This window comes from Pseudomonas sp. ES1 (genome assembly GCF_050586605.1).
Taxonomy (GTDB): Bacteria; Pseudomonadota; Gammaproteobacteria; order Pseudomonadales; family Pseudomonadaceae; genus Aquipseudomonas; species Aquipseudomonas sichuanensis.
The window spans coordinates 1-55,860 of the sequence record NZ_JBOBDM010000021.1 but is presented as its reverse complement, the minus strand read 5'-3'; the positions used below and the strand labels follow the sequence as shown (position 1 = coordinate 55,860).

Sequence of the window (55,860 nt, the reverse complement as noted above, 5' to 3'; positions counted from 1 at the left end):
CGTTGCCGGTCACCGGCACGCCCTTGTCCAGCGGCGCCAGCGCAGCCCACAAGAGGAAGCCGCCAAAGCCGGCCAGCACCAGCCATCGCCCCATCCGGGCGGGGCGATGTTCACTGAGGCTGAGCACGTTGTCGGGGTCGGCGGGCACATCGGTCTTGCGCTTGTTAACGGCATGTACGGTCATGAAGTCAGGCTCTTGGCAGGCCGAAGCTGGCGCTCAGGCCAAGGGGCGGGCGTGTGGCGGGGGCGGCGGCAACCGGCGCCGGGCGGGCGGCGCGCTGCAGGTCCTGCAGCACCCGGGCGGTCGGCCCGTAGGCTTGCAGCTGGCCGTTCTGCAGCATCAGCAGATTGTCCAGGCCCGCCAGCAACGACGACTTGTGGGTGATCAGGATCAGCGTGCGCTTGTGCTCACGCAGCTTGCCGACGGCCTCGAGCAGCGCCTGCTCACCGGCCTCGTCAAGGTTCGAGTTGGGCTCGTCGAGCACGATCAATGCCGGCAACCCATACAGCGCGCGGGCCAGGCCGATACGCTGGCGCTGGCCGCCAGACAACCCGCTGCCGCCCTCGCCCAGCACCGTGTCATAGGCTGCCGGCAGCTTGAGGATCATCTCGTGCACACCGGCCATTTGCGCGGCGGCCACCACCTGCTGGGCGTCCACCGGGCCCAGGCGGGCGATATTGTCGGCAATGCTGCCGGCGAACAGTTGCACATCCTGCGGCAGGTAGCCGATATGCCGGCCCAGCGCCTGGCGCTCCCACACCCGCAGGTCGGCACCGTCCAGGCGCACCTTGCCGGTGGACGGCGCGGCAGCACCGACCAAAAGACGGGACAGGGTCGACTTGCCTGAGCCCGATGGGCCGATGATGCCCAGCGACTCGCCGGCAGCCAGGTCGAAACCCAGGTTGTTCAGGCAGGGCCGGTTGCTGCCCGGCTGCAGCGCGCCCACTTGTTCCACCGTGAGCCTGCCCAACGGTGCCGGCAGGGGCATGCCGGCCGGGCGTGGCGGTTGCGTGCGCAACAGCTCGCTCAGGCGCAGGTAGGCCAGGCGGGCACCGCTCCATTGGCGCCAGGCGCCGATCAACTGGTCGATCGGCGCCAGCACCCGGGCCATCAGGATCGAGCCGGCGATCATCATGCCGGGGGTGATCAACTGCTCGATCGCCAGCCAGGCGCCCAGCCCCAGCACCAGCGACTGCAAAGCCAGGCGCACGGTCTTGGACACCGCGCTGACCGCCGCGGTGCGCTCGCTGCCCAGGTTCTGCCGGGCCAGAAAACCATGGTGCAGGCGCGCCCAGCGCTGGCGCACCACGCCCAGCATGCCCATGGCTTCGATCACCTCGGCATTGCGCAGGTTGGCGCTGGCCTCAAGGCCAGCCTGCTGCGACAGCTCGCCCGCCTCGGCGAACGGGGCCTTGGTCAGGCGCTCGTTGACCCAGGCCAGCACTGTCAGCAACACCGCGCCCACCAGTGCCATCAGGCCAAGCCACGGGCTGAACATGAAGATCACCAGCAGGTACACCGGAAACCAGGGTGCGTCGAAGAAGGCGAACAGCGCCTGGCCGGTGGCGAACTGGCGCAGGCTGGTCAGGTCGGCGAGCATCTGCCCGGCAGCGCCCTTGTGCCCCGCCAGGCTGGCCGCATAAGCGGCGTCGAACACCCGCGGGTTGAGGTCCATGTCCATGCGCGTGCCCAGGCGCACCACCACTTGGCTGCGCAGCCACTCCAGCACGCCCATGAAGGCGAACAGGCCCAGCACCAGGAGGCTGAGCATGAGCAGCGTCATCTCGTTGCGCGACGACAGGACCCGGTCATACACCTGCAACATGTACAGTGCCGGCGCCAGCATCAGCAGGTTGATCACCGCGGTGAACAGGGCGACGTTGGCGAGTCCGGCACGGCAGGCCTTGAGCGCCTGCAGCACTTCGTTGGCCGTGGCGGGAGCGGTTCGCATTCGTTGGAAACCTCACAGGGTGCGCCGACCGGCGATTGCTTTGTGCCGGTCGACGCCACAGAATTCGCACCACCGCAGCCTGGGCCCGGCAAAGACACGGGCTGCGGGGTAAATGCAACAAATCAGCGAATGGCAGGGTTACCTTCCATTCGCTTTTTCATGCCTGGGCTCAGGCCGCCAAGGCCAGGTCTTCAGGCAGCGCCTGCACGCCAACGGCTTCGGCCGAGGCCGCAACCGGGCCAGCCGCCAGGGCGGTGTTGATCTGGGCGAAGGTGTTGTTGGTGGACACGCCGTAGTCGGCCAGCAGGTTGTCCAGCACGGTTTCCAGGCCGCTGGTCTTGCCCTGCATCAGGTTGTAGATCACGTTGTGCACGTCGTTGCCTGCACGACCGGCACCTTGAGCGGCGTTCAGGTCCAGGCCGTCGAAGCTCACGGCCAGCGCCTGCACGCTGTAGTTGCCGCTGGCGTCACGCAGCAGGGTGTTGCCCAGGGTCACGGTGTCCAGCTCGCCGTACAGGTAGTGGTTCTGGTTGTCGCCGGCCGGCAGCGAGGCATTCCAGACGTAGTGCAGGCCGGTCGGGGTGTCGCTTTCGGCGATCACGGCAAAGTTCGAACCATTGGTGCCGCGAATGGCGTACTGGCTGCCATCGGTGCCGCCCTCGTTGAAGCCACCGGTGTTGCTGGCGTTGTGGGCAGCGGTCTTGAAACCGGTGGCCCAGGCCGAGAGGTACTGGTCAACGGTGAAGTTGGCGAAGGAAGCCGAGTAGGTAACGGACAGAGACATTGCATTTCCTCATTGCGTTGCAGTTGAGAGCGAAGGCGTCCAACGCCTTCGTGTTGCCCGACAGTGGGCGAACCTGGTGAATCAGAAACGGTACTCGAGCATGCCGGAGAGGGTCCGGCCACGGGCCAGGGACAGGTTGTTGGCGTCGCCCATGGCCACGAAGTAAGCCTCGTCGGTGACGTTTTCCAGCGACAGGGCAATGTTCAGCTGCGGGGTCGCCCAGTAGCTGGCATACAGGTCGTAGACCTTGTATTCCGGCCAGCGGGCCTTCTCCAGGTTGCCGTAGCCCTGGCTGTTGAGGTGCTCGCCCCGGCCCGCGCTGTAGCGCAGGCGGGCGCCGACATCGAGGGTGTTGTCGAAGAAGCGCAGGCCGGTGGTCAACGCGCCACGGTCGGACGGCATGTAGGCGGCGTTGCCCATGATCTCGCCACAGCTGACCTGGTCATTGATCGCCTGGCCCTCGCTGAAGTTGTAGGCCGGCAAGGTCACCGGGATCGGGAAGCCGCCGAAGTCGATCACCGTGTCGATCATGCCGGCGTCGTTGCGCTGCACACCGCCGCCCATGTACAGCTGCTTGGAGCAGAACTCGTTGCTGCCGATCATGTGGGTGTAGCTGAGCTGGGTGTAGAAGCGGCCGTTGTCGTAGTCGAGCGAGTACTCCACGCCACGGAAGTTGGTGCCTTCAAGGTTGTTGGTGTAGGCACTGTTGCCCAGCGACAGCCCGGTGATGTCGGTGCTGGGCAGGTCGACGCTGTAGTCGAGGTACGAGAAGTTCTCGATCCGCGTATCGAAGTAGGCCACCTTCACGCCGAGGCGGTCGCCATCGCGAAACAGCGATTCCTTGAAAATGTTGAAACCGGCTTCCCAGTTATGCGACTGCTCGGGCTTGAGAAACGGATTGGGGTATACCAGCTCGTTGCCGCCGCCGTGCGGCTTGCCGCTCATGAACGCTTCGGTCACGGCCGGCGGGCGCCAGCCGCGGCCCCAGCGGGTGTACAGCTGCAACCAGTCCAGCCCCGGCTTGACGCCGATACCGAAGGTCGGCGAGAAGCGCCCCTCTTCGCGCTCGACGTCATAGGCAAACTCGGTTTGCTCGCGCAGCACGTCCACGCCCGTAACACCGATCGGGTAGGCCCAGGTGGTGAACCCGGTCTTGCCGGTCAGGCGATAGCGGTCGTAGCGCAGGCCGGCATCCAGGGTCAGCCAGCCGTCATGCTCGAACGACAGGTTGCCGAACAGGCTGCCCATGGCCCGCTTGCCTTCCGGGTCGGCCCCGGCGATGAACGGGTTGTCCCTTTCACTCGGCGCGGGGATGCGCTCGCTGCTCGGCTTGAAGGTGTCCAGGAACAGTTCGGCGCCGTAGTTGAAGCTCAGCAGGTTGCTCTGGCCGAAATAGAAGCGCGAGGTGTTCTGCGCCTGCAGGCCCCAGGTGTCGGTCTGGAAGTGATCGTTGTAGTCGGCGTAGAAGTTGCCGCTGCCGACGCTGGCGGTATTGCTGTTGTTCCAGCGGTCCTGGCGGGTGGTGACGAAATACAGCTTGGCCTTGAAGTCGATCAGGTCGTTGTCCGGCGCATAGCTGTAGTCGAGCCCGAAGTTCTTCGCGTTGATGTCGCTGCTGGCGGTGCGCCGGTAGTAGAACGAGTTGAGGTCTGAGGCCAGCCAGGTCCAGGCGTCCTTGCTGTCGGTGTCGGTTTCCATGTAGCTCAGTTGCAGGCGCTGGTCTTCGGGCAGGTTCAGGCCCACCTTGATCAGGTTCGAGCGGGTCACCGTGCCCATGTCGCCAACCTCGGACTCGATCCAGTTGTCCCAGGCCCGCGGGAACAACTTGCGCAGGCGCATTTCGGTGCCCAGGTTGTCCTTGTTGTTGGTGCCGGCGCGGTAGTTGCCGAAGTGGCGCTCGCTCATGCCCAGCAGCAGGTCACCCACTTCGTTGCCGAAGGCGAACACGCCGCTGCCGTTGAAATAGGTACCGTTGCCCAGCTCGCCGATGCCATGCCCGGCACGAATCCGGCCGCCCATCTCCTTGCCCGGGCCGAGAAACTCGGCAGCGTTCAAGGTGTTGAAGCTGGCAATGCCGCCGAGCACACCCGCGCCGCCCATGCCGGACTGGCTGCCCTTTTCGATCTCGACGTTGCTGACGAACTCCGGGTCGATGAACATCGTGCCATTGCGCTGCTGGTGGCCATTGACGCTGAAGTTCTGGCGCATGCCGTCGATATTCATGTTGACCCGGCCGTAGTCCTGCACGCCGCGAATGTTCACCGACAGGCCCGGATCGCGCTGGTTGACTGCGGTGTACACCCCGGCGGTCTGCTCGAGCATGTCGGCGGCATGGCGTGGCGGGCGTTTGTCGATCTGATCACGGGTGATCACGCTGGCCGAACGTGGCGCCTGGTACACCCAGTCACCGTCACGGCTGGACTCGACCTGGGTGACCCCCAGTTCCAGGGCCGCGCCGGACTCTTCGAGCCGCTCCAGGCCCACCTGCCCCGCGGCGCTGAAGTGGTAGCGCACCGGCATGTTGCGCAGCAGCAGGCGCAGGCCCTCTTCCACGCTGTAGCCACCGCGCAGCCCTTCACTGTACAGGCCGACCAGCTTGCGGCTGTCATAGAACACCTGCACACCGGACTGCTCGGCATAGGCCAGCACTGCGCTGTCGAGCGGCTGGGCGGGAATGTCGAACTGCACAAGGCTGCGGCTTGTGCTGTTCGGCGACGTGGCGGCCTGGGCCAGGCCGATCCCCATCGGCAGGCTCAAGGCGCCAATGGCCAGGCTGCTGGCCAGGGCGATGCGGCTCAGGGGCCGGCGGGGTTGTGCGGGGTGCGTGCTCACTGCGCGTCTCGTCTTCTGTTGGCGATTTCTAGTAATGAAAATCAATCTCAACAATCAGACGTGCGACGTAGGAAAACTCAGTAACGCGAAACCAAAGTTTTTTTCAGTGGTTCAGTAGATCAGCGTCAAACCAGGCAATTGCAGGCGTTCGGCCTTGAGTTCAGCGCTGAGCACATCGGCGGCCACGGCCAGGTTGTCGAGGCGGAACACCCCACTGACCTGGCGTTGCGCCAAGGCCGCGTCGACCACCAGCAGGCGCCCGTCACGGTAGCGGTTCAGCCGTTCGACCACCTCGGCCAGCGGCTGGCGCTCGAACACCAGCACCCCGCGCTGCCAGTCGGTGGCCCGCTGCACGTCGCGCCCAGGCCACAGGCGCACGCCCTCGGCCTGGTCGTAGCGCAGCGCCTGGCCCTCCTGCAACAGCTGGCTGGTCACGCCCTGGACCGGCGCGGCTTGCAGCTTTACCTCGACACTGTGTTCGAGCATGCCGACCCAACCGCCCTCGCCCGCCATGCCGACCACGAACCGCGTGCCCAGGGCCCGCGTACTGGCGCCGGCATAATCGACCACGAACGGCCGTGGCTCGGCGGCCGTGACTGGTGCTGCACTGAACACTGCATCGCCGGCCAGCAGGCGCACCCGCCGCTGCTGGCCATCGAAGGCCAGCTGCAAGGCGCTGCGGCTGTCGAGATCGACCAGGCTGCCATCGGGCAAGGTCACCCGACGCACTTCGCCAGCAGCGGTGACGTAGTCCGCGCGCCAGTCCAGCAGCAGGCCGGGCCCCTGCTCCACGCCCAGCACCGCCAGCAGCACCAGCGCGCTGCAGGCCACGGCCCGCCGAATACGCGAAACCCTGCGCCGGGCAGGCGTGCGCGTACTGCGTGGCAGCGGCGCGCGATGCGGCGCGCCAGCGGGAGCAAGGCCCGCCAGTTGCCCCAGGTCGCCCCAGGTCGCCTGCGCGAAGGCATAGGCCCGGGCGTGGCGCGGGTCACTCGCACACCACTGCTCCAGCGCCTGCTGCTGCACACTGCTCAGGGGGCCGGCGCCTTGCAGCACCACCCACTCGGCGGCCTGCTCGCGGATGGCTTGCTCGTTCTGGCTGCTCACACGGTTCTCTCGCGATCTGGTTATGTCTGGGCTGACGTCTGAAGCGGCGTTTGTCAGTAAACCGTTGGTCATTCCGCTTCCTGCAGGCACTGCATCACATAGGCCAGGGCCTTGGCCAGATGCTTCTGCACGGAGCTGTCGGAAATACCCAGGTGACGCGCGACTTCGGCGTGGGTCATGCCCTCCAGGCGATTGAGGCGAAATACCTGCCGGGTACGTTCGGGCAAGGTCTCGAGGATCGCCTGCAAGCGGCGCAGGTGCTGGGTGCGAGCAGCCTGCTCGTCGAGCCCCGGGCCGTCCTCGATGATGCTTTCCAGCGCCTCGTGGGGGACCAGATCGGTCTTGCGCCGCTGCTGCTGGCGCACATGATCGACCATCAGGTTATGGGCCGTGCGGTACAGGTAGGCCTGAGCATTGTCGATGCGGTCGACGTGCTGCTGCTCGGCCAGGCGCAGGAAACTGTCCTGCACCAGGTCGGCGGCCAGCTGCGGGTCGCGCACCTTGCGCGAAAGCATGGCCTGCAGGTTTTTCGCGTGCTTGAGGAACAGCCGCTTGAGGTCGAACTCCGCCACACGCACTCCATACGATGGTCGCAAGGTGGCCGCATGCTACTAGCTATTGAGAATCACTTGCAAGAAGCCGACTATTCGAACAATGCATCCAGGGCCTGCTCCAGACGGGTCACGGCAATCACCTGCAAGCCCGGCGGCGCCTCTTTCGGCGCATTGCCCTTGGGCACGATGGCACGCTTGAAGCCATGCTTGGCGGCCTCCTTGAGGCGCTCCTGGCCGCTGGGCACCGGGCGCACCTCGCCAGACAGGCCGATCTCGCCGAACACCAGCAGGTCGTGGGCCAAGGGCCGGTTGCGCAGGCTCGACATCACCGCCGCCAGCAGCGCCAGGTCAGAGGCGGTCTCCAGCACCTTGACCCCGCCGACCACGTTGAGGAACACATCCTGATCGTGGGTGGGGATGCTGCCGTGCCGGTGCAGCACCGCCAGCAGCATGGCCAGGCGGTTCTGGTCCAGGCCCAGGGTCACCCGCCGCGGGTTGGCCAGGTGGCTGTCATCGACCAGTGCCTGCACCTCCACCAGCATCGGCCGGGTGCCTTCCCAGGTGGCCATCACCACGCTGCCGGGCACCTCTTCCTGGGTACGGTTGAGGAAGATCGCCGAAGGGTTGGAGACTTCCTTGAGGCCGCGATCGGTCATGCCGAATACGCCCAGTTCATTGACCGCGCCGAAGCGGTTCTTCACCGCCCGCAGCAGGCGCAGGCGCCCGTCTGACTCACCCTCGAAATACAGCACGGTGTCGACCATGTGCTCCAGCACGCGCGGGCCGGCCAGCGAACCTTCCTTGGTGACGTGGCCGACCAGGAAGATCGCCGTGCCGCTCTGCTTGGCATAGCGCACCAGCAGCGCCGCGCTTTCGCGCACCTGGGCCACGCCACCCGGGGCCGATTGCAGCTGCTCGGTGAAAATGGTCTGGATCGAGTCGATCACCATCACCCGCGGCTTCTCCTGGCGGGCAGTGGCGATGATCGCCTCGATGCAGGTTTCGGTCATGACCTTGAGCTGGTCCTGGGGCAGCCCCAGGCGCCGCGAGCGCATGGCCACCTGCTGCTGCGACTCTTCGCCGGTGACGTACAGCGCCGGCATCTGCGTGGCGATGTTGCACAGGGTCTGCAGCAGGATGGTGGATTTGCCGATGCCCGGGTCGCCGCCAATCAACACCACCGAACCATCGACCAGGCCACCCCCGAGCACCCGGTCAAGCTCGGTGCTGCTGGTGGTGAAGCGCGGGATCTCTTCGACGCTGACCTCGGCGAGGGTCTTGAGCTGCGCCTGCTGCCCGGCCCAGCCGGCCCGACCGCTGGGGGCCGCCGCGCCGCCGCTTTCGATCATGGTCTCGACCAGGGTGTTCCAGGCGCCGCACTCGCCGCACTGGCCGGCCCATTTGGGGAAAGTCGCGCCACATTCGGTACAGCCATACAAACGCTTGGCCTTGGCCATGGGCGCAGTCTCCTGGAAAAAACCGCCATGATAGCCGAAGCCGGACGTGTCCCGAACGCGCCGAAAGGCGACAAAACTATTCGTTCTAACCGCAGTCAGTAGCCCTGAATGCCACGCATGAAGCGTTTAAGTGGCTTACACTGCGTCTACCTCACCATTTGTTACAAGGAAATCGCACATGGGCATGCTCAGTGAGTTCAAGGCCTTCGCCGTCAAAGGAAATGTCGTGGACATGGCCGTCGGTATCATCATCGGCGCCGCCTTCGGCAAGATCGTTTCGTCGTTCGTCGGCGACGTGATCATGCCCCCCATCGGCCTGCTGATCGGTGGTGTGGACTTCAGTGACCTGGCCATTACCCTGAAGGCCGCCGAGGGCGACGTACCGGCCGTGGTGCTGGCCTACGGCAAGTTCATCCAGACCATCCTCGACTTCATCATCGTCGCCTTCGCCATCTTCATGGGCGTGAAAGCGATCAACCGCCTCAAGCGCGAAGAAGCCGTGGCACCGAGCGCACCACCGGTACCGAGCGCCGAAGAAACCCTGCTGACCGAGATCCGCGACCTGCTAAAGGCGCAGAATCAGAATCGCCAGCCCTGAGGCTGTGCATGAAAACGGCGCCCTCGGGCTAATGCCAGTCAGTTAAGCCAATTGGGGTCGCTGCGCGCCCCTTCGCGGGTAAACCCGCTCCCACAAGTACAGCGCTCGACTCAGACTTTGCGCGATCCTGTGGGAGCGGGTTTACCCGCGAAGGGCTGCAAAGCAGCCCCAACTAAGTGCGATGAAGCGCTAACTGACAGGCAATAGCCCTCGGGCGCCGTTTTCGTTTACCAGTAGTTCTCTACCGCAACCTGCCCTGGCCGCTTGCTCAGGCTCAATTGCAAGTCGCGTGCCTTGAGCACCTTGCGCGTCTCATCGATCATGTCCGGGTTGCCGCACAGCATGATCCGCGAATGCTCCGGCGACAGTTCCAGCCCCGCAGCGCGCTCCAGCTCGCCGTTCTCGATCAGCGTGGTGATCCGCGCATTCAACGCCCCCGGATGCGGCTCTCGGGTCACCACCGGAATGAACTGCAACTTGCCGGCGAACTCCGCCAGGTAGTCGCGTTGCTCAAGCCCGGCGATCTCCTGCACATACGCCAGCTCCTTGGCCTCGCGCACCGAGTACACCAGCTTGATGTTGTCGAAGCGCTCCCAGGCCTCGAAGTCCTGCAGGATCGACATGAACGGCGCGATACCGGTGCCGGTAGCCAGCAGCCACAGGTCGCGACCACCGGTAAAGCGGTCGAGGGTCAGGTAGCCGAATGCCTGGCGGTCGATCAGCAAGGTATCGCCCGCGCCCAACCGGCTGAGTTCGCTGGTGAACTCACCGCCGGGCACCACGATGGAAAAGAAGTCGAGGAATTCGTCGTGGGGGGCGCTGACCATCGAGTAGGCGCGCCATACCACGCTGCCATCGGCCTTGGTCACGCCCAGGCGGGCGAACTGCCCGGAGCGGAAGCGAAAGCCTGGGTCACGGCTGACCCGCAGGCTGAACAGGTTCGGCGTCAGGGGCTGAACATCGAGCAGGGTCTGGCGGGTGAACTTGTCGGCGCTGGCGGTCATGACGGGCTCCAAAAATCAGATGCGCCAAGTGTCTCGCAAAGCGCCGGGGATAAACACCACCGGATTGTAGGGCATCGCTTTTGGCTGACAAAAAGCTGCGCAAGAAATGCGACAGCTATAGCAAAAAAACCCAGCGCATCACGAGGACTTTTCCTACACTTGGCCCGTGCAGTCCGGTAATTGGATCCATCGGATTTCAGGGAGCTCCACCAATGTCACAGTGGCACAGCGAACAGCTTCAGCAGATGCTGGGGGAGCACGACCCCGACAGATTGTTCCTCCAGGCAGTCGAACTGGTGCAGGCACTCGGTATGCAATTCGTCAGCCTGGCGACCCACATGCATGTCGCGGGTAAAGCCCCCAAGGTGAGTTTCCGCAGCAACTACCCGGACGAGTGGCACCAGGCCTATCAGCACGAGTTCATGAGCAGCGACCCGGCTTGCTGCGAATGCCGCAAGACGACCCTGCCGCTGTTGTGGAACGACGACCTGTTCAAAGAGATGCCGCAGCTGCGCGAATCGGCCTGTGCCCACGGCCTGCGCCATGGCTGGACGCAATCGTTGTTCGATCAACTGCACAACGAGAGCCAGCTGAGTGTCGCCCGGCCAGACGGCCCGATTCGCCCCATCGAACTCTATGAAAACGGCGCACAGATCATGTGGTTGTGCCAGGTGCTGCATGCCGCAGTGAGCGAACAGCATATGGCCAGCGAGGAGCACTATCCGCCGCTGAGCAAGCGTGAACTGGAAGTGATGAAGTGGTCCTCGGAAGGCAAGATCGCCGAGGATGTCGCCAAGATACTCTCGCTATCCACCAGCACCGTGAACTTCCACATCCGCAGCGTGATCGCCAAGACCAACACCAACAACAAGGTGGCAGCCATCGTCAACGTCTTCCGCCAAGGCCTGCTGTAACCCCCTCGAAGCGCAAAGCCCTGTAGAATCGCGTACCTCAAGCCCGTCGCGCACCGCGACGGCCAGATTCGCGCCGAGCCGTACCTCATGCCCCTGTTCAACAGCCCCTTCGCCGACCTCGACCTGATTCGCCAGCCGGAACAGGCCAACGACCCGCTGCTGGCGTTCGACGCCGCCGACCAGTACCTGCTGGAGCACCTGGCGGCCCAAGCACCGGCCGCAGGCTGCCGGGTGCTGGTGCTCAACGACAGCTTCGGCGCCCTGGCCGCCAGCCTGGCCGGCACGTTGGACGTCACCAGCAGCGGCGATTCGCACCTGGCGCGCATGGCGCTGGAGAAAAACCTGGCAGGCAATGGCAAGCCGTTCGATGCCGTGCCTTTCGTAGCCGCCAACCAGCACTGGCAAGGGCCGTTCGATCGCGTGCTGGTGCGCGTACCGAAAACCCTGGCCCTGCTCGAAGAACAGCTGATCCGCCTGCAGGGCCACCTGGCCCCCGGCGCTCAGGTGATCGCTGGCGCCATGATCAAGCACCTGCCACGTGCGGCCGGCGACCTGATGGAAAAATACATCGGCCCGGTCCAGGCCTCGCTGGCCCAAAAGAAAGCGCGCCTGCTCACCGCCACGGTCGCGGAGCGCCCGATCGCCCAGTCCCCCTACCCTAGCCGCTACCGCCTCGACGCACCGGCACTGGAACTGGTCAACCACGCCAACGTGTTCTGCCGCGAAGGCCTGGACATCGGCACCCGTGCCTTCCTGCCGCACCTGCCACGCGACCTGGGCCGCGCCCGGGTGGCAGACCTGGGCTGCGGCAATGGCGTACTGGCCATCGCCAGCGCCCTGGCGAACCCTGACGCGCATTACACCCTGGTGGACGAGTCGTACATGGCGGTGCAATCGGCCCGTGACAACTGGCAGGCCGCGCTGGGCGATCGTGAAGTAGCCATTGAGGCGGCGGATGGCCTGGCGGGGCTTGCCAAGCAGTCGCTGGACGTGGTGCTGTGCAACCCGCCGTTCCACCAGCAGCAGGTGGTCGGCGATTTCCTCGCCTGGCGCATGTTCCAGCAGGCACGGGAGGCGCTGGAGGTGGGGGGAGCGTTGTACATCGTCGGCAACCGGCACCTGGGCTACCACAGCAAGCTGGCGCGGTTGTTCAGAGGGGTGGAGCAAGTGGCGGCGACGCCGAAGTTCGTAGTGCTCAAGGCCCGCAAGTAATCCAAACCCGGTAACAAGGTGGGAGCGGCGCACCGCCGCCCCCACGCTCTGCAGGCTCAGTGCGTGCTCAACCCCGCCGCACTCATGAACATTCGCATCCCGTAGGCGAATACCCCAAGCGCCGCGACACTCAGCGCCCAGATCAGCACCAGCCAGCCCAGGCGTTGCCACAACGGTTTCTTCTGTTCGATATCCATCATGACGCGCTCCTAGTGATAGCCGTCTTCATGGGTCACCTTGCCGCGGAACACGTAGTAGCTCCAGTAGGTGTACCCGAGGATGAACGGCAGGATGAACAGCGTGCCCACCAGCATGAAGCCCTGGCTCTGCGGCGGTGCGGCGGCATCCCAGATGCTGATCGACGGCGGAATGATGTTGGGCCACAGGCTGATCCCCAACCCGCTGTAGCCAAGGAAGATCAGCACCAGGGTGAGCAGGAACGGCGTGTAGTGCGCGTTACGTGCCACCGCGCGCAGCAGCCCGTAGAAGGTCACCATCACCAGTAACGGCACCGGCATGAACCACACCAGGTTAGGCATGCTGAACCAGCGGTCGGCGATCTGCGGGTAGGCAATCGGTGTCCACAGGCTGACGATGCCGATCACCGCCAGCAGTACCAGCGCCAGGGGCCGCGCCATGTCGTGCATCTTCTGCTGCAGCGGCCCTTCGGTTTTCATGATCAGCCAGGTACAGCCCAGCAGGGTGTAGGCGACGATCAGGCCAAGGCCGGAGAACAGGGTGAACGGCGTCAGCCAGTCCAGGTAGCCGCCGACGAACTTGCGGTCGACCACCTTGAAGCCTTCGATGAAGGCGCCCAGGGCCACGCCCTGGAAGAAGGTGGCCACCAGCGAGCCCCAGATGAACGCCTTGTCCCAGATATGCCGCTTGTTGGCCCGCGCCTTGAAGCGGAACTCGAAGGCCACGCCGCGGAAGATCAGCCCCACCAGCATCAGGATCAGCGGCAGGTACAGCGCCTCCAGCACCACCGAATAGGCCAGCGGGAAGGCGCCGAACAGCGCGGCGCCACCCAGCACCAACCAGGTTTCGTTGCCGTCCCATACCGGGGCGACGGTGTTCATCATCACATCACGGTCACGCTCGTCCTGGACGAACGGGAAGAGCATGCCGATCCCAAGGTCGAAACCGTCCATCACCACGTACATCATCACGCCGAAGATGATGATCACGGCCCAGATCAGCGGAAGATCGATACCCATCTCAGTTCCCCTCGCTCAGGCGGGTGGAGGTGGCCTCATGGCCATCATCGGCGGCGGACAGTGGCCGCGCCGGCGTACGTTGCTGGCCAGGGCCACCCGGGGTGTGCTCCTCGCCTTCGCCGGTTTTCGGCCCTTTGCGCACCAGCCGCATCATGTAGCCGATGCCGGTGCCGAACAGGGCGAAGTACACCACCACGAACATCACCAGGGTGAAACCGAGCTGGGCATAACTATGGTTGGACACACCATCGGCGGTCCGCATCAGCCCGTAGACCACCCATGGCTGGCGTCCGATCTCGGTGGTGAACCAGCCCGCGAGGATGGCGATCAGCCCCGATGGGCCCATCCACAGGGTCAGGTAGAGGAACGGCCGCGAGCTGTACAGGGTGCCGCGCTTGCGCAGCCACACGCTCCAAAGGCCAACGAAGATCATCAGCATGCCCAGGCCGACCATGACCCGGAACGACCAGAACACGATGGTCGAGTTGGGGCGGTCTTCGGGCGGGAACTCCTTCATTGCCGGCACTTGCTTGTCCAGGCTGTGGGTCAGAATCAGGCTGCCCAGGGCCGGGATCTCGATCTTGTAGCGGGTGGTTTCGGCTTGCATGTCCGGAATGCCGAACAGGATCAGCGGCGTCGGTTCACCGGGTTTGTTTTCCCAGTGGCCCTCGATGGCCGCGATCTTCGCCGGCTGGTGCTTGAGGGTGTTGAGGCCGTGGAAGTCACCGATCACCGCCTGGATCGGCGCGACCACCAGCGCCATCCACATGGCCATCGACAGCATCTTGCGCACCGCCGGGTTATCCCGGCCACGCAACAGGTGCCAGGCCGCCGAGGCGCCGACGAAGAACGCCGTGGCGACGAAGGCGGCGGTGGCCATGTGCATCAGGCGGTAAGGGAAGGACGGGTTGAAGATCACCGCGAACCAGTCCACCGGGATCACCTGACCATTGACGATCTCATAGCCCTGGGGGGTCTGCATCCAGCTGTTGGACGCCAGGATCCAGAAGGTCGAGACCAAGGTGCCGAGCGCCACCATGCAGGTGGCGAAGAAGTGCAGGCCTCGGCCGACACGGTTCCAGCCGAACAGCATGACGCCAAGGAAACCGGCCTCGAGGAAGAAGGCCGTCAGGACCTCGTAGGTCAGCAAGGGGCCGGTGATGGAGCCTGCGAAGTCGGAGAACTGGCTCCAGTTGGTGCCGAACTGGTAGGCCATGACCAGGCCGGAGACCACGCCCATGCCAAAGTTGACGGCGAAGATCTTCGACCAGAAGTGGTAGAGGTCACGGTAGGTGTTGTTGCCGGTCTTGAGCCAAAGGCCTTCGAGAACCGCCAGGTAGCTCGCCAGGCCAATGGTGATGGCCGGGAACAGAATGTGAAAGGACACGGTAAAGGCAAACTGGATTCGGGCGAGCTCTAGGGCTTCTAATCCGAACATGGTGCTTCCTCTTCAGATAATCCGGCGTCCAGGCTTGTGGCCCTTGTCGCCCACTGCCCCCACAGTGATCGAGTGCGGCTCGTTGGAATTGTTCTGTTCGATCGCAGGGATTCCGGCCCGAGGGCCAAGTTCGTTGCATCTGGAACGATTGATCCAGGTCAACGAATGTCTGGAAGCATAGTCCCGAATCAAGTCACAAGATGTGTGGTTGATTGCCGCGTGACCCGTTGTCCCACCCCCTTTTCCGGACGCTGAAAAACTGTCCACCTCGACATTCAGCAACTAAATGTTACAAACAGATGCTACTCTGCAGACCCCTCTATTGCCGAGGTTACAGGCCTGCCGATGTCCGACTCCGCCCCGCAATTGCTGCGTCATCACCGCCCTTTCATGGCCTTCTGGCTGGCCCGCGTCTTCACTGCCAGCGGCTTCCAGATGCTTACCGTGGCCATCGGCTGGCACCTCTACCAGTTAACCGGCAATGTGCTCGACCTGGGCCTGGTCGGGCTGGTGGAATTTGCCCCGCGCGTGCTGTTCATGCTGCACACCGGGCACGTTGCCGACCGCTATGACCGGCGCAAGGTCGCCGCGCTTTGCCAGACCTTGCAGGCGCTGATCGCCCTGGCATTGGCCCTTGGCAGTGTCACTGACAACGTCAGCCGCGAGCTGATCTTCGTGCTGGCCTTCCTGCTGGGCGCCACCCGCTCGTTCGAGATGCCGGCCACCCAGGCGCTACTGCCCAACGTGGTGCCACCGGGGCTGTTCCCGCGGGCGGTGGCGGCGTCGGCCTCGGCGACCCAGACCGCGACCATCGTCGCCCCGGCGGTGGGCGGTTTCCTGTATGCCTTCGGCAGCATCTGGGTGTATGCCCCGACCGTGGCCCTGTACGTGATCGCCTGCCTGCTGATGCTCAGCCTCGACGCCCGCCAGCAACCACTCCAGCAAGGCCGCGCCAGCCTGGATTCGCTGCTGGCCGGGATCCGCTTCATCCGCAGCCGCCCGGACATCCTCGGCGCCATCTCGCTGGACCTGTTCGCCGTACTGCTGGGCGGCGCCACCGCGCTGCTGCCGGTGTTCGCCAAGGACATCCTGCTCACCGGCGCCTGGGGCCTGGGCCTGCTGCGTTCGGCCCCGGCGGTGGGTGCGCTGCTGATGTCGCTGTGGCTGGCGCGCTTCCCGGTGGAACGCAAGGTGGGCCTGGTCATGTTCACCGCGGTGGGGGTGTTCGGCGTGGCGACCATCGCTTTCGGCTTGAGCACCTCGTTCTGGTTCTCCCTGGCGGTGCTGGTGGTGCTGGGCGCGGCGGACATGATCAGCATGGTCATCCGTGGCGCCTTCGTGCAGCTGGAGACCCCGGATGAAATGCGCGGCCGGGTGAGTGCGGTGAACGGGCTGTTCATCGGCGCCTCGAACCAGCTCGGCGAGTTCGAATCGGGGCTCACCGCGCACTGGTTTGGCACAGTGCCGGCGGTGGTGCTCGGTGGTGTCGGCACCCTGGTGGTGACCGGGGTGTGGATGAAACTGTTCCCGACCCTGACCCACCGCGACCGCTTGCACAACGGCTGACCGGTTGCCTGTGCCGGCCTCTTCGCGGGTAAACCCGCTCCCACAGGGATCGCGCCGCCTCTTGGCCCTGTGCAATACCTGTGGGAGCGGGTTTACCCGCGAAAAGGCCGGCACAGGCTACAGAATGCCCTCTCCCCAATGGCCATAGGCCCCCGCCCCCCATGCTGGTATGATGCGCGGCTTTTTTGCGCCCCACGCAAAACCGCGGCATCCGGTACGGTCTGTGCTTTGCTGTTGGGGACGATACATTCACGGCGCGAGGCGCCCTGGGAGCAGGCATGCTGGAAAGGCTGTTTCAACTAAAGGCACACAACACCAACGTGCGCACCGAGATTCTCGCGGGCGTCACCACCTTCCTGGCCATGGCCTACATCCTGTTCGTCAACCCGAGCATCCTCGGCGAGACCGGCATGGACAAGGGCGCGATCTTCGTCGCCACCTGCCTGGCCGCGGCCATCGGCTCGGTGACCATGGGCATCATCGCCAACTACCCGATCGCCCTGGCGCCGGGCATGGGCCTGAACGCCTTCTTCACCTACACCGTGGTCCTGCACATGGGCCACACCTGGCAGGTGGCGCTGGGTGCGGTGTTCCTGTCCGCCGTGCTGTTCTTCCTGCTGTCGATCTTCCGCATCCGCGAATGGATCGTGAACAGCATCCCGCTGCCGCTGCGCTCGGCCATTGCCGCCGGTATCGGTCTGTTCCTGGCGCTGATCGCCCTGCATAACGCCGGCATCGTCGTCGATAACCAGGCCACCCTGGTGGGCCTGGGCGACCTCAAGCAGCCAGCGCCGATCCTCGCCACCCTGGGCTTCTTCCTGATCGTCGCCCTCGAGGCCATGAAAGTCCGTGGCGCAGTGCTGATCGGTATCCTCGCGGTGACCATCGCTTCGATCGTACTGGGCGTTACCCCGTTCGCCGGCGTGGTCTCGATGCCGCCGTCGCTGGCGCCGACCTTCCTGCAGCTGGACATCAAGGGCGCCCTGGACGTCGGCCTGATCAGCGTGATCTTCGCCTTCCTGTTCGTCGACCTGTTCGACAACTCCGGCACCCTGATCGGCGTGGCCAAGCGCGCCGGCCTGATGGGCAAGGACGGCCACATGCCGAAGATGGGCCGCGCCCTGATCGCCGACAGCACCGCCGCCATGGCCGGCTCGCTGCTGGGCACCTCGACCACTACCAGCTACATCGAATCCGCCGCCGGCGTCAGTGCCGGTGGCCGCACCGGCCTGACCGCCATCGTGGTCGCCGCCTTGTTCCTGCTGGCGCTGTTCTTCGCCCCGTTGGCCGGCAGCGTGCCGGCCTTCGCCACCGCCCCGGCGCTGCTGTTCGTCGCCGTGCTGATGGCCTCGGGCCTGGCCGAGATCAACTGGGATGACGTTACCGAAGCTGCCCCGGTGGTGGTCACCGCCCTGGCCATGCCGCTGACCTACTCGATCGCCAACGGCATCGCCTTCGGCTTCATCGCCTGGACCGCCATCAAGCTGCTGTCCGGCCGTCACCGCGACCTGAACCCGGCGCTGGTGATCCTGTCCATTCTGTTCGTCATCAAGCTGGGCTGGTTCAACGCATGAGTGCCGTTTTCGACCCTACGCAATACGACGCGCAGCTGGCGACCAAGGTCGCCCGCCTGCGCGAGCTGCTGGCGCCGTTTGGTGCGCCCGAGCCTGCGGTGTTCGACTCGCCGCGCGAGCACTACCGCCTGCGCGCCGAGTTCCGCCTGTGGCGCGAGGACGGCCAGCGCCATTACGCGATGTTCGCCCCGGGCGAGAAGCACAAGGCGATCCTGATCGACGACTTCCCCATCGCCAGCCAGCGCATCAACCAACTGATGCCACGCCTGAAGGCCGCCTGGCAGGGCAATGAGGCGCTGAACAACCGCCTGTTCCAGGTGGAGTTCCTCACCACCCTGGCCGGCGATGCCATGGTCACCCTGTGCTACCACCGCCCGCTGGACGACGCCTGGGAAGCCGCTGCGCAGCAGTTGGCCGCCGAGCTGAATGTCAGCGTCATCGGCCGCTCCAAGGGCAAGCGCCTGGTGACCGGCCGTGACTACGCGGTAGAGAAACTGGACATCGCCGGCCGCACCTTCAGCTATCGCCAACCCGAAGGCGCGTTCACCCAGCCCAACGGCGCGGTGAACCAGAAGATGCTCGGCTGGGCCTTCGAAGCCATGGGCGAGCGCGACGACGACCTGCTGGAGCTGTACTGCGGCAACGGCAACTTCACCCTGCCGCTGGCTACCCGTGCCCGCCAGGTGCTGGCCACCGAGATCAGCAAGACCTCGGTCAACGCCGCGCTGCACAACCTCGACGAGAATGGCGTGGACAACGTGCGCCTGGTGCGCCTGTCGGCCGAAGAGCTGACCCAGGCGCTGAACGAGGTCCGCCCGTTCCGCCGGCTGGAAGGCATCGACCTGAAAAGCTACGACTTCGGCACCGTGTTCGTCGACCCGCCGCGCGCCGGCATGGACCCGGACACCTGCGAGCTGACCCGGCGCTTCGAGCGCATCCTGTACATTTCCTGCAACCCGGAAACCCTGGCGCAGAACATCGCCCAGCTGCACGATACCCACCGTATCGAACGCTGCGCGCTGTTCGACCAGTTCCCCTATACCCACCACATGGAAAGCGGGGTGCTGCTGGTTCGGCGCTGACCCTCGACATGGCGGGGCCGCAAGGGCCCCGTCGTGTGCTGCAAGGAGTGATGTGCCATTGGATCAGTTGAGTGCCATGCAGGCCTTCCGCCGGGTCGTCGACCTCGGCAGTTTCAGCGCCGCCGCCCAGCAGGCAGGCGTTTCCCACACCGTACTGTCGCGCCAGGTGAAGAACCTCGAGCGCCACCTCGGCACCCAGCTGCTCAATCGCACCACCCGTCGCTTGCAACTGACTGAGGCCGGTGCGCTGTTCCACCGCCACTGCGTGCGGATTCTCGAGCAGATGCAGGCCATGAACCTGGAGCTGTCCGAACACCAGTTGCAGCCCACCGGCACCCTGCGCCTGGGCGTGGCGACCGCCTTCGGTGAACTGGAACTGGGGCACTGGCTGCCGGACTTCATCGAGCGCCACCTGCGCTTGCAGGTCGAGCTGCACTGCAGCGACCGCTTTATCGATCTGCTGGAAGAAGACATCGATGTCTGCCTGAGGGTCACCGACCAGCTGCCCGACTCCAGCCTGGTAGCACGCGCGCTGGCGGTCAGCGCCCGTGTGCTGGTAGCCGCGCCCAGCTACCTGGAGCGTCACGGCACGCCGACCACGCCTGACGCCCTGCTGGCCCATCCGCTGCTCGGCTACAGCCGCTTGCCACATCCACAGCGCCTGCAACTCACCGGCCCCACAGGCGAGCACCGTGAGCTGCTGATGCCCCGGCGCCTGGGCGCCAACTCGCCGATGGCCCTGCGTGCCGCGGCGATCGGCGGGCTGGGCATCGCCAGCTTCGATCGCTTCATTGTCCACGATGCCTTGCTCGACGGGCGCCTGGTACCGCTGCTGGCGGACTGGTCCCAGCCTTCACGCACGCTGTACGCCGTGTATCCGCAGAGCCGCCACGTCGCCCCAAAGGTACGGGCGCTGCTCGAGTATGTGCAGGCCTACTATGCCAGGCCACGGTGGGAACCTTGAGCTGTGCATATTTGACACAAGACTTGGCTGTTTTTTGCCGTATTTGTGCGCAATTTGAAAAGTTAACCTTCGCCCACTGTCATCTGGCGAAGGAGCCTCCCCATGAAAGTACTGCACACGATATTCGTCGGCCTGACGCTGGCCGCACTCAGCACCACGGCCAGCGCCGCTGGCGAGCCACCGAGTTCGGTACCTGACAGTGCCGCCTTGAACTGGCAGGACGTGCCCGGCACCCAGGGCGCCGTGAGCTATGCCAACGTCGAGGGCGACCTGTTCGGCAAAGGGCCGTATTCAGCCTACGTGAAATTTCGCAAAGGCACGGACAATGGCCTGCACACCCACAGCCAGACACTGCCGACCGTGGTCCTGAGCGGTACTTTCTATGCGGTGATCGATGGCAAAAGGGTCGAGTATCCGGCGGGCGCCTATTACAAGCTGCCGGCCAACCTCGTGCATGAAAGCGGCTGCACCGCTGCCGCAGATTGCCTGTTGTTCCAGTACCAGGCCGATGCGTTCGACCTGAAGCCGGTCAAGGGCTGAGACCTGTCGCAAGGCCGGCTCCTGCGGGAGCCGGCCTGCGCTGATCTTGAGGCCTCAGAAGTCGAAGAACACTGTCTCCCCTTCCCCCTGGATACGGATATCGAAGCGATACGCCGTCTTCCCCTCCACTTCGCAGCGCTTGGCAATCAGCGTCTCGCGCCGCTGCGGCTGCTCGATCAGGTTAAGCACCGGGCACTTCGCGTTCGCCTCGCCCTCGTCATCGAAGTACAGCCGGGTATGCAGGTGGATGTTGATCCCCCGGGCAAACAGGCTGATGTTGATGTGCGGCGCCATCGGCACGCCCGCGGCGTTGTTCACCACACCCGGCTTGACCGTTTGCAGGGTCCATTCACCGGCATCGAAGGTGGTGGCGGTGCGACCGAAGCTGTTGAAGACGTTCTCCTGGTTGTAGTCGTCCTGGTACAGGCCGTTGGCGTCGGCCTGCCAGATTTCCAGGAACGAATCGCGCACCAGGTGGCCATTGCCGTCGTACACCTGGCCGATCAGCAGGATGTGCTCACCCGGGGCATCGGCCTTGGCCAGGCGGTTCCAGATTTCCTGGTCACGGGTCGGGTTGCCGGCCGCTTCCAGGGCCAGGCCGATGTGCACGTAGGGGCCGGCGGTCTGCGAGGGGGTTTCCGGCAGCAGTTCGATAGGCATGACGGCGCTCCTCAGCGGTTTTCGAAGTGGGTCTGGCGCTGGCCGCGCAGGACGATGTCAAAGCGATAGGCCAGGCAATCCATGGGGTTGGCGTGGCTCATGTCGAGCCTGGCGATCAGCCGTTCGACCGCATCCGGGTTGGCGATCGACTTGACGATCGGGCACATCGGGATCAGCGGGTCACCCTCGAAATACAACTGGGTGATCAGCTTGGTGGCGATCGACGGGCCACTGACGGAGAAGTGGATATGCGCCGGGCGCCAGTCGTTGGGGCCGTTGCGCCATGGGTACGGGCCGGGCTTGATGGTGCGGAAGCTGTAGTAGCCGTCGCGGTCGGTCAGGCAACGGCCGACGCCGCCGAAGTTCGGGTCCAGCGGCGCCAGGTAGCGGTCGTTCTTGTGCCGATAACGGCCACCCGCGTTGGCCTGCCACATTTCCACCAGGGTGTTGGGCACCGGTTTGCCGTACTGGTCGACCACGCGGCCGGCGACGATGATCCGCTCGCCGATCGGCAGGCCACCGTTGTTGAAGTTCAGCAGCAGGTCGTGGTCATGCTCGCCGAAGCGCAGGTGGGAAAAGTCCGGGCCGGTGCTTTCGCTGATCGACTGCGGGATGCTCACCAACGCCTGGCGCGGCGAGCGGGCAATCGAAGTCTTGTAGTCGGGGGTGAAGGCCTTGGGGTGCCAGTTGCGATCACGGATCACGAAACGGCTGGTGTCCTGGGCAGGCATGCCGGTTACCTCTATTGGAATTATGAAGTCGCCTGGGCGTGGCAGGCGGACTTGCAGTTTCCGGCAGGTAGGACGGGATGAATATTGAATTCAGCGGTCACAGGCATAACCATTTGGTTATGCACCTGCGCTTAGCTCAACGGCCAGCGCGGCACTGAACTAATCTTTTGACTTCATGTTTCAAAAAATCGGAGAGCAGCACATGGAATGGCGAAAAGGCCGACGCAGCGACAACGTGGTCGATGCCCGCGGCGAAGGTGGCGGTGGCGGCGGCATGCGTTTCGGCGGCGGCAAGGGCCTGGGGCTCGGCGCCATCCTGCTGATTGTCGGCATCGGCTGGCTCACCGGGCAGGACCCGCTGCAGATCCTCGGCCAGCTGGCCGGGCAGATGGACCAGCAGCAACAGTCCGCCCCGGCCAATGTCGGCAGCAAGGCACCACCCGCCAACGACGAGCAGGCGGCGTTCGTCGCCTCGATCCTCGGCGACACCGAAGACACCTGGAAAGCCTTGTTCGCCCAGGCTGGCAAACAGTACCGCGACCCGAAACTGGTGCTGTTCAGCGGCCAGGTCAACTCGGCCTGTGGTTTCGCCTCGGCGGCGGTCGGGCCGTTCTACTGCCCGGCCGACCAGCGCGTGTACCTGGACATGAGCTTCTTCCGCGAAATGGAAACCCGCTTCGCCGCCGCCGGCGACTTCGCCCAGGCCTATGTGATCGCCCACGAAATCGGCCATCACGTGCAGACCTTGCTCGGGGTCTCGGCCAAGGTCGACGCCGCTCGTCGCAGCGGCCAGCGCCTGGAAGGCGACAATGGCTTGCTGGTACGCCAGGAGCTGCAGGCCGACTGCCTGGCCGGCGTCTGGGCCTACCAGGCGCAAAAGCGCCTGAACTGGCTGGAGCCGGGGGACGTGGAGGAAGCCCTGAACGCCGCCAATGCCATCGGCGACGACCGCTTGCAGCAACAGGGCCAGGGGCGTGTGGTACCCGACTCGTTCACCCACGGCACCTCGCAACAGCGGGTGCGGTGGTTCAAGGCCGGGTTCGGCAGTGGTGATGTGAACCAGTGCGATACCTTCTCCAGCCGTAGCCTTTAACTATCGCGGGGCAAGCCCGCTCCCACGCTCGAGTGTGCGTGGGAGCGGGCTTGCCCCGCGATGTTTTTTTGAAATAACGCAATCGTTTTCAGCCATTTACAAATCTGCTGAAAAAGCGTTTCAGCTTCTCTGCTCTTTGCCGATATGTCCTACACAAATCCAAGGGCACCCTCATAAAAACAACGCCCAGCGATATGAGATCAAGTGAGCGAAATCATTTTCTGGGAGAGCGTGCATGAACAGCTGGTTCGCCAACATCAGCGTCAACCTCAAACTCGGCCTGGGCTTCGGCCTGGTGCTGGTACTGACCGGCCTGCTGGCCCTGACCGGCTGGAACAGCCTGGGCAGCCTGATTGACCGCAGCAACTGGATGGGCGACATCGGCCAGCTCAACAAGGACCTGACCGACCTGCGCATCGCCCGCCTGCAATACATGATCGCCAACGGCGACGACGCTGCGGCGGCCAACACCCAGGCCAAGCTGGACGCGTTCAGCAAGCAGCAGGAATACCTGGTCAGCACCTTCAAGAGCCCCGAGAACGTCAAGCTGCTGCGTGAGCTCGGCCAGACCATCAGCGAGTACAAGGTCTCGCTGAACAAGATGCGCGCAGGCTACAAGACCTCGCTGGCCGCCCGTGAAGTGATGACTGCCTCGGCCGTCAAGGCCGACGAAGCCATGGACACCCTGAGCCAGGATGTCATGGCGCGCGCCGAGAGCGACAGCGTGCGCCTGGCCCAGTACCAGCTGATCAGCAAGGCGCGCCAGCAACTGCTGCAGGTGCGCATCGACGTGCGTGGCTACATCGCCGACAACAGCGCCGCCAACGAGCAGGCCGCCCTGCGCCAGCTGGATGCCGCGCTGGCCGAAGCCGACAACCTCAAGGGCCAGTTGCCCAACGAAGCCACGCGCCTTCGCCAGTTCGAGCAATCGGTGCAGAGCTACCGTGACGCCGTACGCCAGTTCCGCGACGCCGTGGCCAGCATCGCCACCGCCCGCGCCGAAATGACCGTGCAGGGCGCCGACATCGTCAAGCGCAGCGACGCGCTGTACCAGATCCAGCTTGAGCGCCGCGACATCGAAAGCGCCCAGGCCCGCAGCATGCAGATCTCCGCCACGCTGCTGGCACTGCTGGTCGGCGTGCTGGCGGCAGTGATCATCACCCGTCAGATCACCCGCCCGCTGCGCGAAACCCTGCAGGCCGTGGAGCAGATCGCCAGCGGCGACCTCACCCAGAACCTGCGCGTGACCCGCCGCGACGAGCTCGGCGTGCTGCAACAGGGCATCGGCCGTATGGGCACCACCTTGCGTGAACTGATCACCGGTATCCGCGACGGCGTCACCCAGATCGCCAGCGCAGCCGAAGAGCTGTCGGCGGTGACCGAGCAGACCAGCGCCGGTGCCAACAGCCAGAAGGTCGAGACCGACCAGGTGGCCACCGCCATGCACGAAATGGCCGCCACCGTGCAGGAAGTGGCGCGCAATGCCGAACAAGCGGCCTTTGCCGCGACCAATGCCGACGGCGAAGCCCGCGGCGGCGACAAAGTGGTGGGTGAGGCGATCAGCCAGATCGAACGCCTGGCCCAGGAAGTCAAACGCTCCACCGACGCCATGACCCTGCTGCAGCAGGAAAGCCAGAAGATCGGCAGTGTGATGGATGTGATCAAGTCGGTGGCCGAGCAGACCAACCTGCTGGCCCTCAACGCCGCCATCGAAGCTGCCCGTGCCGGTGAGGCCGGGCGTGGCTTTGCGGTGGTCGCCGACGAAGTGCGCGGCCTGGCCCAGCGCACCCAGCAGTCGACCGAAGAGATCGAAGGCCTGATCGCCAGCCTGCAGCACGGTACCCAGCAAGTCGCCGAAGCGATGAACGGCAGCCGCAGCCTGACCGACAGCAGTGTGGAACTGGCGCGCAAGGCCGGTGGTTCGCTGGAGAACATCACCCGTACGGTGTCGAACATCCAGTCGATGAACCAGCAGATCGCCGCCGCCGCCGAGCAGCAGAGCGCCGTGGCCGAAGAGATCAGCCGCAGCATCCTGAATGTGCGTGATGTGTCGGAGCAGACCGCTGCAGCCAGTGATGAGACCGCAGCCTCCAGCGTCGAGCTGGCGCGCCTGGGTGGGCACCTGCAGACACTGGTCAGCCAGTTCCGCGTCTGACCTCAAGAGGGCCGCTTTGCGGCCCATCGCCGGCAAGCCGGCTCCCACAGAAGCACTCAATACCCTGTGGGAGCCGGCTTGCCGGCGATGGGCTGCAACGCAGCCCTGATCGCGATTACTTGACGATCATCCCAACGCCCCGCCCACGCGGGTCGGAAGCGGTCTCCAGTTTCTCCCCGGTAACCCGGATCGCCTGGATGTCGCCCATCTCCCAGCCCTGATCCTCCAGCACATAACCCATCTTCTTCAGGTCATCGGCCACTTTGCCGGTGAGCGGCGCATAGCTGTCGAAATAGATGGTGTCCTTGGGCAGCAACTGGTGATGCACCCGCTGCGCCGCCACCGATTTCTCCAGCGGCATGTTGTAGTCATACAGGTTGTTCATCACCTGGAAGATCGAGGTGAAGATCCGCGAACCGCCCGGCGTGCCCACCACCAGCACCACCTTGCCGTCACGGGTCACCAGGGTCGGGCTCATGGACGAGAGCATGCGCTTGCCCGGGGCGATGGCGTTGGCGTCACCGCCCACCACGCCGAAGGCGTTGGCCGCACCGGGCTTGGCGCTGAAGTCATCCATTTCGTCGTTGAGCAGGAAGCCTGCGCCCTTCACCACCACGCCGCTGCCGTAGTCGAGGTTGAGGGTGTAGGTGTTGCTCACCGCGTTGCCCTGCTTGTCGACGATCGAGAAGTGCGTGGTCTGGTGCGGCTCCAGGCCCGGTTTGACCTTGTCTGTCTCGGAGATCGCGTTCGGGTTGACCTGCTCTGCGCGCTTGGCCAGGTAGTCCTTGGCGACCAGCTTGTCCACCGGCACCTGGGTAAAGGCGGGGTCCCCAAGGTAGTCGGCGCGGTCGGCGAACACGCGCTTCTCGATTTCGGCCAGCAGGTGGATGTACTTGGCCGAGTTGTGCTCGACGCCCTTGAAGTCGGCCGCACGGTCTTCCTTGATGCCCAGCAGCTGGGCCAGGGCGACGCCGCCAGAGCTCGGCGGTGGCGCGGTGTAGACCACATTGCCGCGCCAGTCGATGGCCATCGGGTTGCGCCACAGCGCCTTGTAGTCCTTGAGGTCTTCCTTGGTGATCAGGCCCTTGTCGGCCTGCATCTGCGCCACCAGCAGGTCGGCGGTCTTGCCCTGGTAGAACTCGCTGACGCCCTTGTCGGCGATGCGTTCCAGGGTCTGCGCCAGCTCGGGCTGCTTGAACAGCTCACCCACCTTCATGCTGGCGAAGTAGTCATTGAAATTGGTGGCGGTCTTGAACAGGCCCTGGGCGTCGTCGCGGTACTGGTACTGCTTCTGGGCAATCTTGAAGCCGTTCTTGGCATAGCCGATGGCCGGGGTGAGCAGCTCGCTCCACTTGAGCTTGCCGAACTTCTGATGCGCCTCCCACAGGCCCATCACCGTGCCCGGCACGCCGGCTGCACGCACGCCGACCAGGCTCAGGTTCTCGATCACCTCACCCTTGTCATCCAGGTACATGGTCTTGGTGGCGGCCTTGGGGGCCACTTCGCGGTAGTCGAGGAAGTACGGTTTGCCGTCGACGAACAGGGTCATGAAGCCACCGCCGCCGATGTTGCCGGCCTCGGGGTAGGTGACGGCGAGGGTGAAGGCCGTGGCAACCGCGGCGTCCACCGCGTTGCCGCCCTTCTTGAGGATATCGGCGGCCACCTGTGCGCCATATTGATCAGGCGCGGCCACCGCGCCGCCTTCCAGGGTCACGGCAAAAGCGGAGGAACAGCTCAGGATCGCGGCCCCGAGGGCCAATGGCTGGAACATGACAAGACGCATGGGCACTTCCTTGGTGTTGTTTTTGTTGATCAGCCATTAAGGCCGAAGCGCTCCGACTAAGCAAACACCGTAGGAAATTTCCGCCGCCGACGGGCAGCAGTTGTCGCATTCAGGCAACTGCGCAGGCGTACGCCGCCAGCTTGGCCTGGATGAAATCAAGGAAGCACTGAATGCGCAGGGCCAGCTGGGTATTGCGGTAGTAGACCGCATGGATCGGCTGGCGATAGCCGTTGTTGTGCTCCGCCAGCAGCACCTGCAGGCGGCCGGCGCGGATGTCTTCGTGGGTCATGAAGTGCGACAGGCTGACGATGCCTTCCCCGGCGATGGCCAGCTGGCGCAGGGTCTCGCCGCTGGACGCGAGCAACTGCGGGCGGATCGCCCAGCGCTCGCCCTGGGCGTGGCGCAGTGGCCACTGGTTGAGCGACTCGGGGGCGCTGAAACCGAGCAGGCAATGCTCGACGAGGTCCTCGACCTTCTGCGGGGTGCCGTGCCGGGCCAGGTACGCAGGGCTGGCGAGCACCTGTACCGGGCTGCAGCCCAGCGCCCGGGCATGCAGGCTGGAGTCGGCCAGCTCACCGATGCGGATGGCCACGTCGGTGCTCTGCTCCAGCAGGTCGATGATCAGGTCGTCGGTGTTCAGTTCAAGTTCGATATCGGGATACTGCTGACGGAACTCGCTGATCCAGGGCAGGATCGCGTGCAGCATGAACGGCCCGGCAGCATTGATGCGCAGGCGCCCGGACGGGGTCTGGCGGTGCATCGACAGGCGCTCTTCCATGTCGTCCATCTGCTCGAGGATCTGCCGCGAACGTTCGAGGAAGAAGCGCCCTTCCTCGGTCAGGTCCATGCGCCGGGTGGTGCGGTTGACCAGCGTGGTGCCCAGCTTGCCCTCCAGGCGCGACAAGGTGCGACTGACCGCCGACGGGGTCTGGCCGATCTGCTCGGCAGCGGCCGAGATCGAACCGCAGTCGATGACGGCGACGAATACCTGGAGTTCTTCGGAGCGGGTTTTCACGCGAGTGGCCTGGATTGAATGTCGAACTGATTCATAGCTGCTACGTCGGCGCCGTGCAAGGGGCCGCTGTGCGGCCCATCGTCGGCAAGCCGGCTCCCACAAGCCACTGTGGGAGCCGGCTTGCCGGCGAAAGGGCTGCGCACGCTTATTGCGCCTTGCCGAACACCCGGTCCAGATGCTGCTCATACGCCGCCAGCGCCGCCGGCACATCCGGCCGCTTCATCACATCCACCGCCAGGAAGGTCGGCAGCCCGGTCATGCCGAGGAACTGGTTGGCCTTGTGGAACGGGAAGTACACCGCATCCACGCCCTTGCCTTCGAAGAAGTCAGCCGGGTCATCGAACGCCTGCTGGGGTGCGTTCCAGGTCAGCGACAGCATGTACTGCTTGCCGTGGATCAGCCCGCCGCTGCCGTACTTCTGCGAAGCGTCCGAGCGGGTGCGGCCATCGCTGGCATACAGGCTGCCGTGGCCAGCGGTGAACACCTCATCGATGTACTGCTTCACGGTCCAGGGTGCGCCCATCCACCAGCCGGGCATCTGGTAGATGACCACATCGGCCCAAAGGAATTTTTCGACTTCTTCCTGGGCGTAGTAACCGCCATCGATGAAGGTTTGCTTCAGGTCGAAGCCGGCGCGGTCCAGATGGGCCAGGGCGGCCTCGTGCAGGGTCTCGTTGAGGCGACCGTCGGAATGGGCGAATTGCTTGCCGCCGTTGAGCAGAAGAATCTTTTTCATGGTGTGCCTCGAAGGGTTTGTACCGGCGACCGGGTCAATTGGATGGCGGCAGATTAGGCAGTCGCGGGCGGCGGATAAAGCCGGGGCACGGCAAAATACATTTGCCTTCAAATCACGAATTGATAGCCAATTATTGCCTTAGAATCTGCTCACTTTCTCATCCACAGAGGCCTCACCATGAGCGAGCAGTTCGCTTTCATCCTCCAAGCCAAGACCCGCCCGGACATGTCCGATGCCTTCGAGCAGCTGTTCCGTCCTTACGTGGAACCAAGCCGCCAGGAGCCGGGCTGCATCGAGTACCACATGCTGCGCGACAAGGAAGACCCGAGCCTGTTCCTGTTCTTCGAGGTGTGGGCAGACAAGGCGGCACTGGACGTGCACTCGGCCCTGCCGCACATGGCTGAATTCTTTGAAAACCGCATGAAATACCTGGAGCGCGACTTCGATTTGCAGATGATCGAAATGCTCAGCGCCTCCTCCGCTAACCGTTGATCAGCAGGTGCCCGCCCAGCAGCGCCAGGCCGATGAAGAAGCAGCGCCTGAACAGCGCTGCACTGATACGGCTGCGCAACCAGGTACCGGCGAACATGCCCAGCAACGCCGGGGCCAGCACCAGCAATGAGGCACCCAGCGTTTGGCCGTCCAGTACCTCCTGGCCGGCCAGGCCGATGGCCAGCGCCAGGGTCGAGACGGTGAACGACAGGCCCAAGGCCTGGACCATTTCGTCGCGGCTCAGGCCGAGGCTCTGCAGGTAGGGCACGGCGGGCATCACGAACACCCCGGTGGCAGCCGTGACCACCCCCGTCACCAGCCCGCACAACGGGCCCAGCCAGCGCTCGTGATGCCGCGCCAGGCGCAGGCCCGGCCCGATCAGGCCATACAGGGCGTACACCACCAGCGCACCACCCAAGGCGTGGGCCGCCCAGGGGCCACTGTCGATGCCCAGCCAGCGACTGCCCAGCAAGGTACCGCCGAAGATCATCAGCAGCATCCCGCCCAAGCGCCGCATCAACGCCCGCAGATGCCCGCCTGTTGCCAGCTGCCACAGGTTGGTCAGCGTCGAGGGCACGATCAGCAGCACCGCAGCCTGCGCCGGAGGCATAGCCAGCCCAAGCAGGCCCATGGCGATGGTCGGCAACCCCAGGCCGATGACCCCTTTGACCGCGCCGGCCAGCAGGAAGGTGAGCATCACCAGCAGCGTCAATGCCGGGCCGATGTTCTGGTAAAACGCGAAATATGTATTCATGACGCCATCCTGACGTGCCCGCGCAAGCCTGAAAATTCGCCATATACTCAGCCAGACTTTTGCCAGGACAGAGGCTGATGCATTTCGACCTGACCGACCTTGCGCTGTTCCAGCACACCCTGGAGTGCGGCAACATCACTGCTGGCGCACGCCGTAGCCACCTGTCGCTACCGGCCGCCAGCGCCCGCATCCGCGCCATGGAAGCCTCGCTCGGCATCCCGTTGCTCGAACGCAATCGCCGCGGCGTGCAGCCGACACCCGCTGGCCAGGCCCTGCTGCAGCACGCGCGGCTGATCGCCGCGCAGGTGGAGCGGTTGCAATACGACCTGGCCCAGTACGCCAAGGGCCAGCAGGGCCAGGTGCGCCTGCTGTGCAACACCGCGGCGCTGACCGAGTACCTGCCCGAGTTGCTGGCACGGTATCTGGTCGAGTACCCGGGGGTGAGCATCGACGTGCAGGAACAGCCGAGCCTGCGCATCGTCCAGGCCATTACCCAAGGCATGGCTGACCTGGGCATCGTCTCCACCGCTGCGCCCAGCGGGCATCTGCAGACCCGAGTGTTTCGCGACGATCCGCTGGTGCTGGTGATGCCGGTGGGGCATGCACTGGTCGAAGCAGCCGCGCCCGATTTTGTGCAAAGCCTTGCATACGGGCATGTCGGCTTGGGCCCGAACAGCGCACTGGCCTTGCACCTTGAGGAACAGGCACTGCGGCTGGGGCACAGGATGCTGGTGCGGGTACGCGCCGAGGGCTTCGATGGGGTGATCCGCATGGTGGCTGGCGGGGCTGGCGTGGGGGTGGTGCCATTGGCCTCGGTGCGGCGTTGGCAGGGTGTATTGCCCCTGCACTGGGTGGCGCTGCACGAGGCGTGGGCGAACCGGCAATTGCAGGTGTGCGCCCGGGATTTTGCCGCGCTCCCCGGCTATGCGGCGGCGCTGGTCGAGCATTTGCTGACGACCTGAACAGCTGCGCGGTCCCTGTAGGTGTGGCCTTGCCACTCCTACAGGGACCGCGCCAAAGCCGAGGGTTAGCGGAAGGCGACCGCCAGCTCGCGCAGCGCAGCCGAGGCGAGGAAGCCAGAGCGCGAGGCATAACGATGATCGCGCTTCACCTTTTCGTCGATGCGCTGCAGAAGGTTCTCGGGCAACGTGGCATTGAAGCGCACCGCCTTGCCCAGGTACGGGGTGACATCGAAGTCCACCACCGCCCAGACGCCTCCGGCGTAATCGGGGTTGGCCACATGCACATCCACCTCCTCGGCCTGCGGCAACGCCTCGCCGTCGGCCACCAGGCCTTCGAAATGCAGGGCCAGGGCTTCCTGCACATTCTCCAGCGCCTGGGAAACAGTAGCGCCGGCCGAGAAGCAGCCTGGCACGTCGGGCACGATCACGCCGTAATCCGAGCCCTCATCCTTATGCAGTACAACGGGGAATTTCATGGTCTGTCTCCCTTGGTCCTGTGGGCCGCAAAGCGTCCCGCTCAACGCAACCGGCCTCATTTCAAGCCAGCCTGTTTCAAAATGCTGTGCACGGTGCCCCTGGGCAGATCGCTTTTGGGATGGGGAACCGTGACCCGCCCTCGCTTGTGCGGATGCCTGAATTGATGGTGACTTCCTTTCACTTCCACCTCGTACCAGCCGTCGGCTTCGATGAGCTGGATCACGTCCCTGCTGCGCATGCATCCTTCCTTTGGCGAGTGATGTGTAGCGTACACACCACTATGGGTTTTAACCAAGCCAAATACACACCATGCACACAATACGCGACAAGCGGCACATTCCTTCCGTTTCGTAGGCCTGATGCACTTCACAGATGGGCGCTTTCAACTTGCCGCCGCCCATGCGCCTTATTCACAATTGCCGCATCGCCGCACCACGACAGGGAATTCCACGTGCCATCGATCTACCAGCTCAAACCCCGCTTCCAGGCGCTGCTGCGCCCGACCGTGCAACGCCTGTTCGAGCGTGGCGTCACCGCCAACCAGGTCACCGTCGCCGCTGGCGCAATCTCCTTGCTCATCGGCCTGCTGCTGGCCTGGCTGCCCCAGGTGGCGTGGCTGTTCATCCTGGTGCCGGTGTGGATGCTGCTGCGCATGGCACTGAATGCGGTGGACGGCATGCTCGCCCGGGAGTTCGGCCAGCAATCGAAGCTGGGCGCCTACCTCAACGAGCTGTGCGACGTGATCGCCGATGCCGCGCTGTACCTGCCCTTCGCCCTGCTGGCCGGCGTATCGCCGGTGCTGGTGGTGCTGGTGGTGCTGCTCGCGGTCTTCAGCGAGTACGCCGGGGTGATGGGCCCACTGGCCGGCGCGTCGCGGCGCTACGACGGGCCGATGGGCAAGAGCGACCGGGCCTTCGCCTTCGGCCTGCTGGGCACCGGGGTAGCCTTCGGGCTGCTGAGCGCAACCTGGATCAACGGCCTGCTGCTGGTCATCCTGCTGCTCTCGCTCTATACCCTGTACAACCGGGTTCGCCAGGGCCTGGCCGAAACCCGCTGAGCCCCCGCTGCCGGACAAGGATATTCGCCATGCGCCAAGCGCAATCGCTGCATTTTTCCACCCATGACGGCGTCGAGCTGCACTACCGTCACTGGCCCGCCACACGCAACGAACACCAGCCGCGCCGTGCCGTGGTGATGTTCCACCGTGGCCACGAGCACGGCGGGCGCCTGGCGCACCTGGCCGACGAGCTGGACCTGCCCGGCTATGACGTTTTCGCCTGGGACGCCCGTGGCCATGGCCAGTCGCCGGGCGCGCGCGGCGACAGCCCGAGCTTCGCCACCAGCGTGCGCGACGTGCAGACCTTCATCGAGCATATCCAGGCGCAGCACGGCATCGCCGAGCCCGACCTGGTGGTGCTGGCGCAGAGCGTCGGGGCGGTGCTGATCGCCACCTGGGCCCATGACTACGCGCCCAAGGTGCGCTGCCTGGTGCTCGCTTCGCCAGCGTTCAAGGTCAAACTCTACGTCCCCTTCGCCCGCCCCGGGCTGAAGCTGATGAAAGCCCTGCGCGGCAATTTCTTCGTCAACAGCTACGTCAAGCCGCGCCTGCTCACCCACGACCCGGAGCGGGTCATGTCCTACGTGGCCGACCCGCTGATCAGCCGGCCGATCTCGGTGACCATGCTGCTCGGCCTCTACGACGCCGCCGACCGCGTGGTGGCCGATGCCCAGGCGATCCAGGTGCCGACGCAGTTGCTGGTATCGGGCTCGGACTTCGTGGTCGAACGCGCCCCGCAGGAGCGCTTCTTCGAGCGCCTGGGCAGTGCGCGCAAAGAGATGCACATCCTGCCCGGCTTCTTCCACGACACCCTCGGCGAACGGGACCGCGCCCATGCCCTGGCGCGGATCAAGCGCTTCGTCGAGCATTGTTTCGATAACCCTGCACCCGCACCATCGCTGCTCGATGCCGACAAGACCGGCGCCAGCTGCGCCGAGGCCGAAAGCCTGGCCGCACCGCTGCCGCCCAATTCGCCACGCGACCTGTACTGGCGCGCCACGCGTGCCGGCCTGCAACTGGGCAAGGGCCTTTCCGCTGGCGTGAAGCTGGGCTTCGACACCGGCTTCGACTCTGGCTCGACCCTCGACTACGTGTACCGCAACCGGCCCACCGGCAAGGGCCGGCTGGGCGAGATGATCGACCAGAACTACCTCAACGCCATCGGCTGGCGCGGCATCCGCCAGCGCAAGCTCAACGTCGAGGAACTGCTGCGCCTGGCCATCGCGCAACTGCGCGAGCAACTGCGCCCGGTGCACATCGTCGATATCGCCGCCGGCCACGGCCGCTACATCCTCGAAGCGCTGCAGGGCTTGCAGCAGCTACCCGACTCGATCCTGCTGCGCGACTACAGCGAGCTGAACGTGCAGCAAGGCAACGCGCTGATCAGCGAAAAGGGCCTGGGGGAAATCGCCCGTTTCGTCCAGGGCGACGCCTTCGACCGCCAGAGCCTGGCCGGCCTCGACCCGCACCCGACCCTCGCCGTGGTTTCGGGCCTGTATGAGCTGTTCCCCGGCAATGAGGCCGTGGCTAACTCGCTGGCGGGGCTGGCCGATGCCGTCGAGGAAGGCGGCTACCTGGTGTACACCGGCCAGCCCTGGCACCCGCAACTGGAGATGATCGCCCGGGCGCTGACCAGCCACCGTGGCGGCCAGGCCTGGGTGATGCGCCGGCGCAGCCAGGCGGAGATGGACCAGTTGGTGGCGGCGGCGGGCTTTCGCAAGATCACCCAGCGCATCGACGAGTGGGGCATTTTCAGTGTCAGCCTGGCGCAGCGGGTGCGTTGATGGCCCGTGAAGCAGGGCTGATCCGACGTGGCGTGCTGTGGCTGTTGCTGCTCGGCCCGTTGTTTTTCCTCAGCTACGGCCTGGCCAACAACTACACGGCTGGGCGCGAAGATGTCGGCAGCCTGGTGTTCGCCTGGGAACAGCACATGCCGTTGTGGCCATGGACGATCATCCCGTACTGGTCGATCGACCTGTTGTACGGCTTGTCGTTCCTGTTGCCGCACACCCGCCGGGAGATGGACCGCCACGCCCTGGCGCTGCTGACCGCACAGCTGGTCAGCGTCGCTTGCTTCCTGCTCTGGCCGCTGCGCTTCACCTTCGAGCGCCCGGAACTGTCGGGGCTGTTCGGCTGGCTGTTCGATGTGCTGATGGGCTTCGACAAGCCTTACAACCAGGCGCCGTCGCTGCATATCGCACTGCTGGTGATCATCTGGACGATGTTCGCCCGGCACACCCGCCAGCCTATGTGGCGTTGGCTGGTGCATGGCTGGATGGGGCTGATCGGATTGTCGGTGCTGACCACCTGGCAGCATCACTTCATCGACCTGCCAACCGGCGCACTGGCCGGTTTCGTCTGCCTGTGGCTGTGGCCGCAGCAAGGCCCGCTGCCCTGGCAGCACGCCCGACTGGCACGCGACCCCAAGCGTTGGCGCATGGCGTTGCGCTACGGGCTCGGCGCGATGCTGCTGGCCGTGCTGGCCCTCAAGCTCGGGCACGTCAGCTTGTGGCTGTTGTGGCCGGCTGTGTCGCTGCTGCTGGTGGCGCTGAACTATGGCCTGTTCGGTGCGGGCGGTTTCCAGAAAGGCGCGGATGGCCGGCTGTCGATTGCCGCGAGCGTGTTGCTGGCGCCCTATCTGCTGGCAGCGTGGGCCAACTCACGGTTGTGGACCCGGCGGCACCCGCAGGCGGATGAAGTGTTGGATGGGGTGTATCTGGGGCGGATGCCGGGGCACGGGGAGGCGACGGCGTTTGCTGCTGTGATCGACCTGTGTGCGGAGCTGGCCTTCGAACAGCCTGTGCAGTACCGGAGCTTGCCGAGCCTGGACCTGATCGCCCCTAGCCGGCAAACCCTGGAACAAGCCGCCGCCGCCATCGAACACCTGCGCCAGCATGGCCCGGTGCTGGTCTGCTGCGCCCTGGGCTATTCGCGCAGCGCCAGCGCGGTAGCTGCCTGGCTGATCATCAGCGGCCGTTGCAGCGACGCCAGCCAGGCCGAAATGCTGATCCGCAAGGCACGCCCCAAAGTGGTCCTGCACAGCGCCCATCGCCGTGCGTTGCAGCAACTGGAAACCCACCCATGAACCTGTTCACCGTCGCCAGCCTGCTCGCCCGCGGGCGCCAGCTGGAGCGCTTGTCGGACGGCATCACCCTGCTGGCAATCGCCTGCAGCGTTGCACCGCTGTTTGGCGTGGCGCTGCCTTCGCCGGCCCGCGCACTGTGCGCGGCGCTGCTGGTCATCGGCCTGGCCCACAAGTACTGGGCGATACGTGTCGCCCTGGATGCCGAGCTGTTCACCCACCTGGCCGCCAGCAGCGACCTGCCCGCCGATACCCAGGCACTGGACCGTGCCCTGCATGAGCTCCGCCTCAAACCCAGCGCCAGCGACAGCCGCGACTGGCCGGCGCGCAGCCAGGCCGCGCTGGCCCTGCTGCGCCGCCAGGCCCTGTGCCTGGCCGTGCAAGTGCTGCTGATACTGACCCTCCCCTTCACCGGATAAGACCGCCGCCATGCTCGCCAGCCTGACCGCCTTCGTCATCACCTCCGCCGCCCGCCTGATCACCGGCGCCCGCGCCCTGTGGCTGGGTTGCACGCCACAGCCGGTACAACGGCTGTACTTCGCCAACCACAGCAGCCACGGTGACTTCGTGCTGCTGTGGGCGGCACTGCCCGACCCTCTTCGCCGCCACACCCGCCCCGTGGCGGGGGCCGACTACTGGTGCAAGCCCGGTATTCGCGACTTCCTCATCCGCCAGGTGTTCAACGCTGTGCTGATCGATCGCACGCGCACGCCGGCCGAGGGTAATCCGCTGCAACCGGTGCTCGACGCGTTCGCCCAGGGCGACTCGCTGATCTTCTTCCCGGAAGGCACGCGCAACCTCGGTGACGAACCGCTGTTGCCCTTCAAGAGCGGCCTGTTCCACCTGGCCGCGGCCAACCCGCAGGTCGAGCTGGTGCCGGTGTGGATCGCCAACCTCAACCGGGTCATGCCCAAGGGCCGTGCCCTGCCGCTGCCGCTGCTGTGCACCTTGAGTTTCGGCGAGCCGCTGCACCTGCAGGCGGACGAAGGCAAACACGCATTTCTCGAGCGGGCCCGCGAGGCCCTGCTGAACCTGGCCCCGAAGGACGCCTGAGATGGATCACAACACCCTTTCGCTGTTCGCCGGCATCGGCGCCCTGTTGCTGCTGGCCAGCGCCATCGGGCGCCTGCTCAAGTGGCGCGCCGGCCCTGCCCCGCACGCGGTCATCGACAACCTCAACGCGCGCATCAATGCCTGGTGGGTCATGGTGCTGGTGATCGGCATCGCCTTCGTGTTCGGCAAGTACGGGGTGATCGTGCTGTTCTACGGCGTGTCGTTCTACGCCCTGCGCGAGTTCATGACCCTCACCCCGACCCGGCGCAGCGACTACCCGGCGCTGGTGGCGGCGTTCTACGTGGCGCTGCCGGTGCAGTACCTGCTGATCGCCATGGACTGGTACGGGCTGTTCAGCATCTTCATCCCGGTGTACCTGTTCCTGCTGCTGCCGATCCTCGCCAGCTTCGGCGGCGACACCACGCGCTTCCTCGAGCGCGCCTCGAAGGTGCAATGGGGGCTGATGATCGCGGTGTACTGCGTGTCGTCGGTGCCGGCGCTGATGACCCTGGATATCCCTGGCTTCGAAGGCCGCAACCTGCTGCTGATCGCTTGGCTGATCCTGGTGGTGCAGATCAGCGACGTGCTGCAGTACGTGTGCGGCAAACTGTTCGGCAAACGCAAGGTGGCGCCCAACCTGTCGCCGTCGAAAACCGTCGAAGGCCTGGCCGGCGGCGTGGCGCTGGCCACCCTGGTGGGCGCGCTTTTGTGCTGGATCACCCCGTTCACCTTCTGGCAGGCGGCGTTGATGGCGCTGACCGTCAATGCCATGGGCTTCTTCGGCGGGCTGGTGATGTCGGCGATCAAGCGCGACCGCGGGGTGAAGGACTGGGGGCACATGATCGAAGGCCATGGCGGCATGCTCGACCGCATGGATTCGGTGTGTTTCGCAGCGCCGGTGTTCTTCCACTTCGTGCGCTACTGGTGGGCCTGAGTCGGTGAACATTCCCGGGGAATACATCGTTCACGAGAGCGAGCACTGGATCGTCAACCATCACCTGACGTCGCGCCTGCCCGGCTACCTGATGCTGGGTTCGCGGGCGCCGGTGGACAGCCTGGCCGACCTGCCCGACCAGGCGCTGGCGGACATGGGCCGGCTGATGGCCAGGCTGCAACGGGCCATGGAGCAAGCGCTGGCGCCCAAGTGGTTGTACATCGGGCGCTTCGGGCATGTACCGGGTTGCCCGCTGCACTTTCACTTCATCCCGGTCCATGACTGGGTCGAGGCGCTGTTCTGGGCTGATGAGCGTTACCGCGCGCTGCAACAGTTCGGCTCGCTGGAGCATGCCCTGTCGAAGACCGACGGGGCGGAGCTGACGTTGTTCGTCTGGCGCGAGTTCGGCGAAAGCCCGACGCCACCCAAGGTACTGGGGAGGGGTATACCTGAGGTGATTGCCGCTGTGCGCGAGCGGTTGTAGCGCGTATCGCGAGACCAGCCCCACGGTGTTGCCAAACGCTATTTCAGGTAGGAGCGCAGCAGCGCAGCTACCTTGTCGGCCTCCTCCAGCCGCTCCTCGGCGCTCAGCCCCTCCGCCACCAGATGCTCGCGGATATGCCCTTCCATCATTTCGGCCATCAGCCCGTTCACTGCACCGCGCACGGCGGCGATCTGCTGCAGGATCGCCAGGCAGTCCTTTTCCTGCTCCAGCGCAGTCTCCAGCGCGGCTGCCTGGCCTTTGATCTTGCGCACCCGGGTCAGCAGCTGCTTCTTGCTCTTGAGGGTATGTGCCATTCTGCTTCCATCACTGCAGGTATACTGGGGTATAGTATATTTCATACCTGTTCGGGAGCATGATAAACCATGACCACGCAAACCTCCGACCGCTGGCTGCACAGCCACCAGTTCCATACCAGCAACCTCGGTGCTGAGCGCAAGACGCGGCTGGCGGTATGGCTGACTGCCGTGATGATGGTGGCGGAAATCGCCGGTGGCTGGTTCTTCAACTCCATGGCCCTGCTGGCCGACGGCTGGCACATGAGTTCCCATGCCCTCGCGCTCGGCCTGTCGCTACTGGCCTACGCCGCTGCGCGGCGCTACGCAGGCGACCGTCGTTTTGCCTTCGGCACCTGGAAAATCGAGATTCTCGGCGGCTACTCCAGCGCCCTGTTGCTGCTTGGCGTGGCCGCACTGATGGCGTTCCAGTCGGTTGAGCGGCTGCTGACGCCAGGCGCCATCCATTACGACGAGGCGATCTTCATCGCCGTGATCGGCCTGGCGGTCAACCTGATCTGCGCCTGGTTGCTGCGCGATGACCACACGCATCACCACGAGCATGCGCATGACCACGGCCATCACCACCACGACCTCAACCTGCGTTCGGCCTACCTGCATGTGATCGCCGACGCCGCCACTTCGGTTCTGGCGATCGTTGCCCTGGTGGCCGGCAAACTGTGGGGTGCCGGCTGGCTAGACCCGGTCATGGGCCTGGTCGGCGCGCTACTGGTGGCGCTGTGGGCCAAAGGCCTGCTGCGCGATACCGGGCGGGTGCTGCTGGATGCCGAAATGGATGCGCCGGTGGTCGCGGAGATCCGCGAGGTGGTAGCGCAACTGCCGGTGGCCGCCGCCATCACCGACCTGCATGTGTGGCGCGTTGGCAAGGACCAGTACGCCTGCATCGTCAGCCTGGCCACCGCCGGCGCACTGAGCGCCGACAGCGTGCGCCAGGCGCTTGGGGTGCATGAAGAGCTGGCGCACATCACCGTCGAGGTGAATACCCTGCGTTGAGCGTCGCTCAGGCCAGCGCCAGTGTGGTGCACAGCCCGAGCCAGCAGGCCGGATAGCGCATCCAGACAGCCAGGCGTCGAGCACAGGCAACTGGCCGACGACGCCTGGCCCTATGGTGATGCGTTCTATCACTCACTGCCTGGAGCCACGCCATGTCCGATTTCATCACCGTCCTGCGCGAAACCTGCCCCACCCCGGTGGTCGACGCGACCAAGTGGAAGCGCATCGGCGGCGACCCGCACACCGTCAACCTCAACGCCTACCTGTCGGCCGACGGCAGCAAGATCATGGGTACCTGGATCTGCACCCCGGGCAAGTTCGAGGTCAACTACGAGAAGTGGGAGTTCTGCCATTTCCTCGATGGCTACTGCATCGTCACCCCGGAAGGTGAAGAGCCCAAGCACCTGAAGGCAGGGGATGTGTTCGTGATCGAACCGGGGATGAAAGGCACCTGGGAAGTGGTCGAGACGGTGCGCAAGTATTTCGTGTTTGCCTGATCGTTCGGCAAAACAGCAAATCCTGTGGGAGCCGGCTTGCCGGCGATCACCGGCGAAGCCGGTGCCCAATACCGTGCTGCCTGCATCGCCGGCAAGCCGGCTCCCACAAGCAAGGCTACTGCTGGAACAACGGGCAAAAAAAATCGCGAAGCGCATGCTCCTCCCCCAAGGTGCGCAGTTACAAGGGGGAGGACCATACGGTCCGCGATGAAGTCCCTCTCGCCCATCAATCCTTCTTGCGATACCCCTCGACGATCGCCGAGAAATCCTTGCCGCCTTCGCCGCGCAGGCTCATGGCCTGGTACAGCTGCTGGGCCACGGCGCCCATGATCACCGGCTGGTGCGCCTGGCGTGCGGCCTCGGTGGCCAGGCCCAGGTCCTTGAGCATCAATTCGGCGCCGAAGCCGCCGGTATAGCCGCGCGAGGCCGGTGCGGTCTCGATGATGCCCGGCCACGGGTTGTAGGTGTCCGAGCTCCAGCAGCGCCCGGTCGAGCTGTTGATGATCCCGGCCAGCACCTTGGTGTCGATGCCCAGTGCATTGCCCAGGGCCATGGCTTCGGACACGCCGATCATCGAGATGCCCAACAGCAGGTTGTTGCAGATCTTGGCGATCTGCCCGGTACCTACCTCGCCGCAGTGCACGATGTTGCGGCCCATCTGCTCCAGCACCGGCTTGAGGGTGGCGAACAGCGCCTCGCTGGCGCCGACCATGAAGGTCAGCGTGCCCGCCGCCGCGCCGCCAGTGCCGCCGGAGACCGGCGCGTCACCCATGTCGATACCCTTGGCCGCTGCGGCCTTGGAAACCTCGCGGGCGGTCTGCGGGTCGATGGTGCTGCAGTCCACGGTCGGGGTGCCGGGGCGGATGCCGGCCAGCACGCCGGTCTCTTCGTCCAGGTAGACACTGCGCACATGGGCAGCGGCCGGCAGCATGGTGATCACCAGCTCGCTGTTGGCCGCGGCCTCCTTGGGCGAGGCGCTGACCTGCCCACCCAGCTCGGCAAGCTCCGCCAGTACGGTCTTGTTCAGGTCGAACAGGTTCAGCGAGTGCCCGGCCTTGATCAGATTGCGGGCCATGGGCGCGCCCATGTTGCCCAGGCCGATGAATGCGATACGCATGGTCAGCTCCTTAGCGCAGGCTGATGGTGGTGTTTACACCGTCGTTGACACTGTCATCGTCGAACCAGCGGGCGGTGACGGTCTTGGTCTGAGTGTAGAACTGCACCACCTGCTTGCCGTACGGGCCGAGGTCGCCAAGCTTGGAGCCGCGCGAGCCGGTGAAGCTGAAGTACGGCACCGGTACCGGGATCGGGATATTGATGCCGACCTGGCCGATGTCGATCTCGCTCTGGAACTTGCGCGCCGCGGCTCCGCTCTGGGTGAACAGGCCGGTACCGTTGCCGAACGGGTTGGCGTTGACCAGGGCGATGGCCTCGTCGAGGGTGTCCACCTCCAGCGTGACCAGCACCGGGCCGAAGATTTCCTGGGTGTACACCTGCATGTCGGTCTTGACCCCGGAGAACAGGGTCGGGCCGACGAAGTTGCCCTGCTCGTAGCCGGGCACCTTCACGTCACGGCCGTCCAGCTCCAGCTTGGCGCCTTCCTTGATGCCGCTTTCGATCAGGCCCAGCACCCGTTCCTTGGCACGCTTGGAGACCACCGGGCCGACGTCGGTGCCCGGCTCGTTGCCGGCATTGACCTTGAGCTTGCTGGCCGCGTCCTTGATGTCCGGCAGCCACTCGCGGGCCTTGCCCACCAGCACCGCCACCGAGGTAGCCATGCAGCGCTGGCCGGCGGCGCCGAACGCAGCACCGACCAGCGCGTTGATGGTCTGGGTGCGGTTGGCGTCGGGCAGCACCACGGCGTGGTTCTTCGCGCCCATCATCGACTGCACGCGCTTGCCGTGCTGGCTGCCCAGGTTGTAGACGTGGGTGCCGACTTCGGTGGAACCGACGAACGAGATCGCCTTGATGTCCGGGTGGGTGCAGATGCCATCGACCACCTGCTTGCCGCCGTGCACCACGTTGAGCACGCCAGCCGGGATCCCGGCTTCCAGCGCCAGCTCGACCAGCATCATGGTCGACAGCGGGTCCTGTTCGGACGGCTTGAGCACGAAGGTGTTGCCGCAGACGATGGCCATCGGGAACATCCACAGCGGGATCATCGCCGGGAAGTTGAAGGGGGTGATGCCGGCGCACACACCGATCGGCTGGCGCAGGGTGTAGGTGTCGACGCCACTGGCGACGTTCTCGGCGAACTCGCCCATCTGCAGGGTGCCGATGGAGGCGGCGTGCTCGACCACTTCCAGGCCGCGGAAGATGTCGCCCTCGGCGTCGGCAATGGTCTTGCCCTGCTCGGCGCTGAGGGTCACGGCGATGCGTTTGCTGTGTTCGCGGATCAGCGCCTGCAGCTTGAGCATGATGCGCATGCGCGCGCCGATCGGGGTGTCGCGCCAGGTCTTGAAGGCGCGCTCGGCGGCGGCTACGGCGGCGTTCACTTCATCGGCGGTGGCAAACGGCACCCGCGCCAGCACTTGCTGGGTGGCCGGGTTGACGATGTCGCGCCACTCGGTGGTCTTGGACTCGACCCATTGGCCGTCGATCAGCAGTTTTACCTGCTCGACCTTGGTCTGGTTTGGGTTGTGGGGTGCGTTCATCTGCGCTCTCCTTGGAATTATTGTCGGAACGAAGACGCCTACGCCGGGGTGGACACGGGGTGGCGTGTAGGGGCTGAGATCGAGTATAGATGTGCAAACATCCAACAAGAATGAACAAAAAAACCGGATCATCATGCAAAAAGACCTCACCTCCCTCAGCGCGCTGAACTGGGACGACCTCAAGTTCTTTCTTGAGGTAGCGCGCACCCGCAAGGCCAGCAGTGCGGCCAAGCGCCTGGCCGTGGACTACACCACGGTGTCGCGGCGCATCGGCTCACTGGAAGGGGCGCTGGGTACCTTGTTGTTCGAAAAGTCGCGCACCAACGGCTTCGTCCTCACCGCCGAAGGCCAGCGCCTACTGGGCTACGCCGAGTCGATCGAGAGCACCCTGCACATGGCCTGCGAGCAGGTCTCGGGCTCGGGCGTGGCATTGTCGGGGCATGTGCGCATGGGCTGCACCGAAGGCTTCGGCAGCTTCTTCGTCACCCCGCAGCTGAGCCATTTCGTCGATGCCTGGCCGGCGATCTCGGTGGATATCCTGCCGTTGCCGCACTTCATCAGCCTGTCCAAGCGCGAGGCCGATATCGTCATCGCCCTGGAGCGGCCCGAGCATGGGCCTTATGTGTGCTGCAAGCTGTGCGACTACCGGCTGCGGCTGTACGCCACCCAGGACTACCTCGACAGCCGCGCGCCGATCGGCGCGGTGAGCGACCTGGCGAGCCATCCCTTCATCAGTTACGTCGACGATCTGGCGTTCAGCTCGGAGCTCTTGTACCTGGCGAACCTGATCCCCAATGCCAACGCGCACCTGCGCAGCACCAGCGTCATCGCGCAGTACACGGCGGCGTTGCAGGGGCGCGGGCTGGCAATCCTGCCGTGCTTCCTGGCGGCGCAGGACCCGCGGTTGGTGACGGTGTTGCCGGAGGAGATCGAGGTGACGCGGCAGTTCTGGATGTACTGCCGGGAGGATTTGCGCAAGCTCAAGCGGATCACGCTGCTGTGGGATTACATCCGTGAGGTGACCGAGGCGAATGCGCCGTTGTTGATGGGCGAGACGCGGGAGATTAAATTCGCTCAAGGTTGATTAGGGCTGCTTTGCAGCCCTTTCGCCGGCAAGCCGGCTCCCACCCCGACCGCATTGACCCATGCTATACGCGATCCCTGTGGGAGCTGGCTTGCCAGCGATTGGGCCGCGCAGCGGCCCTGTAGCATCAGCCTGAAGCCACCAGAATCGACACCCACCGGTTCTGCATGCGCCCGGCGCTAGTGCGGTTGTCGGCCACCGGCTGGCTGCTGCCCAGGCCGCAGGGTTGATTGGGGCTGCTTTGCAGCCCTTTCGCCGGCAAGCCGGCTCCCCCACCCCGACCGCATTGACCCATGCTATACGCGATCCCTGTGGGAGCTGGCTTGCCAGCGATTGGGCCGCGCAGCGGCCCTGTGGCGTCAGTCTGACGCCACCACGATCGACACCCTGCGGTTCTCCATGCGTCCGGCGCTGGTGCGGTTGTCGGCCACCGGCTGGCTGCTGCCCAGGCCGCGGGTCTGGATGTTCTGCGGCTGCATGCCGATGCCGGCCAGCGCCTTGGCCACGCTCTGGGCGCGGCGTTCGGACAGCTGCTGGTTATAGGCGGCCTTGCCCGAGGCATCGGCGTGGCCGTCGATGCGCACGCGCTGGATATCCACCGACAGCAGGGCCTTGCCGATGCGCTCGACGATGTCCTCGCTCTGGCGATTGAGGCCGTCCAGGTCGCTGCCGAACAGCACCTTGCCGGACAGGTCGAAGGCCCAGCCCTCATCGACAGGGGCAAAGCCTTCGCGCTTGAGCACGGCCACCTGCTCCGCAGTCAGGCCCTTGGGCGGTACGCTCTGGCAGCCGCCGAGGGCGAGCAGGGCCAGGGCCATGGCAATCAACGGCAAACGCAGCGATAGCAAACGGTCGATCACGGTTCAGCTCCTGTGCTTTTTACATCCGTGGCGCAGCGTTCCGTCTGCGCCACTTGCCAATGGCCACGGCGCTTGCGCTTGGCCTGGTACATCGCCGCATCGGCGGCATTGAGCAGACTGGCCGGGTCGTGGCCGTCGTCCGGGTAATAGGCGATACCGACACTGAGCGAGCTGGTGATGCGGGTGCCATCCTCCAGCAGAATCGGCAGCTGCATGCTGGCGATGATCTTCTCGGCGATGCGCTGGGCATCTTCACGCGCCTGCAGCGGCGCCAGCAGCACGGCAAACTCGTCGCCGCCCAGGCGCGCCACCAGGTCATGCTCACGCAATTGCGCGCGCACCCGGCTGGCGATGGTGATCAGCACTTCGTCACCCACGGCATGGCCGAGGCTGTCGTTGATCTGCTTGAAATGGTCGCTGTCGAGGAACAACAGCGCCAGGCGCTCGGCATTGCGCAGGCTGCGGCTCAACCGGCCCTCGAAGAAGGCGCGGTTGGGCAGCCCGGTGAGGCTGTCGTGGCTGGCCTGGTGGGCGAGGGTTTCGTTTTCACTTTGCAGGTGGCTGTGCCAGACCTCCAGTTCGTCGAGCAGGGCATTGAAGTCATTGCCCAGTTCGTTGAGTTCGGCGATCTGGGTTTGCGGCACGCGCCGGTCGAAACTGCGTTCGCGGCGCGCTGCGTGGGCCACGCTGGCCAGGTGGCGCAGCGGGCGGATGATGTCGGCGAACAGCCGGCGCGACAGGTACAACGCCAGTAGCGCACTGAGCACCGTGCACAGCAGGATCCCGACCAGGCCACTGAGCAGGAAGCGCAACAGGCTGCCGCCCTGGCCGACCAGTTCGACATGCCCAACCTTCTGGCCCTTGTGCTGCACCGGCAGGTTGACCGGCTGCTCCAGCAGGGTCCGCGCCACCTGGCTTTGCAGCTGTGCCATCAGGGTTCGGTCATCGCGCTGCCAGTGGGCGAGCAGCTTGCCATCGTTGTCGAAAACCTTGGCCTCGGCCACCTCTTCGGTCTCGGCGATCAGCGCCAGTGCCTCGTTGGCCGCTGGGCTGTCGTCGAACACCACGGCGGCTTCGACGGTGTAGTTGATCGAGCGGGCGATCAAATGCAGGTTGTGGTTGGCATAGACGCGCAAGGCGGCCACCCCGAGCAGGGTCACCAGCACCCCGGCCAGGCCGGCGGCGAGCAGGGCAATGCCCAGGTGGCCACGCCCCAGCGCCGCTCGCAGCGTCGGCCGGGGCATGCGCTGGTCAGGGCCGCTCATGGCTGCGCCGCCCGCCGCCGCGACAACTGCAGCACGCTGGGGTGGATGCGCACGCCGCTGCGCGCCACCGAGTCGAGGTTGACGTCGAATGCCACCTGCTGATCGCTGACACGCAGGCAGAACAGGCTGCCCACGGTACAGGGGTCGTCGGCTTCGGTGATGCTCAGCACCGGGTGACCGCTGATGGCCTGGAACAGGCGATCACGCTCGCCGGGTTCGAGCTTGCCGATGTAAACGGCGTCACAGGCACTGGCCAGGCTGGCATTGCCGGCCAGCAGGCGGCGCACCTGCAGTGGCTGCCCGGAACTCTGCGCAGTGCCTTTGATCAGGTCGTCGGCGTATTCGGTGGGGCCGACCAGGCACAGGCGCAGGGGGTTGGGTTCGGCGGGCCAGCGGGCATAGCTGAGGATGCCCAGTACCACCTGGGTCACGGCCTTGGCCCGTTGCTGCGCCTGCGCGCTCGGCTCGCCAGCCAGCGCCTGGGCACACACGCCAGTCAGCAACAGCGTGGCCATCAGCAGCGAGCGCGCGCAATCCTTCACCCGCCTCAAGACCGAGACAGCCACTGTCATGTGGGAAATCTCTCAAAAAGTTGCCAGATAATGCCGCAACGATAGCACAGCAACGTGGTACGCCCGTATCACAGTTGTTCCAGCATCAGCCCCGAAACACGTCGTACCCTGCGCCCCACAGCCTCCTCGAACACCCCGCTGCGCGGCTCGATCAGGCTGAAGCAGTGCTTGGCCCGGGTGATGCCGGTGTACACCAGCTCCTTGGTCAGCACCGGGTTGAGTGCGTCGGGCAGCACCAGCGCGGTGTGGCTGAACTCCGAGCCCTGGGACTTGTGCACGGTCATGGCGAACACGGTTTCCACCTCGCTCAGGCGGCTGGGCAGGACGAAACGCACCCCGCCACTGCCGTCGTTACGCGGGAAGGCCACGCGCAGCGGGGCCTGGCCCTGGTCATCGGGCAGGCGCAGGGCAATACCGATATCACCGTTCATCAGGCCAAGGCCGTAGTCGTTGCGGGTTACCAGTACCGGGCGCCCTTCGTACCACAGCTGCTGGCTGTCGATCAGCCCGGCATTGTGCAACACCCGCTCCACCCGCTGGTTCAGGCCTTCCACACCCCAGGCGCCCTTGCGCACCGCGCACAGCAGCTGGAAGTCCTCGAAACGGCTGAGCACTTCGCCGGCCCACTGTTCCCAGCGCGGATCCTCTGCCGGGGTGCCCGGTGGCGGGCGCAGGCGGCCGATGTTGCGCAGGTAGTTGCGATAGCCCTGCGGGCCTTCGGCGCCGCGGTTGAGGCCTTCGAGCAGCAGGCGGTCAAAGCGCTTGTCATGCTCGCCGCCGAGGGTCAGGCAAAACACGTCATCGGGCTTGCTGGCCAGCAGCGCGCGGGCCTCGGGGGCCTGCTGGCGGTTGACCAGCCGTGCCAGCTGGCCAATGCCGCTGCCTTCACCGAAACGCCGGGAATGGCGCAGCATGACGATCTGCTGGGCCAGCGGGTTGCGCGGGCTTTCGCCCGGTTTCAGGCCGCTGTTGGCCAGCGATTGGCCGCCGATCTGCTCCAGCCAGGCCTGGGTCTGCGGCCAGTAGCAGCCGTCCTCGGCGTCGCGGCACAGGTCGCCCAGCACCGCCCCCGCCTCCACCGAGGCCAACTGGTCCTTGTCGCCCAGCAATACCAGCCGCGCATTGGGGGGCAACGCGTCGAGCAGGTTGGCCATCATCTCCAGGTCGATCATCGACGCTTCGTCGATCACCAGCACATCCAGTGGCAACAGGTTGCCTGCGTTGTGCCGGAAGTGGCGCGAGCCCGGGCGGCTGCCGAGCAGACGGTGCACGGTGCTGACGTCGGTGGGGATCTGCGCGCGCACCGCGCTGTCGACCTGCAACCGCTCGACTTGCTGGCCGATGGACTCGGTCAAGCGCGCCGCAGCCTTGCCGGTGGGCGCCGCCAGGCGAATGCGCAGTGGCCGGCCCTGCTCTACCGCCGGAGCCTGCAGCAGGGCCAGCAGGCGCACGACCGTGGTGGTCTTGCCGGTACCGGGGCCGCCGGTGATGACGCTGAAACCGGCACGGGTGGCCAGGGCGCAGGCAAGCTTCTGCCAGTCCACTTCACCGGTGGGGGCACCGCCTTCGAACAGCTGCGCCAGGCGCGCCGACAGGTCCGTCTGCAACGGCTGCTGACGGGCCAGGCGCTCGTGCAGTGCGCCGTCGATGCGCCGCTCATAAGCCCAGTAGCGGCGCAGGTACAAACGTTCACCACTGAGCACCAAAGGGCGCGTGTGCTGTGCGCGGCTGCCGCCTGCTGCCAGCAAGGGGCTTTGGTCGATGCGCTGCAACCAGGTGTTCAGGTCGAGGCTGGCGAGCAACTGCGAAGGCAGCAGCAGCGGCCCGGCCAGGGCATCGCCTTCCGGCGGCAGCGACAGGGCGAAGTCCGGCTCGGCCAGGGTCTGGGCAAGGTCGAGGCAGACATGGCCGTGGCCCAGTTGGTGGCTGGCCAGCGCCGCCGCCAGCAGCACCAACGGATCGCTGCCCGGGGCGAGCTCTTCGAGGAAGCCGACGAAGGCCCGGTCCAGCGCACGCAGCCAGCCACGCTCCACCCAGCGGTCGAGCAGGGCCAGCAGGTCGTGGCTGTCGTGCAGTGGCGCCAGGGCACTCAGGTGCTCGGCCTGCAGTGGGGTCGGCAGAAGGTCGTCGAGACTGCGGCTCATGGCGTGGCTCCAGCAAACAGATCCTGCTGCGCGGGCGCGTGCTCGCCACGGAACAGCGCATCGAGGGCTTCGATCAGCGCCCGTGGCGGCCGGGCGTGATACAGGCCATGGCCGGCCGAGTGGGTGCCGCGCAGGAAGATGAACAGGGCACCGCCGACATGGCGGTCGTAGTCGTAGTCGGGCAGGCGTGCGCGCAACTGTCGGTGCAGGGCCAGCAGGTAGAGCACGTACTGCAGGTCGTAGCGGTGCTCGAGGATCGCCTGCTCCATGGCCAGTGCGCCATAGGCCTGGGCGTCGGGGCCGAGCCAGTTGGATTTGTAGTCGGCCACGTAGTAGCGCCCGTCCAGCTCGAAGGCCAGGTCGATGAAGCCTTTGAACATACCGTTGAGCTGGGTTGGCTGCAGCGCCGGGCGCGCGGCGCCGTCATGGGTATGGCGTACCACCAGTTGGTCGAGGTGCAGGGTATCGACCTGATGGCTGGCAAACCAGAACTCCATCTCGATCTGGTACTGGCTCAGCGCCGCCAGTTGCAGGGTAGCGCCCTGCAACGGCATGGGCTGCACCAGCATCTGCTGCAGCCACTGGCTGAGCGTGGGGATCCAGCCTGCCCAGTCGCGACGGTTGCAGCGCCGGCCCACGGTGCGCTCGATCAGCTCGGGCTGGCCGCTCACGGCGGCGAAGCCTTCCAGACCTGCCCATTCGAGCAGGCCATGGAGGAAGGTGCCGGGGTTGGGGCCACGGGGGAAGCGGTGGATATCACCGGACTCGGCCGGCACTTCGCGCAGCAGCTGGCTGTCCAGCGCTTCGTCGTCCAACAGTTGCTGGGCTTGGGAGCTGTCGGCGATGAGCGTCTGATCGCCGACACGCAGCGCACTGTAGGAGGCGATCCACCACTGCTCGGCGGCGGCCCGTCGAGGTTTGCGTGCCGGCAACAGCTCACTGTCGCTCGCCGGGGTACGGTAGCTTTGCTCGTCGGCCTCGGGCAGCGGCCCACTGATGATGGTCGGGTTGTTCGCAGCCAGGGCATGCAGCCACTCGCCCAGTTGACTGGACGCCGACAGTGGCAGGCCGCCACCGAGCAGGTAGCCCAAGGCCGAGCGATGCAGTTGCGAGCTGCGCTGGGTACCGCGCTTGAGGTCGGCGACCCCCAGCCAGCAACCGTGCTGGGCGCGGGTCAGGGCGACATAGAGCAGGCGCAGGTCTTCGGCCAGGCGCTCGTCGTCGGCACGTTCGACCTGCTGTGCATCGGGGGTGAGCGTGAGGTGCGCGATGCCGTCGTCGTCATGCCAGGACAGCGGCAGGCGTGAGCCATCCACCGGCTTGCTGGTGCAGATGAACGGCAGGTACACCAGGGGGTATTCCAGGCCTTTGGATTTGTGGATGGTCACCACCTTGACCAATTGCTCGTCGCTTTCCAGGCGCAGGATCTGCTCTTCGCCGGCCTGCCCGGCGTTGGCCAGGTGCTCGGCCAGGTGGCGGATCAATGCCTGCTCGCCATCCAGCTCGCCGGCCGCCTGCTGCAGCAGTTCGGCCAGGTGCAGCAGGTTGGTCAGCACCCGCTCGCCGTCGGTGCGCGCCATCAGGCTGCGCGGCAGGTGGAAGTCGTGCAGCAGGCGGCGCAGCATCGGCAGTACGCCTTGGCGCTGCCAGATCTCGCGGTAACGGCGAAAGCGCATGACCCAGTCTTCCCAGACCCGCTCGTCCTGGTTCAGGCGTTCCAGTTCGATCAGCGGCAGGCCGAGGGTCAGGCTGGCCAGGGCGGCCTTGAGCATGCGCTCGGCGTCCGGCTCGGCGCAGGCCTTGAGCCAGGCCAGCAGGTCGTGGGCTTCCTGGGCGGCGAACACCGAGTCTTTGTCCGACAGGTAGACGCTGCGCACCCCGCGGGCCGCCAGCTCGGCGCGGACCAGCTGCGCTTCGCGACCGTCGCGCACGAGGATGGCGATATCGGACGGCAGGCACGGGCGCAGTGCGCCGTCACTGCCGGCAAAGCCACTGACGCCCTGCTGACCGCCGTTGAGCACGGCGACGATATGGCTGGCGCAACTGGCGGCCAGGCGCTGGCGATACAGGGTGTTGGACACTGGATCGTCACTTTGCAGATGCCAGCAGTGCAACGCCGCAGTGGGCTGGCCGTCGATCTGCAGCTGTTCGCTGCGGCCTTTGGCGCGGACCTCGACGAAGGGCAAGGGGTTGTCGCCATGGGCGCGGAACAGGAAGGCGCCGCGCCCTTGAGCACGCGCCTCGGCCTGCAGGAAGACACGGTTCACGGCCGCGACCATGGCCTGGCTTGAGCGGTAGTTGGTGTCCAGGCTGTGCAGGCGCCCGGCGGTGGCGCGGCGGGCGGCCAGGTAGGTGAAGATGTCGGCGCCGCGGAAGGCGTAGATCGCCTGCTTGGGGTCGCCGATCATGAACAGGCCGGTGTGCGGGTTGTTCTCGGTGATGCGATAGATGCGCTCGAAGATGCCGTATTGCACCGGGTCGGTGTCCTGGAATTCGTCGATCAGCGCTACCGGGAACTGCTCGCGGATCAACCCGGCCAGGCGCACGCCGGACTCGCTGGCCAGCGCATGCTGCAGGCGCAGCAGCATGTCGTCGAAGCCCATTTCGGCGCGGCGGCGCTTTTCCACTTCGAAGCGCGCCGAGACCCAGGCGGCGGCATGTTCCAGCACGCGCACCTCGGGGCTGGCGAGCCCCTGCAATTGTTCGCGCAGGGTTTGCATGGCGTGCAGGGCTGGATGGCTCGGCGGCTCGCCGACCTTCCACGCCTCGGCCATGCCGTCGGGGGTCAGGCGGGTGAAGCCGGTGCCCAGATCGAGGTCCATGGCTTGATCGTCGCCAGCCCAGGCCTTGAGCTTGTCGAACCAGGGCTCGAAATAGCGCGCCTGCAGCTTGCGACCGTCGGCCTGCTTGGCGGCCACGGCGTCGCGGCAGATCTGCTGCAGCTCATCGGCCCAGGCGGCCCATGGCGCCTTGAACTGGCGCAGCTGCTCGTTGCGCTCGCGCAGGGTCGTTTCGATCAGTTGTTGCGGGTCTTGGTCGTGCTGCTCGCTGCGCACCCGGCCGAACAAGGGCCGGATGCGGGGCAGCAGTGCATCGGGGCTGCCCCAGTTGCCGCGCACCCACGCAAGGGACTCGCCGCGCATGCCGTAGCAGAAGCGCCGCCAGTAGTCGCGCATGACCTGGCCGAGCAGCTCGCTGTGGTCGGTTTCCAGGCTCTGGGTGAACAGGCTGCCACTGTCGAAGGCGTGCTCGCGCAACATGCGCTGGCACCAGCCGTGGATGGTCGATACCGCGGCCTCGTCCATCCACTGCACGGCGATCTCCAGGCGGCTGGCACAGCGTGGCCAATGCTCCTGTGGATACTCGTCGCGCAGCTGCAGCAGCAGCGGATCGGCGTCGTCCAGCTCGCCGCGGAAAAACCGGCCCGCCTCGGCCAGGCGAGCGCGGATGCGTTCGCGCAGCTCTTTGGTGGCGGCGTCGGTGAAGGTCACCACGAGGATCTGCGGGGGCAGCAGCTCGCGGGCAAAGCCCTGCTCGCCGCCGTGGCCGAGGATCAGCCGCAGGTACAGCGCCGAAATGGTGAAGGTCTTGCCGGTGCCGGCACTGGCTTCGATCAGCTGGCTGCCGTGCAGGGGGAAACTCAAGGCCAGCGGGCGGGCTTGGCTCATTGGGCGCTCTCCGGGTTGCCGAGGGTCTGCCAGGGCGCTGCGAACAGGGGGCGGTACAGGGCTTCGCACCAGCCTTCGAAGGTTTCATCCAGCACCAGCGCGGCGAAGTCGTGGTACTGACGGGCCAGGGCGAGGCTTTCGCTGCGCTCGCCGTAGCTGATCAGGCCGTCACCTTCGTAGGCGCGGGCGGCGGCGGCAAGCGCCTTGTCCGGGTCTTCCTGGGCCAACCAGGCGAAAGCGGTCTTGGCCGCGACAGGCAGGGGCGCGTTCATGCCGGCCTGGCGCGCCACCAGCAGTTCGCCCAGCCGTTCGGCGGCCTGGCCTTGCGGCAACGGCGCCAGGAGCAGGGTCAGGTCGCTGGCCACCAGGGCGCTGTGCAATGGGTAGCCCGAGGCGCAGGCGGCCAGGTGCATGACCCAGGCCGGGATCAGCCGGTGCCACTTGAGGTTGTTGCGCCCGGCGCTGAGGGTGTTGGGCACGGTGGCGATGCTCAGCAGGCTTTGGTCGTCGGCCTGGTAGACCCGGCCCAGCCAGCCCTCGAGGCGGTGCAGGCCGTGTTCGAAGTGGATCGGCAAGGCGCCTTCCACCAGCGTTGGCCAGCGCTGCAGCAATTGCCCGTGGCGCTGCAGCAGGTCTGGCAGGGGCTGGATCAGCTCGGCCTGCAACGCCTCGCCGAACCCGGCCAGCGGCAGCAGGCCGCAGGCTTGCAGGCGGCGGGCCTGGGCCTGCAGCGCCTGCTCGGGGTTGTCCGGCTCGGCCAGGGCAGCCCCCAGCAGGCTTTCACTCAGGCCGTAGCGCTGCAGGGCGTCGAGGGCGAAGGGTTCTTCGTCCGGCGTGGGTGCTTCGAGGGCTTCGAAGTAGACTTTCAGGCGCTGGCTGAAGAAGTGCCTGACGGGATGGCGCAAAAAATCCTGCAATTGCATCAGGCTCAATGGCTCATCGCTGCTGTAGGGCAACAACGGGGCATGGGCTGCCTGGGCCTCTGCGGCGTCCTGATGCAGGACCAGCCACTCATGGGCAAAGCTGAACAGCGGGCTGCCTTTCTGGAAATAGCGCTGGCTGAACGGTTGCAGCGGGTGCTCCTGGGTCAGGGCATGCAGCAGTTGTTGCCCGGCATCGTCCTTCTGCCCTGGTTTGGCGTTGGCCAGTTGCCAGCCGGCGGCCAGGTGATCGCGCAACTGCCCGATCAGCACCGAGGCTGGGCGCTCGCTGTTGTCGCGGATGCTGCGCCCGACCCAGCTCACGTACAGTTGGTCACGCGCCGACAGCAGCGCTTCGAGCAACAGGTAGCGGTCATCTTCGCGGCGCGAACGGTCGCCCGGGCGGTAGTCGCTGGCCATCAGGTCGAAGTCCAGCGGCGGCTGCGCGCGCGGGTAGTCGCCGTCGTTCATGCCCAGCAGGCAGACCACCCGGAACGGGATGGCGCGCATCGGCATCAAGGTACAGAAGTTCACCGAACCGGCGAGGAAACGCTGGGACAATTTGCCCTGGTCGAGGCCCGACAACCACGCCTCGCGAACCACGGTGAGCGGCAGCAGGTCTTGCAGGCTGACCGCCTCGCAGGTTTCCAGCCAGGTGTCGCGCAGGTCCTGGAGCTGCACCAGCAGCAGTTCGTCGTGCTCGTTTTCGGCCAGGAAGAAGATCTGCAGCAGCGCATGCAGGCGCTCGCCCCATTGCGTGGCCGTGGCCGGCTGCGAAAGTGCCTGGCAGGCGATGTCCAGGGCGTCGAGCAAGGCAACCAGCGGCCCGATCAGGGCGGCATCGAGCCCGCCGATCTCGTCGTAGGGCTCGATGCCATCGCAGCCCTCACCTACGCCCACCGCGTACCCCAGCAGCATTCGGCGCAGGCCGAAACGCCAACTGTTCTGCTCCAGGCCTTCGGGCAACCCGAGGGTGGCGCGTTGCCGGGCGTTAAGGCCCCAGCGGATGCCGGCGCCTTCGATCCAGCGGTGCAGGGTGGGCAGGTCGCTTTCCTCGATCGCAAAGCGGGCACGCACTGCTGGTACATCCAGCAGGTCGAGTACCTCACTCACGGCAAAACGGCTGTCGGGCAGTTTCAGCAAATGCTCGAGAGCGATCAGCAAGGGATCGCGGCCGCGTTGGCCTTGGTCGGTCAGGGTGAACGGGATATAGCGTGGGTCGCTGCGCTCCAGCTGGCCGAACACCGCCCGTATGTGCGGGGCGTAGGTGTCGATGGCCGGGAGCATGACGATGATGTCGCGCGGGCGCAGGCTGGGGTCGGCACTGAAGCGGGCCAGCAGCTGGTCGTGCAGGATCTCGACTTCGCGCTGCGGGCTGTGGGCCACATGGAAGCGCACGGAGCGGTCCTTGGCAGGGTCCACCTGGGGCCATTGCTCGCGGGTTTCGGCCAGTGGGCGAAGTTCGAGGATGTCGTCCTGCAGCTGGTTGAGCAGGGTCTTGGGCTCACCGTCGCTGAACAGGTCGATGCGGCCATCGCTGAACACGGCCTGATAGCTGCCGGGGTCGTCGTAGCTGTCGAGCAGGTTGATGTAGTCACGGCCCTGCTTGCCCCAGGCGGCCAGCAACGGGTGCGCGTGCTGGTGCAGCAACTCGTCGTCCAGCAGCATGGGCATGCCTTGCTTGCGCTGCTGGCGTTTGTACTGGTGGCGCAGCAGGTCCTTGTCGGCAACGATGTCGCCCCAGTGGTGGCGGCAGGGGTTGTGCACGCACAGCAGTACCTGGCTGAAGCGTGCCAGACCGGCCATGGCCTCGAGGATCTGTGCCGGCAGCGATGAGATGCCGAACACGATTAATCGCGGGGGCAGGCCAGCGGGCGCTTGTTCCAGGCTATTGATGCGTTCGATGAAGCGCTGGTGCACACCGGCGCGGCTCTGGGCCATGCCCTCTTCGCCTACGTCTTCGAGCAGGATTCGCCACAGCTCGGCCTGCCAGCGGTTGCCGGCAGCCAGCGGCTTGCGTTCACCGCGGGCGGTGTTGAGCACATGGTCCCCGGCAGCCCAATCCTTGAGCCAGTCGGCACGGTAGACCTGGTATTGGTCGAACAGGTCGGCCAGGCGTTCGGCCAGCTGATAGCGTTTGCGCAGGTCGCTGTCGTCGGTGAGGAAGCGGCGCAGGGGCTCGAAGTGCGGGCGCTCGATGACCTCCGGCAGCAGGCGCATGAGGCGCCAGGTCAGGGGGGCTTTGTCGAGCAGCGACACTTCGGGGATTTCATCGCGGCCCAGCACCCCTCGGTACAGCTGCCACATGAAGCTGCCGGGCAACTGCACGTCGATCGCGGCGGCAATGCCGCAGCCGCCCAGATCACCGTCCAGCGGGTCCTCGGCCAACGCCAGTTTCAGCCACTGGGCGATACCGTTGCTCTGTACCAGGGCGATTTCGTTTTCCAGCGGTGCCAAGGGAAAGCGGCGCATCACACTCACCACCAGATTGCGCAGGTCATCCAGGCGATTGCCCTGGACGATCATGAAACCTGGGTGCAGTGAGGTCGTGTTGGCCATTGGGCGCTCTCGTGAAGGCGGGCGAATATGGTGGGGAACCATATCACGGGGTTGATCTTTTCCGATC

General features: G+C 65.5%; 50 protein-coding genes and 1 pseudogene (1 of these 51 only partly in view). 22 read left to right on the top strand and 29 right to left on the bottom strand.

Annotated elements, in window-relative coordinates:
- The 7 genes from ACQ4N9_RS11210 to radA all read right to left on the bottom strand — a co-directional run.
- Window positions 1–184: the 5' end (the start) of an HlyD family type I secretion periplasmic adaptor subunit gene (locus tag ACQ4N9_RS11210; RefSeq protein WP_390970207.1), read on the bottom strand. Its footprint begins 1,163 nt before the window's first position; only the first 184 of its 1,347 coding nucleotides appear in the window; its start codon is at window positions 182–184; its stop codon lies off the left edge, out of view.
- Between the two features lie 4 nt (window positions 185–188).
- Entirely contained in the window at window positions 189–1,952 is a 1,764-nt protein-coding gene (locus ACQ4N9_RS11205; protein WP_390970209.1) for a type I secretion system permease/ATPase, read from the bottom strand.
- Window positions 1,953–2,121: 169 nt separating this feature from the next.
- Entirely contained in the window at window positions 2,122–2,736 is a 615-nt protein-coding gene (locus ACQ4N9_RS11200; RefSeq protein WP_125465595.1) for a heme acquisition protein HasA, read from the bottom strand.
- Between the two features lie 81 nt (window positions 2,737–2,817).
- A complete protein-coding gene (locus ACQ4N9_RS11195; protein ID WP_390970284.1) occupies window positions 2,818–5,481 on the bottom strand; it encodes a TonB-dependent receptor in 2,664 nt (887 codons plus the stop codon).
- 198 nt (window positions 5,482–5,679) lie between these two features.
- Complete coding sequence (locus ACQ4N9_RS11190) at window positions 5,680–6,675, bottom strand: FecR family protein (RefSeq protein ID WP_390970211.1); 996 nt, start codon at window positions 6,673–6,675, stop codon at window positions 5,680–5,682.
- Between the two features lie 68 nt (window positions 6,676–6,743).
- The gene (locus ACQ4N9_RS11185; RefSeq protein WP_390970213.1) at window positions 6,744–7,247 is read right to left on the bottom strand and encodes an RNA polymerase sigma factor; all 504 of its coding nucleotides are present in this window, start codon (window positions 7,245–7,247) and stop codon (window positions 6,744–6,746) included.
- A gap of 71 nt (window positions 7,248–7,318) precedes the next feature.
- Window positions 7,319–8,686, bottom strand: coding sequence for a DNA repair protein RadA (gene radA, locus ACQ4N9_RS11180; RefSeq protein WP_390970215.1), 1,368 nt, complete (start codon window positions 8,684–8,686; stop codon window positions 7,319–7,321).
- Between the two features lie 178 nt (window positions 8,687–8,864).
- Between radA and mscL the strand changes: the two genes are divergently transcribed.
- A complete protein-coding gene (mscL, locus tag ACQ4N9_RS11175) occupies window positions 8,865–9,284 on the top strand; it encodes a large-conductance mechanosensitive channel protein MscL (protein WP_347149387.1) in 420 nt (139 codons plus the stop codon).
- 227 nt (window positions 9,285–9,511) lie between these two features.
- Here the strand turns inward: mscL and ACQ4N9_RS11170 are convergent, their stop codons facing one another.
- Window positions 9,512–10,288 (bottom strand): ferredoxin--NADP reductase, encoded by a 777-nt coding sequence (locus ACQ4N9_RS11170; RefSeq protein WP_125465598.1) that lies wholly within the window; start codon window positions 10,286–10,288, stop codon window positions 9,512–9,514.
- Between the two features lie 212 nt (window positions 10,289–10,500).
- Here ACQ4N9_RS11170 and ACQ4N9_RS11165 point away from each other — a divergent pair, with 212 nt between their 5' ends.
- Both ACQ4N9_RS11165 and ACQ4N9_RS11160 read left to right on the top strand, forming a co-directional pair.
- The gene (locus tag ACQ4N9_RS11165; RefSeq protein ID WP_390970218.1) at window positions 10,501–11,202 is read left to right on the top strand and encodes an autoinducer binding domain-containing protein; all 702 of its coding nucleotides are present in this window, start codon (window positions 10,501–10,503) and stop codon (window positions 11,200–11,202) included.
- A gap of 87 nt (window positions 11,203–11,289) precedes the next feature.
- Complete coding sequence (locus ACQ4N9_RS11160; protein ID WP_390970220.1) at window positions 11,290–12,414, top strand: methyltransferase; 1,125 nt, start codon at window positions 11,290–11,292, stop codon at window positions 12,412–12,414.
- A gap of 56 nt (window positions 12,415–12,470) precedes the next feature.
- Here ACQ4N9_RS11160 and ACQ4N9_RS11155 read toward each other — a convergent pair whose 3' ends face one another.
- From ACQ4N9_RS11155 to ACQ4N9_RS11145, 3 genes are read right to left on the bottom strand one after another with little or no spacing between them, the layout of a single operon-like run.
- The gene (locus ACQ4N9_RS11155; protein ID WP_390970222.1) at window positions 12,471–12,614 is read right to left on the bottom strand and encodes a DUF2474 domain-containing protein; all 144 of its coding nucleotides are present in this window, start codon (window positions 12,612–12,614) and stop codon (window positions 12,471–12,473) included.
- A gap of 9 nt (window positions 12,615–12,623) precedes the next feature.
- Window positions 12,624–13,631, bottom strand: coding sequence for a cytochrome d ubiquinol oxidase subunit II (gene cydB / locus ACQ4N9_RS11150; protein ID WP_125465602.1), 1,008 nt, complete (start codon window positions 13,629–13,631; stop codon window positions 12,624–12,626).
- A 1-nt stretch (window position 13,632) separates the two neighbouring features.
- Window positions 13,633–15,069, bottom strand: coding sequence for a cytochrome ubiquinol oxidase subunit I (locus tag ACQ4N9_RS11145; protein WP_390970225.1), 1,437 nt, complete (start codon window positions 15,067–15,069; stop codon window positions 13,633–13,635).
- A 345-nt stretch (window positions 15,070–15,414) separates the two neighbouring features.
- Between ACQ4N9_RS11145 and ACQ4N9_RS11140 the strand changes: the two genes are divergently transcribed.
- The 5 genes from ACQ4N9_RS11140 (at window position 15,415) to ACQ4N9_RS11120 (ending at window position 20,795) form a co-directional block, all read left to right on the top strand.
- Complete coding sequence (locus ACQ4N9_RS11140) at window positions 15,415–16,635, top strand: MFS transporter (protein WP_125860452.1); 1,221 nt, start codon at window positions 15,415–15,417, stop codon at window positions 16,633–16,635.
- Between the two features lie 278 nt (window positions 16,636–16,913).
- The gene (locus ACQ4N9_RS11135) at window positions 16,914–18,209 is read left to right on the top strand and encodes an NCS2 family permease (protein ID WP_390970227.1); all 1,296 of its coding nucleotides are present in this window, start codon (window positions 16,914–16,916) and stop codon (window positions 18,207–18,209) included.
- Window positions 18,206–19,291 (top strand): tRNA (uridine(54)-C5)-methyltransferase TrmA, encoded by a 1,086-nt coding sequence (gene trmA, locus ACQ4N9_RS11130; RefSeq protein WP_390970229.1) that lies wholly within the window; start codon window positions 18,206–18,208, stop codon window positions 19,289–19,291. Before ACQ4N9_RS11135 ends, trmA begins: the two co-directional genes overlap by 4 nt.
- 58 nt (window positions 19,292–19,349) lie before the next feature.
- A complete protein-coding gene (locus ACQ4N9_RS11125; RefSeq protein WP_390970231.1) occupies window positions 19,350–20,255 on the top strand; it encodes a LysR family transcriptional regulator in 906 nt (301 codons plus the stop codon).
- A 102-nt stretch (window positions 20,256–20,357) separates the two neighbouring features.
- Window positions 20,358–20,795: a cupin domain-containing protein gene (locus ACQ4N9_RS11120; protein WP_390970233.1), complete on the top strand. Its 438-nt coding sequence runs from the start codon at window positions 20,358–20,360 to the stop codon at window positions 20,793–20,795.
- 54 nt (window positions 20,796–20,849) lie between these two features.
- Here the strand turns inward: ACQ4N9_RS11120 and pcaG are convergent, their stop codons facing one another.
- Both pcaG and pcaH read right to left on the bottom strand, forming a co-directional pair.
- Window positions 20,850–21,455, bottom strand: coding sequence for a protocatechuate 3,4-dioxygenase subunit alpha (gene pcaG, locus ACQ4N9_RS11115; RefSeq protein WP_390970235.1), 606 nt, complete (start codon window positions 21,453–21,455; stop codon window positions 20,850–20,852).
- A gap of 11 nt (window positions 21,456–21,466) precedes the next feature.
- Window positions 21,467–22,186, bottom strand: a complete 720-nt coding sequence (gene pcaH, locus ACQ4N9_RS11110) for a protocatechuate 3,4-dioxygenase subunit beta (RefSeq protein ID WP_110994676.1) — start codon at window positions 22,184–22,186, stop codon at window positions 21,467–21,469.
- A gap of 202 nt (window positions 22,187–22,388) precedes the next feature.
- On the opposite strand from pcaH, the gene ypfJ reads away from it, so the two are divergent.
- On the top strand, window positions 22,389–23,279 hold the full coding sequence (gene ypfJ, locus ACQ4N9_RS11105) for a KPN_02809 family neutral zinc metallopeptidase (protein WP_390970238.1): 891 nt from the start codon (window positions 22,389–22,391) through the stop codon (window positions 23,277–23,279).
- 235 nt (window positions 23,280–23,514) lie between these two features.
- Window positions 23,515–25,434 (top strand): methyl-accepting chemotaxis protein, encoded by a 1,920-nt coding sequence (locus tag ACQ4N9_RS11100; protein WP_390970240.1) that lies wholly within the window; start codon window positions 23,515–23,517, stop codon window positions 25,432–25,434.
- 115 nt (window positions 25,435–25,549) lie between these two features.
- On the opposite strand, the gene ggt is transcribed toward ACQ4N9_RS11100, so the two are convergent.
- The 3 genes from ggt to ACQ4N9_RS11085 form a co-directional block, all read right to left on the bottom strand.
- Complete coding sequence (gene ggt, locus ACQ4N9_RS11095) at window positions 25,550–27,217, bottom strand: gamma-glutamyltransferase (protein ID WP_390970242.1); 1,668 nt, start codon at window positions 27,215–27,217, stop codon at window positions 25,550–25,552.
- Window positions 27,218–27,326: 109 nt separating this feature from the next.
- On the bottom strand, window positions 27,327–28,232 hold the full coding sequence (locus tag ACQ4N9_RS11090) for a LysR family transcriptional regulator (protein ID WP_390970244.1): 906 nt from the start codon (window positions 28,230–28,232) through the stop codon (window positions 27,327–27,329).
- A 145-nt stretch (window positions 28,233–28,377) separates the two neighbouring features.
- Window positions 28,378–28,968: an NAD(P)H-dependent oxidoreductase gene (locus ACQ4N9_RS11085; protein WP_390970246.1), complete on the bottom strand. Its 591-nt coding sequence runs from the start codon at window positions 28,966–28,968 to the stop codon at window positions 28,378–28,380.
- A gap of 177 nt (window positions 28,969–29,145) precedes the next feature.
- On the opposite strand from ACQ4N9_RS11085, the gene ACQ4N9_RS11080 reads away from it, so the two are divergent.
- The gene (locus ACQ4N9_RS11080; RefSeq protein WP_390970248.1) at window positions 29,146–29,460 is read left to right on the top strand and encodes a putative quinol monooxygenase; all 315 of its coding nucleotides are present in this window, start codon (window positions 29,146–29,148) and stop codon (window positions 29,458–29,460) included.
- Here the strand turns inward: ACQ4N9_RS11080 and ACQ4N9_RS11075 are convergent.
- Complete coding sequence (locus ACQ4N9_RS11075) at window positions 29,450–30,214, bottom strand: sulfite exporter TauE/SafE family protein (protein WP_390970250.1); 765 nt, start codon at window positions 30,212–30,214, stop codon at window positions 29,450–29,452. The genes ACQ4N9_RS11080 and ACQ4N9_RS11075 overlap by 11 nt on opposite strands.
- 77 nt (window positions 30,215–30,291) lie before the next feature.
- Between ACQ4N9_RS11075 and ACQ4N9_RS11070 the strand changes: the two genes are divergently transcribed.
- Window positions 30,292–31,176: a LysR family transcriptional regulator gene (locus ACQ4N9_RS11070; protein WP_390970252.1), complete on the top strand. Its 885-nt coding sequence runs from the start codon at window positions 30,292–30,294 to the stop codon at window positions 31,174–31,176.
- Window positions 31,177–31,241: 65 nt separating this feature from the next.
- On the opposite strand, the gene ACQ4N9_RS11065 is transcribed toward ACQ4N9_RS11070, so the two are convergent.
- Together ACQ4N9_RS11065 and ACQ4N9_RS11060 are read right to left on the bottom strand one after the other, a co-directional pair.
- Window positions 31,242–31,652 (bottom strand): type II toxin-antitoxin system HicB family antitoxin, encoded by a 411-nt coding sequence (locus ACQ4N9_RS11065; RefSeq protein WP_125465619.1) that lies wholly within the window; start codon window positions 31,650–31,652, stop codon window positions 31,242–31,244.
- Window positions 31,653–31,708: 56 nt separating this feature from the next.
- The gene (locus tag ACQ4N9_RS11060) at window positions 31,709–31,891 is read right to left on the bottom strand and encodes a type II toxin-antitoxin system HicA family toxin (RefSeq protein WP_390970255.1); all 183 of its coding nucleotides are present in this window, start codon (window positions 31,889–31,891) and stop codon (window positions 31,709–31,711) included.
- Between the two features lie 213 nt (window positions 31,892–32,104).
- Here ACQ4N9_RS11060 and ACQ4N9_RS11055 point away from each other — a divergent pair, with 213 nt between their 5' ends.
- Genes ACQ4N9_RS11055 through ACQ4N9_RS11025 form a run of 7 tightly spaced genes read left to right on the top strand, consistent with a single transcriptional unit; the run spans window position 32,105 to window position 38,263 of the window.
- Window positions 32,105–32,710 carry a CDP-alcohol phosphatidyltransferase family protein gene (locus tag ACQ4N9_RS11055; protein ID WP_390970257.1) on the top strand — a complete coding sequence of 202 codons (606 nt, stop codon included), beginning with the start codon at window positions 32,105–32,107 and terminating at the stop codon, window positions 32,708–32,710.
- A 29-nt stretch (window positions 32,711–32,739) separates the two neighbouring features.
- Window positions 32,740–34,494, top strand: coding sequence for a bifunctional alpha/beta hydrolase/class I SAM-dependent methyltransferase (locus ACQ4N9_RS11050; RefSeq protein ID WP_390970259.1), 1,755 nt, complete (start codon window positions 32,740–32,742; stop codon window positions 34,492–34,494).
- The gene (locus ACQ4N9_RS11045; protein WP_390970261.1) at window positions 34,494–35,795 is read left to right on the top strand and encodes a phosphatase PAP2/dual specificity phosphatase family protein; all 1,302 of its coding nucleotides are present in this window, start codon (window positions 34,494–34,496) and stop codon (window positions 35,793–35,795) included. The genes ACQ4N9_RS11050 and ACQ4N9_RS11045 overlap by 1 nt, the downstream gene beginning before the upstream one ends.
- Window positions 35,792–36,211: a hypothetical protein gene (locus ACQ4N9_RS11040; RefSeq protein ID WP_390970263.1), complete on the top strand. Its 420-nt coding sequence runs from the start codon at window positions 35,792–35,794 to the stop codon at window positions 36,209–36,211. Before ACQ4N9_RS11045 ends, ACQ4N9_RS11040 begins: the two co-directional genes overlap by 4 nt.
- Before the next feature lie 10 nt (window positions 36,212–36,221).
- Window positions 36,222–36,845: a lysophospholipid acyltransferase family protein gene (locus tag ACQ4N9_RS11035; protein WP_125465625.1), complete on the top strand. Its 624-nt coding sequence runs from the start codon at window positions 36,222–36,224 to the stop codon at window positions 36,843–36,845.
- A gap of 1 nt (window position 36,846) precedes the next feature.
- Complete coding sequence (locus tag ACQ4N9_RS11030; RefSeq protein ID WP_125465626.1) at window positions 36,847–37,779, top strand: phosphatidate cytidylyltransferase; 933 nt, start codon at window positions 36,847–36,849, stop codon at window positions 37,777–37,779.
- 4 nt (window positions 37,780–37,783) lie between these two features.
- On the top strand, window positions 37,784–38,263 hold the full coding sequence (locus tag ACQ4N9_RS11025; RefSeq protein WP_390970265.1) for an HIT family protein: 480 nt from the start codon (window positions 37,784–37,786) through the stop codon (window positions 38,261–38,263).
- Window positions 38,264–38,301: 38 nt separating this feature from the next.
- Here ACQ4N9_RS11025 and ACQ4N9_RS11020 read toward each other — a convergent pair whose 3' ends face one another.
- Window positions 38,302–38,577, bottom strand: a complete 276-nt coding sequence (locus ACQ4N9_RS11020; protein WP_125465627.1) for a metal/formaldehyde-sensitive transcriptional repressor — start codon at window positions 38,575–38,577, stop codon at window positions 38,302–38,304.
- 69 nt (window positions 38,578–38,646) lie between these two features.
- Here ACQ4N9_RS11020 and dmeF point away from each other — a divergent pair, with 69 nt between their 5' ends.
- Window positions 38,647–39,570 (top strand): CDF family Co(II)/Ni(II) efflux transporter DmeF, encoded by a 924-nt coding sequence (gene dmeF, locus ACQ4N9_RS11015; protein WP_390970267.1) that lies wholly within the window; start codon window positions 38,647–38,649, stop codon window positions 39,568–39,570.
- A 152-nt stretch (window positions 39,571–39,722) separates the two neighbouring features.
- Entirely contained in the window at window positions 39,723–40,067 is a 345-nt protein-coding gene (locus tag ACQ4N9_RS11010) for a cupin domain-containing protein (RefSeq protein ID WP_125465629.1), read from the top strand.
- Window positions 40,068–40,293: 226 nt separating this feature from the next.
- Here ACQ4N9_RS11010 and mmsB read toward each other — a convergent pair whose 3' ends face one another.
- Both mmsB and ACQ4N9_RS11000 read right to left on the bottom strand, forming a co-directional pair.
- Complete coding sequence (gene mmsB, locus ACQ4N9_RS11005) at window positions 40,294–41,184, bottom strand: 3-hydroxyisobutyrate dehydrogenase (RefSeq protein ID WP_125465630.1); 891 nt, start codon at window positions 41,182–41,184, stop codon at window positions 40,294–40,296.
- A gap of 10 nt (window positions 41,185–41,194) precedes the next feature.
- Complete coding sequence (locus ACQ4N9_RS11000) at window positions 41,195–42,721, bottom strand: CoA-acylating methylmalonate-semialdehyde dehydrogenase (protein ID WP_390970270.1); 1,527 nt, start codon at window positions 42,719–42,721, stop codon at window positions 41,195–41,197.
- Window positions 42,722–42,854: 133 nt separating this feature from the next.
- On the opposite strand from ACQ4N9_RS11000, the gene ACQ4N9_RS10995 reads away from it, so the two are divergent.
- Window positions 42,855–43,805: a LysR family transcriptional regulator gene (locus ACQ4N9_RS10995; RefSeq protein ID WP_390970272.1), complete on the top strand. Its 951-nt coding sequence runs from the start codon at window positions 42,855–42,857 to the stop codon at window positions 43,803–43,805.
- Window positions 43,806–43,932: 127 nt separating this feature from the next.
- Here the strand turns inward: ACQ4N9_RS10995 and ACQ4N9_RS10990 are convergent.
- The 7 genes and pseudogenes from ACQ4N9_RS10990 to recC form a co-directional block, all read right to left on the bottom strand.
- Window positions 43,933–44,076, bottom strand: a pseudogene (locus tag ACQ4N9_RS10990) (OmpA family protein); the annotation flags it as partial.
- Window positions 44,077–44,164: 88 nt separating this feature from the next.
- Window positions 44,165–44,623 carry an OmpA family protein gene (locus ACQ4N9_RS10985; protein WP_390970286.1) on the bottom strand — a complete coding sequence of 153 codons (459 nt, stop codon included), beginning with the start codon at window positions 44,621–44,623 and terminating at the stop codon, window positions 44,165–44,167.
- A 38-nt stretch (window positions 44,624–44,661) separates the two neighbouring features.
- On the bottom strand, window positions 44,662–45,930 hold the full coding sequence (locus tag ACQ4N9_RS10980) for a diguanylate cyclase domain-containing protein (RefSeq protein WP_390970274.1): 1,269 nt from the start codon (window positions 45,928–45,930) through the stop codon (window positions 44,662–44,664).
- A complete protein-coding gene (locus ACQ4N9_RS10975) occupies window positions 45,927–46,502 on the bottom strand; it encodes a YfiR family protein (protein WP_125465646.1) in 576 nt (191 codons plus the stop codon). The genes ACQ4N9_RS10980 and ACQ4N9_RS10975 overlap by 4 nt, the downstream gene beginning before the upstream one ends.
- A gap of 68 nt (window positions 46,503–46,570) precedes the next feature.
- Window positions 46,571–48,646, bottom strand: a complete 2,076-nt coding sequence (gene recD, locus ACQ4N9_RS10970; RefSeq protein WP_390970277.1) for an exodeoxyribonuclease V subunit alpha — start codon at window positions 48,644–48,646, stop codon at window positions 46,571–46,573.
- The gene (recB, locus tag ACQ4N9_RS10965; RefSeq protein ID WP_390970279.1) at window positions 48,643–52,314 is read right to left on the bottom strand and encodes an exodeoxyribonuclease V subunit beta; all 3,672 of its coding nucleotides are present in this window, start codon (window positions 52,312–52,314) and stop codon (window positions 48,643–48,645) included. Before recB ends, recD begins: the two co-directional genes overlap by 4 nt.
- Window positions 52,311–55,793 carry an exodeoxyribonuclease V subunit gamma gene (gene recC / locus ACQ4N9_RS10960; RefSeq protein ID WP_390970281.1) on the bottom strand — a complete coding sequence of 1,161 codons (3,483 nt, stop codon included), beginning with the start codon at window positions 55,791–55,793 and terminating at the stop codon, window positions 52,311–52,313. Before recC ends, recB begins: the two co-directional genes overlap by 4 nt.
- Window positions 55,794–55,860 lie beyond the last annotated feature (67 nt).

Bases quoted from the DNA above. Each gene is read 5' to 3' on its own strand.
- radA (WP_390970215.1), bottom strand. From the start codon at position 8,686: ATGGCCAAGGCCAAGCGTTTGTATGGCTGTACCGAATGTGGCGCGACT.
- ACQ4N9_RS11050 (WP_390970259.1), top strand. From the start codon at position 32,740: ATGCGCCAAGCGCAATCGCTGCATTTTTCCACCCATGACGGCGTCGAG.
- ACQ4N9_RS11035 (WP_125465625.1), top strand. From the start codon at position 36,222: ATGCTCGCCAGCCTGACCGCCTTCGTCATCACCTCCGCCGCCCGCCTG.
- ACQ4N9_RS11200 (WP_125465595.1), bottom strand. From the start codon at position 2,736: ATGTCTCTGTCCGTTACCTACTCGGCTTCCTTCGCCAACTTCACCGTT.
- pcaH (WP_110994676.1), bottom strand. From the start codon at position 22,186: ATGCCTGCCCAGGACACCAGCCGTTTCGTGATCCGTGATCGCAACTGG.
- ACQ4N9_RS10980 (WP_390970274.1), bottom strand. From the start codon at position 45,930: ATGAGCGGCCCTGACCAGCGCATGCCCCGGCCGACGCTGCGAGCGGCG.
- recB (WP_390970279.1), bottom strand. From the start codon at position 52,314: ATGAGCCAAGCCCGCCCGCTGGCCTTGAGTTTCCCCCTGCACGGCAGC.
- ACQ4N9_RS11020 (WP_125465627.1), bottom strand. From the start codon at position 38,577: ATGGCACATACCCTCAAGAGCAAGAAGCAGCTGCTGACCCGGGTGCGC.
- ACQ4N9_RS11145 (WP_390970225.1), bottom strand. From the start codon at position 15,069: ATGTTCGGATTAGAAGCCCTAGAGCTCGCCCGAATCCAGTTTGCCTTT.
- mmsB (WP_125465630.1), bottom strand. From the start codon at position 41,184: ATGCGTATCGCATTCATCGGCCTGGGCAACATGGGCGCGCCCATGGCC.
- ACQ4N9_RS11160 (WP_390970220.1), top strand. From the start codon at position 11,290: ATGCCCCTGTTCAACAGCCCCTTCGCCGACCTCGACCTGATTCGCCAG.
- ACQ4N9_RS11070 (WP_390970252.1), top strand. From the start codon at position 30,292: ATGCATTTCGACCTGACCGACCTTGCGCTGTTCCAGCACACCCTGGAG.
- ACQ4N9_RS11065 (WP_125465619.1), bottom strand. From the start codon at position 31,652: ATGAAATTCCCCGTTGTACTGCATAAGGATGAGGGCTCGGATTACGGC.
- ACQ4N9_RS11000 (WP_390970270.1), bottom strand. From the start codon at position 42,721: ATGAACGCACCCCACAACCCAAACCAGACCAAGGTCGAGCAGGTAAAA.
- ACQ4N9_RS10975 (WP_125465646.1), bottom strand. From the start codon at position 46,502: ATGACAGTGGCTGTCTCGGTCTTGAGGCGGGTGAAGGATTGCGCGCGC.
- ggt (WP_390970242.1), bottom strand. From the start codon at position 27,217: ATGCGTCTTGTCATGTTCCAGCCATTGGCCCTCGGGGCCGCGATCCTG.
- recD (WP_390970277.1), bottom strand. From the start codon at position 48,646: ATGAGCCGCAGTCTCGACGACCTTCTGCCGACCCCACTGCAGGCCGAG.
- ACQ4N9_RS11045 (WP_390970261.1), top strand. From the start codon at position 34,494: ATGGCCCGTGAAGCAGGGCTGATCCGACGTGGCGTGCTGTGGCTGTTG.
- ACQ4N9_RS11155 (WP_390970222.1), bottom strand. From the start codon at position 12,614: ATGATGGATATCGAACAGAAGAAACCGTTGTGGCAACGCCTGGGCTGG.
- ACQ4N9_RS11030 (WP_125465626.1), top strand. From the start codon at position 36,847: ATGGATCACAACACCCTTTCGCTGTTCGCCGGCATCGGCGCCCTGTTG.
- ACQ4N9_RS11170 (WP_125465598.1), bottom strand. From the start codon at position 10,288: ATGACCGCCAGCGCCGACAAGTTCACCCGCCAGACCCTGCTCGATGTT.
- pcaG (WP_390970235.1), bottom strand. From the start codon at position 21,455: ATGCCTATCGAACTGCTGCCGGAAACCCCCTCGCAGACCGCCGGCCCC.
- ACQ4N9_RS11135 (WP_390970227.1), top strand. From the start codon at position 16,914: ATGCTGGAAAGGCTGTTTCAACTAAAGGCACACAACACCAACGTGCGC.
- cydB (WP_125465602.1), bottom strand. From the start codon at position 13,631: ATGGGTATCGATCTTCCGCTGATCTGGGCCGTGATCATCATCTTCGGC.
- ACQ4N9_RS11075 (WP_390970250.1), bottom strand. From the start codon at position 30,214: ATGAATACATATTTCGCGTTTTACCAGAACATCGGCCCGGCATTGACG.
- ACQ4N9_RS11195 (WP_390970284.1), bottom strand. From the start codon at position 5,481: ATGGGGATCGGCCTGGCCCAGGCCGCCACGTCGCCGAACAGCACAAGC.
- trmA (WP_390970229.1), top strand. From the start codon at position 18,206: ATGAGTGCCGTTTTCGACCCTACGCAATACGACGCGCAGCTGGCGACC.
- ACQ4N9_RS11205 (WP_390970209.1), bottom strand. From the start codon at position 1,952: ATGCGAACCGCTCCCGCCACGGCCAACGAAGTGCTGCAGGCGCTCAAG.
- ypfJ (WP_390970238.1), top strand. From the start codon at position 22,389: ATGGAATGGCGAAAAGGCCGACGCAGCGACAACGTGGTCGATGCCCGC.
- ACQ4N9_RS11120 (WP_390970233.1), top strand. From the start codon at position 20,358: ATGAAAGTACTGCACACGATATTCGTCGGCCTGACGCTGGCCGCACTC.
- recC (WP_390970281.1), bottom strand. From the start codon at position 55,793: ATGGCCAACACGACCTCACTGCACCCAGGTTTCATGATCGTCCAGGGC.
- ACQ4N9_RS11140 (WP_125860452.1), top strand. From the start codon at position 15,415: ATGTCCGACTCCGCCCCGCAATTGCTGCGTCATCACCGCCCTTTCATG.
- dmeF (WP_390970267.1), top strand. From the start codon at position 38,647: ATGACCACGCAAACCTCCGACCGCTGGCTGCACAGCCACCAGTTCCAT.
- ACQ4N9_RS11040 (WP_390970263.1), top strand. From the start codon at position 35,792: ATGAACCTGTTCACCGTCGCCAGCCTGCTCGCCCGCGGGCGCCAGCTG.
- ACQ4N9_RS11010 (WP_125465629.1), top strand. From the start codon at position 39,723: ATGTCCGATTTCATCACCGTCCTGCGCGAAACCTGCCCCACCCCGGTG.
- ACQ4N9_RS10985 (WP_390970286.1), bottom strand. From the start codon at position 44,623: ATGGCCCTGGCCCTGCTCGCCCTCGGCGGCTGCCAGAGCGTACCGCCC.
- ACQ4N9_RS10995 (WP_390970272.1), top strand. From the start codon at position 42,855: ATGCAAAAAGACCTCACCTCCCTCAGCGCGCTGAACTGGGACGACCTC.
- ACQ4N9_RS11085 (WP_390970246.1), bottom strand. From the start codon at position 28,968: ATGAAAAAGATTCTTCTGCTCAACGGCGGCAAGCAATTCGCCCATTCC.
- ACQ4N9_RS11060 (WP_390970255.1), bottom strand. From the start codon at position 31,891: ATGCGCAGCAGGGACGTGATCCAGCTCATCGAAGCCGACGGCTGGTAC.
- ACQ4N9_RS11165 (WP_390970218.1), top strand. From the start codon at position 10,501: ATGTCACAGTGGCACAGCGAACAGCTTCAGCAGATGCTGGGGGAGCAC.
- ACQ4N9_RS11080 (WP_390970248.1), top strand. From the start codon at position 29,146: ATGAGCGAGCAGTTCGCTTTCATCCTCCAAGCCAAGACCCGCCCGGAC.
- ACQ4N9_RS11100 (WP_390970240.1), top strand. From the start codon at position 23,515: ATGAACAGCTGGTTCGCCAACATCAGCGTCAACCTCAAACTCGGCCTG.
- mscL (WP_347149387.1), top strand. From the start codon at position 8,865: ATGGGCATGCTCAGTGAGTTCAAGGCCTTCGCCGTCAAAGGAAATGTC.